At 39.5% G+C, this 57,671-nt stretch carries 61 protein-coding genes, 1 other RNA gene and 2 riboswitches (1 of these 64 running past the window's edge); of the genes, 43 read left to right on the top strand and 19 right to left on the bottom strand.

From position 1 onward, the window contains the following. The 3 genes from CSV70_RS08170 to CSV70_RS08160 form a co-directional block, all read right to left on the bottom strand. On the bottom strand, positions 1 to 661 hold the 5' portion of the coding sequence (locus tag CSV70_RS08170; RefSeq protein WP_099628808.1) for a GMC family oxidoreductase. It extends 1,085 nt beyond the left edge of the window; 661 of the gene's 1,746 nt are visible here — the first part of the coding sequence; it begins with the start codon at positions 659 to 661; its stop codon lies off the left edge, out of view. Positions 662 to 678: 17 nt separating this feature from the next. After that, positions 679 to 1,512, bottom strand: a complete 834-nt coding sequence (locus tag CSV70_RS08165; protein WP_232319228.1) for a gluconate 2-dehydrogenase subunit 3 family protein — start codon at positions 1,510 to 1,512, stop codon at positions 679 to 681. A gap of 224 nt (positions 1,513 to 1,736) precedes the next feature. Then, entirely contained in the window at positions 1,737 to 1,967 is a 231-nt protein-coding gene (locus CSV70_RS08160) for a translocon-associated protein subunit alpha (RefSeq protein WP_085131807.1), read from the bottom strand. A 294-nt stretch (positions 1,968 to 2,261) separates the two neighbouring features. On the opposite strand from CSV70_RS08160, the gene CSV70_RS08155 reads away from it, so the two are divergent. Continuing rightward, a complete protein-coding gene (locus CSV70_RS08155) occupies positions 2,262 to 2,774 on the top strand; it encodes a flavin reductase family protein (RefSeq protein WP_085131806.1) in 513 nt (170 codons plus the stop codon). A gap of 106 nt (positions 2,775 to 2,880) precedes the next feature. Here the strand turns inward: CSV70_RS08155 and CSV70_RS08150 are convergent, their stop codons facing one another. Both CSV70_RS08150 and CSV70_RS08145 read right to left on the bottom strand, forming a co-directional pair. Next, a complete protein-coding gene (locus CSV70_RS08150) occupies positions 2,881 to 4,287 on the bottom strand; it encodes a purine-cytosine permease family protein (protein ID WP_085131805.1) in 1,407 nt (468 codons plus the stop codon). Between the two features lie 513 nt (positions 4,288 to 4,800). Further along, a complete protein-coding gene (locus tag CSV70_RS08145; RefSeq protein WP_099628807.1) occupies positions 4,801 to 5,685 on the bottom strand; it encodes an amidase in 885 nt (294 codons plus the stop codon). Between the two features lie 216 nt (positions 5,686 to 5,901). Between CSV70_RS08145 and CSV70_RS08140 the strand changes: the two genes are divergently transcribed. The 4 genes from CSV70_RS08140 to CSV70_RS08125 all read left to right on the top strand — a co-directional run bounded on the left by CSV70_RS08140 (position 5,902) and on the right by CSV70_RS08125 (position 10,407). Next, positions 5,902 to 7,002 carry a hypothetical protein gene (locus tag CSV70_RS08140; RefSeq protein WP_099628806.1) on the top strand — a complete coding sequence of 367 codons (1,101 nt, stop codon included), beginning with the start codon at positions 5,902 to 5,904 and terminating at the stop codon, positions 7,000 to 7,002. A 100-nt stretch (positions 7,003 to 7,102) separates the two neighbouring features. Then, positions 7,103 to 7,948 carry a response regulator gene (locus CSV70_RS08135; protein WP_158232311.1) on the top strand — a complete coding sequence of 282 codons (846 nt, stop codon included), beginning with the start codon at positions 7,103 to 7,105 and terminating at the stop codon, positions 7,946 to 7,948. Continuing rightward, positions 7,941 to 8,981, top strand: coding sequence for a HEAT repeat domain-containing protein (locus CSV70_RS08130; RefSeq protein WP_099628804.1), 1,041 nt, complete (start codon positions 7,941 to 7,943; stop codon positions 8,979 to 8,981). The genes CSV70_RS08135 and CSV70_RS08130 overlap by 8 nt, the downstream gene beginning before the upstream one ends. Position 8,982: 1 nt before the next feature. Further along, positions 8,983 to 10,407 (top strand): glycosyltransferase family 2 protein, encoded by a 1,425-nt coding sequence (locus CSV70_RS08125; RefSeq protein ID WP_085131800.1) that lies wholly within the window; start codon positions 8,983 to 8,985, stop codon positions 10,405 to 10,407. Between the two features lie 243 nt (positions 10,408 to 10,650). Here CSV70_RS08125 and CSV70_RS08120 read toward each other — a convergent pair whose 3' ends face one another. Next, the gene (locus tag CSV70_RS08120; RefSeq protein WP_085131799.1) at positions 10,651 to 11,541 is read right to left on the bottom strand and encodes a catalase; all 891 of its coding nucleotides are present in this window, start codon (positions 11,539 to 11,541) and stop codon (positions 10,651 to 10,653) included. A 113-nt stretch (positions 11,542 to 11,654) separates the two neighbouring features. On the opposite strand from CSV70_RS08120, the gene CSV70_RS08115 reads away from it, so the two are divergent. Further along, complete coding sequence (locus CSV70_RS08115) at positions 11,655 to 12,206, top strand: YusW family protein (RefSeq protein ID WP_085131798.1); 552 nt, start codon at positions 11,655 to 11,657, stop codon at positions 12,204 to 12,206. A gap of 81 nt (positions 12,207 to 12,287) precedes the next feature. Here the strand turns inward: CSV70_RS08115 and CSV70_RS08110 are convergent, their stop codons facing one another. Beyond that, positions 12,288 to 12,632 (bottom strand): DUF3899 domain-containing protein, encoded by a 345-nt coding sequence (locus tag CSV70_RS08110; protein WP_099627154.1) that lies wholly within the window; start codon positions 12,630 to 12,632, stop codon positions 12,288 to 12,290. 191 nt (positions 12,633 to 12,823) lie between these two features. Between CSV70_RS08110 and CSV70_RS08105 the strand changes: the two genes are divergently transcribed. From CSV70_RS08105 to ytvA, 6 genes are all read left to right on the top strand, one after another. Beyond that, complete coding sequence (locus CSV70_RS08105) at positions 12,824 to 14,554, top strand: peptide ABC transporter substrate-binding protein (RefSeq protein ID WP_099628803.1); 1,731 nt, start codon at positions 12,824 to 12,826, stop codon at positions 14,552 to 14,554. A 172-nt stretch (positions 14,555 to 14,726) separates the two neighbouring features. Beyond that, positions 14,727 to 15,659 (top strand): oligopeptide ABC transporter permease, encoded by a 933-nt coding sequence (opp3b, locus tag CSV70_RS08100; RefSeq protein ID WP_099628802.1) that lies wholly within the window; start codon positions 14,727 to 14,729, stop codon positions 15,657 to 15,659. Next, positions 15,659 to 16,684: an oligopeptide ABC transporter permease gene (opp3C, locus tag CSV70_RS08095; RefSeq protein ID WP_099628801.1), complete on the top strand. Its 1,026-nt coding sequence runs from the start codon at positions 15,659 to 15,661 to the stop codon at positions 16,682 to 16,684. The genes opp3b and opp3C overlap by 1 nt, the downstream gene beginning before the upstream one ends. A gap of 15 nt (positions 16,685 to 16,699) precedes the next feature. Next, a complete protein-coding gene (locus tag CSV70_RS08090) occupies positions 16,700 to 17,764 on the top strand; it encodes an ABC transporter ATP-binding protein (RefSeq protein ID WP_085131793.1) in 1,065 nt (354 codons plus the stop codon). After that, positions 17,764 to 18,696: an ABC transporter ATP-binding protein gene (locus CSV70_RS08085; protein WP_099627150.1), complete on the top strand. Its 933-nt coding sequence runs from the start codon at positions 17,764 to 17,766 to the stop codon at positions 18,694 to 18,696. The genes CSV70_RS08090 and CSV70_RS08085 overlap by 1 nt, the downstream gene beginning before the upstream one ends. Positions 18,697 to 18,881: 185 nt before the next feature. Beyond that, positions 18,882 to 19,619, top strand: coding sequence for a YtvA family blue-light photoreceptor (ytvA, locus tag CSV70_RS08080; protein ID WP_099628800.1), 738 nt, complete (start codon positions 18,882 to 18,884; stop codon positions 19,617 to 19,619). Positions 19,620 to 19,664: 45 nt separating this feature from the next. On the opposite strand, the gene CSV70_RS08075 is transcribed toward ytvA, so the two are convergent. Next, positions 19,665 to 20,153, bottom strand: coding sequence for a DinB family protein (locus CSV70_RS08075; protein ID WP_099628799.1), 489 nt, complete (start codon positions 20,151 to 20,153; stop codon positions 19,665 to 19,667). A gap of 80 nt (positions 20,154 to 20,233) precedes the next feature. On the opposite strand from CSV70_RS08075, the gene CSV70_RS08070 reads away from it, so the two are divergent. The 6 genes from CSV70_RS08070 (at position 20,234) to CSV70_RS08045 (ending at position 24,721) form a co-directional block, all read left to right on the top strand. Then, positions 20,234 to 20,872: a pentapeptide repeat-containing protein gene (locus tag CSV70_RS08070; protein WP_099627149.1), complete on the top strand. Its 639-nt coding sequence runs from the start codon at positions 20,234 to 20,236 to the stop codon at positions 20,870 to 20,872. Positions 20,873 to 21,040: 168 nt separating this feature from the next. Next, positions 21,041 to 21,595 (top strand): GNAT family N-acetyltransferase, encoded by a 555-nt coding sequence (locus CSV70_RS08065; protein WP_099627148.1) that lies wholly within the window; start codon positions 21,041 to 21,043, stop codon positions 21,593 to 21,595. Positions 21,596 to 21,688: 93 nt separating this feature from the next. Continuing rightward, positions 21,689 to 22,354 carry a peptide-methionine (S)-S-oxide reductase MsrA gene (gene msrA / locus CSV70_RS08060; RefSeq protein WP_085131788.1) on the top strand — a complete coding sequence of 222 codons (666 nt, stop codon included), beginning with the start codon at positions 21,689 to 21,691 and terminating at the stop codon, positions 22,352 to 22,354. A 96-nt stretch (positions 22,355 to 22,450) separates the two neighbouring features. After that, a complete protein-coding gene (locus tag CSV70_RS08055; protein WP_085131787.1) occupies positions 22,451 to 23,623 on the top strand; it encodes an MFS transporter in 1,173 nt (390 codons plus the stop codon). Between the two features lie 11 nt (positions 23,624 to 23,634). Further along, positions 23,635 to 24,219, top strand: coding sequence for a histidine phosphatase family protein (locus CSV70_RS08050; protein ID WP_099628798.1), 585 nt, complete (start codon positions 23,635 to 23,637; stop codon positions 24,217 to 24,219). Further along, entirely contained in the window at positions 24,209 to 24,721 is a 513-nt protein-coding gene (locus tag CSV70_RS08045) for a YcxB family protein (RefSeq protein WP_085131785.1), read from the top strand. The genes CSV70_RS08050 and CSV70_RS08045 overlap by 11 nt, the downstream gene beginning before the upstream one ends. A gap of 34 nt (positions 24,722 to 24,755) precedes the next feature. Here the strand turns inward: CSV70_RS08045 and CSV70_RS08040 are convergent, their stop codons facing one another. Next, entirely contained in the window at positions 24,756 to 26,378 is a 1,623-nt protein-coding gene (locus CSV70_RS08040; RefSeq protein WP_099628797.1) for an ABC1 kinase family protein, read from the bottom strand. A gap of 29 nt (positions 26,379 to 26,407) precedes the next feature. After that, the gene (locus tag CSV70_RS08035; RefSeq protein ID WP_085131783.1) at positions 26,408 to 26,599 is read right to left on the bottom strand and encodes a hypothetical protein; all 192 of its coding nucleotides are present in this window, start codon (positions 26,597 to 26,599) and stop codon (positions 26,408 to 26,410) included. A gap of 127 nt (positions 26,600 to 26,726) precedes the next feature. Here CSV70_RS08035 and CSV70_RS16475 point away from each other — a divergent pair, with 127 nt between their 5' ends. After that, positions 26,727 to 26,876 (top strand): hypothetical protein, encoded by a 150-nt coding sequence (locus tag CSV70_RS16475; RefSeq protein ID WP_157111232.1) that lies wholly within the window; start codon positions 26,727 to 26,729, stop codon positions 26,874 to 26,876. Positions 26,877 to 26,925: 49 nt separating this feature from the next. Here the strand turns inward: CSV70_RS16475 and CSV70_RS08025 are convergent, their stop codons facing one another. Further along, positions 26,926 to 27,672, bottom strand: a complete 747-nt coding sequence (locus tag CSV70_RS08025) for an AAA family ATPase (protein ID WP_085131782.1) — start codon at positions 27,670 to 27,672, stop codon at positions 26,926 to 26,928. A 50-nt stretch (positions 27,673 to 27,722) separates the two neighbouring features. After that, positions 27,723 to 28,514 (bottom strand): class II aldolase/adducin family protein, encoded by a 792-nt coding sequence (locus CSV70_RS08020; protein WP_099628796.1) that lies wholly within the window; start codon positions 28,512 to 28,514, stop codon positions 27,723 to 27,725. A 175-nt stretch (positions 28,515 to 28,689) separates the two neighbouring features. Between CSV70_RS08020 and CSV70_RS08015 the strand changes: the two genes are divergently transcribed. The 3 genes from CSV70_RS08015 to CSV70_RS08005 all read left to right on the top strand — a co-directional run bounded on the left by CSV70_RS08015 (position 28,690) and on the right by CSV70_RS08005 (position 30,776). Further along, positions 28,690 to 29,511 carry a Cof-type HAD-IIB family hydrolase gene (locus CSV70_RS08015; RefSeq protein WP_099628795.1) on the top strand — a complete coding sequence of 274 codons (822 nt, stop codon included), beginning with the start codon at positions 28,690 to 28,692 and terminating at the stop codon, positions 29,509 to 29,511. 145 nt (positions 29,512 to 29,656) lie between these two features. Further along, positions 29,657 to 30,193, top strand: a complete 537-nt coding sequence (locus CSV70_RS08010; protein WP_085131779.1) for an acyl-CoA thioesterase — start codon at positions 29,657 to 29,659, stop codon at positions 30,191 to 30,193. 235 nt (positions 30,194 to 30,428) lie between these two features. Beyond that, a complete protein-coding gene (locus CSV70_RS08005) occupies positions 30,429 to 30,776 on the top strand; it encodes a rhodanese-like domain-containing protein (protein WP_099628794.1) in 348 nt (115 codons plus the stop codon). Positions 30,777 to 30,931: 155 nt separating this feature from the next. Here the strand turns inward: CSV70_RS08005 and tatA are convergent, their stop codons facing one another. Further along, complete coding sequence (gene tatA, locus CSV70_RS08000) at positions 30,932 to 31,144, bottom strand: twin-arginine translocase TatA/TatE family subunit (protein WP_029054194.1); 213 nt, start codon at positions 31,142 to 31,144, stop codon at positions 30,932 to 30,934. A gap of 135 nt (positions 31,145 to 31,279) precedes the next feature. Between tatA and CSV70_RS07995 the strand changes: the two genes are divergently transcribed. The 3 genes from CSV70_RS07995 to CSV70_RS07985 are packed head-to-tail and all read left to right on the top strand — an operon-like array spanning position 31,280 to position 34,910. After that, positions 31,280 to 32,695: a spore germination protein gene (locus tag CSV70_RS07995; protein WP_233191779.1), complete on the top strand. Its 1,416-nt coding sequence runs from the start codon at positions 31,280 to 31,282 to the stop codon at positions 32,693 to 32,695. Further along, a complete protein-coding gene (locus tag CSV70_RS07990; RefSeq protein WP_085131777.1) occupies positions 32,692 to 33,789 on the top strand; it encodes a GerAB/ArcD/ProY family transporter in 1,098 nt (365 codons plus the stop codon). Before CSV70_RS07995 ends, CSV70_RS07990 begins: the two co-directional genes overlap by 4 nt. Continuing rightward, a complete protein-coding gene (locus CSV70_RS07985; protein WP_085131776.1) occupies positions 33,786 to 34,910 on the top strand; it encodes a Ger(x)C family spore germination protein in 1,125 nt (374 codons plus the stop codon). The genes CSV70_RS07990 and CSV70_RS07985 overlap by 4 nt, the downstream gene beginning before the upstream one ends. 360 nt (positions 34,911 to 35,270) lie before the next feature. Here CSV70_RS07985 and CSV70_RS07980 read toward each other — a convergent pair whose 3' ends face one another. Together CSV70_RS07980 and CSV70_RS07975 are read right to left on the bottom strand one after the other, a co-directional pair. Further along, positions 35,271 to 35,768, bottom strand: coding sequence for a DUF3231 family protein (locus tag CSV70_RS07980; RefSeq protein WP_085131775.1), 498 nt, complete (start codon positions 35,766 to 35,768; stop codon positions 35,271 to 35,273). A 66-nt stretch (positions 35,769 to 35,834) separates the two neighbouring features. After that, a complete protein-coding gene (locus CSV70_RS07975) occupies positions 35,835 to 36,320 on the bottom strand; it encodes an antibiotic biosynthesis monooxygenase family protein (RefSeq protein ID WP_085131774.1) in 486 nt (161 codons plus the stop codon). 152 nt (positions 36,321 to 36,472) lie between these two features. Between CSV70_RS07975 and CSV70_RS07970 the strand changes: the two genes are divergently transcribed. Further along, positions 36,473 to 36,796 carry a four-helix bundle copper-binding protein gene (locus CSV70_RS07970; RefSeq protein ID WP_085131773.1) on the top strand — a complete coding sequence of 108 codons (324 nt, stop codon included), beginning with the start codon at positions 36,473 to 36,475 and terminating at the stop codon, positions 36,794 to 36,796. Between the two features lie 56 nt (positions 36,797 to 36,852). Here CSV70_RS07970 and ssrS read toward each other — a convergent pair. After that, positions 36,853 to 37,047: non-coding RNA, 6S RNA (gene ssrS / locus CSV70_RS07965), on the bottom strand. A 111-nt stretch (positions 37,048 to 37,158) separates the two neighbouring features. On the opposite strand from ssrS, the gene CSV70_RS07960 reads away from it, so the two are divergent. Continuing rightward, positions 37,159 to 37,392, top strand: a complete 234-nt coding sequence (locus tag CSV70_RS07960) for a hypothetical protein (RefSeq protein ID WP_085131772.1) — start codon at positions 37,159 to 37,161, stop codon at positions 37,390 to 37,392. Positions 37,393 to 37,809: 417 nt separating this feature from the next. On the opposite strand, the gene CSV70_RS07955 is transcribed toward CSV70_RS07960, so the two are convergent. Continuing rightward, positions 37,810 to 38,445 carry an HD domain-containing protein gene (locus tag CSV70_RS07955; protein WP_085131771.1) on the bottom strand — a complete coding sequence of 212 codons (636 nt, stop codon included), beginning with the start codon at positions 38,443 to 38,445 and terminating at the stop codon, positions 37,810 to 37,812. A 282-nt stretch (positions 38,446 to 38,727) separates the two neighbouring features. On the opposite strand from CSV70_RS07955, the gene CSV70_RS07950 reads away from it, so the two are divergent. Further along, entirely contained in the window at positions 38,728 to 39,243 is a 516-nt protein-coding gene (locus CSV70_RS07950; RefSeq protein WP_099627140.1) for a type 1 glutamine amidotransferase domain-containing protein, read from the top strand. 219 nt (positions 39,244 to 39,462) lie between these two features. Then, entirely contained in the window at positions 39,463 to 39,645 is a 183-nt protein-coding gene (locus CSV70_RS07945) for a hypothetical protein (protein WP_085131769.1), read from the top strand. A gap of 85 nt (positions 39,646 to 39,730) precedes the next feature. Here CSV70_RS07945 and CSV70_RS07940 read toward each other — a convergent pair whose 3' ends face one another. Next, positions 39,731 to 40,492, bottom strand: coding sequence for a glucose 1-dehydrogenase (locus CSV70_RS07940; protein ID WP_099628793.1), 762 nt, complete (start codon positions 40,490 to 40,492; stop codon positions 39,731 to 39,733). Between the two features lie 150 nt (positions 40,493 to 40,642). Next, positions 40,643 to 41,773: a methionine biosynthesis PLP-dependent protein gene (locus CSV70_RS07935; protein ID WP_099628792.1), complete on the bottom strand. Its 1,131-nt coding sequence runs from the start codon at positions 41,771 to 41,773 to the stop codon at positions 40,643 to 40,645. Positions 41,774 to 41,852: 79 nt separating this feature from the next. Then, positions 41,853 to 41,953, bottom strand: a riboswitch (SAM riboswitch). Between the two features lie 155 nt (positions 41,954 to 42,108). On the opposite strand from CSV70_RS07935, the gene CSV70_RS07930 reads away from it, so the two are divergent. The 14 genes from CSV70_RS07930 (at position 42,109) to CSV70_RS07865 (ending at position 57,303) form a co-directional block, all read left to right on the top strand. After that, positions 42,109 to 42,444 carry a DMT family transporter gene (locus CSV70_RS07930; RefSeq protein ID WP_099628791.1) on the top strand — a complete coding sequence of 112 codons (336 nt, stop codon included), beginning with the start codon at positions 42,109 to 42,111 and terminating at the stop codon, positions 42,442 to 42,444. A gap of 2 nt (positions 42,445 to 42,446) precedes the next feature. Beyond that, positions 42,447 to 42,761 (top strand): DMT family transporter, encoded by a 315-nt coding sequence (locus CSV70_RS07925; protein WP_143560415.1) that lies wholly within the window; start codon positions 42,447 to 42,449, stop codon positions 42,759 to 42,761. A 6-nt stretch (positions 42,762 to 42,767) separates the two neighbouring features. Then, a complete protein-coding gene (locus CSV70_RS07920) occupies positions 42,768 to 43,295 on the top strand; it encodes a methylated-DNA--[protein]-cysteine S-methyltransferase (RefSeq protein WP_233191778.1) in 528 nt (175 codons plus the stop codon). Positions 43,296 to 43,300: 5 nt separating this feature from the next. Further along, complete coding sequence (locus tag CSV70_RS07915) at positions 43,301 to 44,023, top strand: FadR/GntR family transcriptional regulator (RefSeq protein ID WP_085131764.1); 723 nt, start codon at positions 43,301 to 43,303, stop codon at positions 44,021 to 44,023. 152 nt (positions 44,024 to 44,175) lie between these two features. After that, complete coding sequence (locus CSV70_RS07910; RefSeq protein WP_085131763.1) at positions 44,176 to 44,895, top strand: (Fe-S)-binding protein; 720 nt, start codon at positions 44,176 to 44,178, stop codon at positions 44,893 to 44,895. Positions 44,896 to 44,918: 23 nt separating this feature from the next. Continuing rightward, the gene (locus CSV70_RS07905; RefSeq protein ID WP_085131762.1) at positions 44,919 to 46,340 is read left to right on the top strand and encodes a LutB/LldF family L-lactate oxidation iron-sulfur protein; all 1,422 of its coding nucleotides are present in this window, start codon (positions 44,919 to 44,921) and stop codon (positions 46,338 to 46,340) included. Between the two features lie 2 nt (positions 46,341 to 46,342). Beyond that, positions 46,343 to 47,059: a LutC/YkgG family protein gene (locus tag CSV70_RS07900; protein WP_085131761.1), complete on the top strand. Its 717-nt coding sequence runs from the start codon at positions 46,343 to 46,345 to the stop codon at positions 47,057 to 47,059. Between the two features lie 247 nt (positions 47,060 to 47,306). Then, complete coding sequence (locus CSV70_RS07895; protein ID WP_085131760.1) at positions 47,307 to 48,776, top strand: nicotinate phosphoribosyltransferase; 1,470 nt, start codon at positions 47,307 to 47,309, stop codon at positions 48,774 to 48,776. A 16-nt stretch (positions 48,777 to 48,792) separates the two neighbouring features. Next, positions 48,793 to 49,617, top strand: coding sequence for an ammonia-dependent NAD(+) synthetase (gene nadE, locus CSV70_RS07890; RefSeq protein ID WP_085133572.1), 825 nt, complete (start codon positions 48,793 to 48,795; stop codon positions 49,615 to 49,617). 122 nt (positions 49,618 to 49,739) lie between these two features. Beyond that, positions 49,740 to 50,690, top strand: coding sequence for an AAA family ATPase (locus CSV70_RS07885; RefSeq protein WP_085131759.1), 951 nt, complete (start codon positions 49,740 to 49,742; stop codon positions 50,688 to 50,690). After that, positions 50,687 to 51,865: a DUF58 domain-containing protein gene (locus tag CSV70_RS07880; protein WP_099660998.1), complete on the top strand. Its 1,179-nt coding sequence runs from the start codon at positions 50,687 to 50,689 to the stop codon at positions 51,863 to 51,865. The genes CSV70_RS07885 and CSV70_RS07880 overlap by 4 nt, the downstream gene beginning before the upstream one ends. After that, positions 51,862 to 54,030 (top strand): transglutaminase-like domain-containing protein, encoded by a 2,169-nt coding sequence (locus tag CSV70_RS07875; RefSeq protein WP_099660997.1) that lies wholly within the window; start codon positions 51,862 to 51,864, stop codon positions 54,028 to 54,030. The genes CSV70_RS07880 and CSV70_RS07875 overlap by 4 nt, the downstream gene beginning before the upstream one ends. A gap of 204 nt (positions 54,031 to 54,234) precedes the next feature. Next, positions 54,235 to 55,788, top strand: a complete 1,554-nt coding sequence (guaA, locus tag CSV70_RS07870) for a glutamine-hydrolyzing GMP synthase (protein ID WP_369822347.1) — start codon at positions 54,235 to 54,237, stop codon at positions 55,786 to 55,788. After that, positions 55,788 to 55,889, top strand: a riboswitch (purine riboswitch). It overlaps the preceding gene by 1 nt. 79 nt (positions 55,890 to 55,968) lie before the next feature. Next, complete coding sequence (locus CSV70_RS07865; RefSeq protein WP_099627130.1) at positions 55,969 to 57,303, top strand: NCS2 family permease; 1,335 nt, start codon at positions 55,969 to 55,971, stop codon at positions 57,301 to 57,303. Positions 57,304 to 57,671 lie beyond the last annotated feature (368 nt).

Genomic DNA, 57,671 nt, shown 5'->3' with positions numbered 1-57,671 from the left:
CATTTAATTTTTCACCGTCGGGATTCGTATACGCTTGTGATAAGTTTCCGGAAGCAACTTGAAATGGGTGATAACCCATTCTCTTAGTCGTTTCTTTAAATAGCTTTACAGCGGGTGATGCAAGCATAGGAGGGTTAGGATAATCATTTGAACGTTTATCGCCAAGTGGATCGGGTTCGCCTGAAATACCAGCGGTTTTTTCCCACTTATCATAATAAGGTTCCATTTCATCATACGTGATGCCCCAGTCTTGAATCGTCATACCTTCAGGAATTTTCTCTTTGCCGTAACGTTCAATTGTCTTGGAACGTAATTCAAAATCGATAGCTCTCCATCGATATGTAGCACCTGCCCAGTGCACACTGCCGCCACCTAAATCGGTCCCGGCCATCATTTCTGCTCTTGTCCGGACGGGAAGAGCGGTATCTTCTATTTTCACGCGTGACGTAATCGTTTCAGGCGAAAGATTTTGCATCATCTCGTAACGGTCGGTATAGCGTAATTCATCTTTAACACCGATATAATCCTGTCGTTCTTGTTTTTTACCTCGTTCTAGGGTGACTACTTGATAACCAGCTTTAGCTAATTCGGCAGAAACTACTCCACCTGCCCAACCACTTCCCACTACGACTACATCTACTTTTTTTAGTTTTTTCGCCATATGAGTTCCTCCCGTTATTAGTGACCTTGGTAATTCCGTAAGCTCTCAGGTTTCATTACGATGAAGTCTTCTTTTTCAATATCTGCTGTATAACTCATACGTGGACCAGGGAATTCCTTCATCCTCCAGCCTTCCATATTACGGTTCCCGCCATAGACTGGATCGGCATAAGCACCTTCAATGGTTGTTTGTAATAATAGATTAAAGAATGTCGTCGAAGCGACACCGTTCATCTTCGCTTTTCCGCTATCGAACATCTGCAAGATCTCGTCTTGCTGTTCGGGCTCCAACTTGCGGAAGTTCATTTCGAATTTCTCTTGAGCTGTTTGTTCCAGTGCATGTACACCTTCCATGAAAATATCACCTCTTGTCATAGGAGTTTGATATCTGAAGGCTGGCGTAGGTACTTGCGTTTCAGCATTTGGACCTTGATCTTGTGTCGTATCTGCTTGGCTTTCATATGGATCTACCGCACCTGTTTGCAAAAAAGGCCCTTTCATATATTCTTTTCCGTTCATTCCCCATTCTCCGGCAAGTTGTCTATCGATAAAATAGGGGACACCTAGTTCAATAGCGCCTGGCCCTAGATCATCTTTAGGGAATAGCCTTTCAGTAGCAGCGGAAAGTATTAGAAAATCTTCAGCATTACTAAAGAATGTACGGGCCTCCAATAAGTGAGTATCCTCTTTTCCCATGTCTGCAGGGGCGCTTGGTTTTTGGAGCTGGTTAGTCAATAATCCGCCGAATAATGATCCACCAACTAGACCTCCAGCTAATAGGCCGGTATTTTTCATGAAATTCCTACGACTTATTCCTTTTTGCGTGTCTTCAGGTTGTCTAGGTTCTGTCACGTTGCTCTCCTCCTTGTATATATGACTTTCATAATTTACCAATGCACCTCTACTAGACATAGTGTGACGAATGGATAGAAACTATACGTTGTGCCAGGACTTTACACATTAAAACAGGGGAAAATTGAGTGATCCAGAACGTAGAATGAATATATATAATAAAAACCCCTCTATAAATCATCGTATTTGCGTGATTACAGAGGGGTTTTTCGTATTATAGGTTATTAATCGTTAGTTTTAACTTCAGTATCTGTGTCAGGTTCCATGTCTACTTCGGGCTCGTCCACATTCACATCATCATCTGGCGTTACATCAGCTGGTTGATCTACTTCAACATCGTCATTTTCATCGATTACGGGATCGTCATCTCCACAAGCACTAAGAACACCAACAGAAAGAATTGCAGCGGTTCCTACTTTCAATAAATTACTTTTCTTAAGTTTATTCAAATTCATTATAGATTTCCTCCTCTAGATGTTTGATAGACTTTCTTATGTTATTAATATCCTTATTTTAGTTTTGTAAACATAAAATATTAGAAGTGATTCTTTAGTAATGATAATGACAATAAAGTAGAAGATGACAAACGGTGGAGAAATTGCATATTCTAAAAGAAAACGTGACACCAAGAGGAGAAAACTGAAGAAAGGTGGTGAAAGTGCTATGATGGATGTAGACATGCCTACTTTAATAGTGATGGACTAGATCTGTTACGCAAATTGGCTTATTTATAAAGGAGAGAATGTTTCATGAAAAAAGAAGAACAACAGAATTTATTCAAAGAAATTATGGGGAATTATCCAACTGGTGTAACAGTGGTGACTGCAGTAACCGAAGATGGCACACCAGTTGGACTGACAGTAAACTCGTTTGCCTCTGTATCCTTGGATCCGATGCTTCTCTTATGGTCTATTGATCATAGAGTTTCTTCTATTAAAGCATTCACAGAAGGAGGTAAATTTGCTGTACACGTACTTGCTGGAAACCAACAGGAGCTTTGTAATACATTTGCAAGCCGTGTAGAAGATCGTTTCTCCACATGTAAATGGGAAATGTCAGATAATGGGTTACCGATTATCGAGGATGCATTCGGTGTATTCGAATGTAAAACATTCCAAACCATTGAAGCTGGAGATCACACCATTATTATAGGCGAAGTAATCGATCTAAAAGTTGAGAAAGATAAAGATCCTATGTTATATCACCGTAGAGTATTTGGATCTGTGCCGCCAGTTTTCTATCAACAAGATGACAAAGCGTGAATTTGAATTAGTTTACAGCAATACAAAAGCCGTCTTCCAGGAGACGGCTTTTTTTATGCATATTCTATTATTTACGTACTATACAGTTTTCTAAAGTGGCTTAATATTACCCTAGTTTATCGTCTGCTGTAATATCATTTGGTTCTCGTACTAAATAATATTTACCTTTTGTATACAGAGCGATAACTACTGTCAAGACAGCAGCCAATATGGCAGCGATAAATGCAGCTGTAGATTGTAGGAATATGCCTAAATAACCAGCCGCGGCGATAGAGCCGAATGTGCTTGCTATAAGTAGCGATGCAACACCAACGGGATTCCATTTATATAAATACTCTTGTCTTGCAACGTAATAGGTGGGGCCAATTTTTAGCCACTTCTTGACGACTACTGCATCTGTCACGAGAATAGCAGCCCAAGAAAATAAGAACACACCTTGGAATGTCATGACCGTATCTAAGTGATCAACAATACCACCAAGCATTAATAAAATAGCACTTACAGCTGAGATTACTACCCAGAATCTACGTCCTGGCGTGAAGCGGAATACATTCTCGAAAAAATTTGATAGTGATAAAGAACTGCTGTAGATATTGGTGACATTAATTCGCAATTGTGTCAGCATCGTAAATAATGCACCACCAATGCCTAGCAACAGTACGATATATACGCCTGGATCTTTTTCCAAGAATCGCACACCGAACCAAATACCAAGTCCACCCATTACTCCGTAACAAAAAATCTGCGGGATGAAACCGATTGCAATCGAACCGAACTTTCTATCGGATGGCTTTAGGAAACGTGCATAGTCTGATGCGAGTAAAGCCGTTAATCCCATAATTCCATTGTGCATCCCGATACAGAACAATAGTGCAGTTCCCCCAAATTGAACGCCTTCGGGCATATAAGAGAATACGGGCCCTGTGTAAACAGCCGGTTTGATGAACGATAATATAATGGCTGTGAAAAGGAATACCATAAATATTGGCATAGACCATTTTTGAAGTTTGTCCAACTGCTCAATTCCGAACCAATTCAATGGAATAACAAGTGTGCCAAAGATGATAATTAAAATCCATTTAGGAAAGTCAGGCGTGAAATAATGAACAGCTGAAACGAGGATTAACCCTTCAAACGCGCAATACATAATGAAGTTCGAAGCGTAAATTAATGAAGTTAGCGATGATCCGATATAGCCAAATCCCCCACCACGTGATAAAAGGTTAACGTTCATGCCGGATTTAGCGGATAGATATGCAATGACAGTACCAAGCAAACCGGCGACGATGATAGCATAGATAGCCGAAACGATAGCGTTTGGTGCACCGAATTGCAAAGCCATGACACTGCCCATTTGAAAATAAAAAATGGCAGTCGCGATGCCGAACGTGATATTGGTAATACTCAGCCAACTCTTATTGCGATCTTCCAAAGGAACACGATCTAAGGAATAATCTTTTTCTGTTTCATCTTCTTCTATAGTATTCAGTGCTCTTTCTTCTTCTGTTGTCATACACATCAGCTCCTTGTAGTAAGTCGTCAATCTCTCTTGCCAGCTTTGCTAGTATGTTCTGATTCATGCAACATGATGAATTAGATTCGTTCATTGAATTGACACGTTACTATTTTAACAAAATTGTAATGAAAAAATCAAATTTAAAATATATTCGTGAAAATGACTATATAAAATTCTTATTTTATAAAAGGTTATAGAATGATAGAGAAATCAGACGTAGAAAAAAATCCTTAAAAGTATAGTTTTTAAATGAAAAGATGCAGTCTTTTATCTGGCTAGTACTTTTCTAACTGAAAGGACTAGTAGATGAAAGGATCAATCGTTAGTACCGTTACTGTAAACGATGGAGTATAAAAAAAGATGACTTCAGCACAATACTGAAGTCATCTACTAGTAGCGTAATTACTGCAACTCAATTCAAACCAGTTCATAAATTAGGGCTTAGCCCAAAGGTAAGAAAGTTTCTTGAAAATCTTTTTCAAGGAGGTTGTTTTTCCCATACCTAATCTATTATTTACGTATCATCCAGCTTTCTAATGAGTGAATAGCAATTCCACGGAACGCCTCAGCATGACTGAATGATTGTTCTACTTCTTTTAACTGTTTTTCCATATATGCATTATTTTTACCGAAGAAAGATAGATAATCACCTTCAGAAGATTTACTAGTTTCTATTGCTACACGTGCTTGCTTGCCTCTAGCGCTCGCATAATCCATTTCGCTTTGTGCTAAACTGATCATTCCATTACTACCACTTGCTTTGTTACGATAGGCCATGACATTTATACTGTCGGATTGGTCGATCAGCCATTCTGAAAGTACACCTTCACCCATACTATTCGAATAGTAGATGGAATCGAACCAAAACGGTATATCAATTCCAAAATGTAATCCAAGGCGAGTAGATTTACTAGCCGCGAATTGGATATTTTGCTGATAGCTCTTGATAGTCTCTTGTAAATTAGAATCCCATGTAGGTAAAATATACGGTTCGATATCCAAATGAATACCGGCAAACTGTTCATTATTCTCTGAAACGGATTGATACATTTCTACCCATTGAAAGAAACTTTGAACGGATTCTTGGTCAGTTGCCCAATACGGTGCGCCATCAAGGGCGTGTACTTCTATATTTTGCTCGCTAGCTTTGCGAATAAAGCGTTGATAAGCATCAGTCGGAATATCTGCGTTGACTTGCAAATACAGCGTTGATACATTTTTTTTCTTTGAAAATTCGATGAGTGCATCAGATTGACTAAGTATTTGCGATGTATGCCACAACCAAGTAGCTTTTGGTTGGTCAATGCGCATCGTTAACATTGGTTTTAACCAAATGAAGTTAGATAGAATCAATAGACTTGCCACCATCCAAATTACTCGTGCTTTTTTAGACATAGTAGTCACCTTTCTCTAGTAACGTAAGATAGAACAGTATTTCATGATGTTTTAGTACTACTAATAAATTATACACTAAGATATCTGCTATATTCTAGTATATTTATACTGCAATTATGTACATTCAGATTGTTTGAGAGAATACTAGACTGTATAATAATAATGAAATGTGAAAAATTGGCTAGTAATCGATATAAGTAAAGGAGAGACATATTAGTGAAAAAAATAGCCATAGCCATACTGTTGATTTTACTCGTGTTGTCTCCACGAATCTATTGGGCCTTAAAAGAAGAGAAAGTAATGGATATCGCTGTGATCGATAAATCGGTCGCGAAGAAAGATTATCGTGAGCATAACGGTTTATTTCATGTATTAGAAGGTAAGAAAATTGTTCGGCCTGACAGGGAAGCTTATGATAGGAGTCTTGATTATTATGGATTCGATCCATACGACCAGGTCGCGCTGGAGCCATTTCATGAACGACCACTTGATATGATCTATGTTGCGGATACATATGGCGTATTCAGCGATGATCTTAAAGCCAAACCTGATGGTTCTCGATCCGAACTACTATATGGCGGTATGGAATTGATGGAGTGGAACGAACTAATGGCTAGCAAAGGTGAGGATACGACATTAATCGCTGAATTCAATAGTTTTGCATCGCCAACTAGTGAAGAAATGAGTACGATCATGCAAAAGGAACTGGGAATTACTTGGACAGGGTGGATCGGACGGTATTTCAATGACATGTCGAATGCAGAAGTACCGAAGTGGCTTGTCGAAGGGTATAAAGAGCAGAAGAATAGTGAATGGTTGTTTGCCGGTTCTGGTCTTGCGTTTGTCCATACATCTGGAAAAGTGATTGTCTTAGATGGACAAGAAAATAAAAGTGCTGCCCATTTCAAATTAACAAAAGACGGAGAGGAAAAGTTTCCGAAAGTGTATTCATCGGATTATATGTATTGGTTCGATGTAGTAGAGCCAAATGAAAAAACCAATATTTTGGCGACATATGAATTTGATTTGACGGAAAAAGGTCGTAGTGTATTGCAAGAGGCGGATATTCCGGAAATATTCCCCGCGGTGTTGCATCAAGAACAGGCGAATACCTATTATTTTGCGGGAGACTACGCAGATTTTGATAAGAACCCCATTGTTAAATGGCAAGGGATACATACTGTATATAAATACTTTGCTAAAGATGTATCTGCCTTCTATTGGCTTACATATTTTCCGATGATGGAAGAGATCTTAGATGAAACCTATCACAGAAAGAACAGTGAAAAGAGTAGCGATTCCTCTACTGGAAAATAAGAGTGAGTTTACTAACATAGGGATGGGAGATTCGCTGATTGCGCATAGTCTATTTGAAAAAAGACTACTAATAAGTCAGCTGAAGAAGGGTGTAATGAGTATGAAAATAAATAAAAATGAACTGAATATGCTGGATGCTTCTCTCTTTCATCAACTCTTTCATTGGCAGATGGCGAATACGAAACGTTTCCGTCAAGTGTTCACCATAGTCTTTGTCAAAAGTCCTGAAAGTCCAGAAATTAAGCAAATTCTTCTAGAGCAGATGCGTACTTCAGATTTATTGTTCAGTTTCCCGACCGGTGAACCGGATATCATTTTAATGGTGAATACCGGCGAAGATGAAGCAGATGTCTTTATTGAGAGATTGCGCCGTACTGAATCGACTCGCTCTTACCGAGTAGGCGTTTCGGTAATTGAAATTCGTAATGGAGATGCAACGCTTGAAGATGTACTACAAGTGGGAAATGATTCAGTAAACCGTGCATTACAATTACCAGGTGGTACGCCTTATGTAAAAGATCGCACCTTTAGAACATTAGAGCGACAATGTGTGCGAGTGAGTATTATTGACAATGACCCCGTTATCACGATGATTATACAAAAACTAGTGGAGCGTATTTCCATAAAACAACTGGATCTGGATATCCAAGTATTCCATGATGGACAATATTTCATTGAATCCAAATGGTACCAGTCTTCCCACACACATTTAGTTATTATGAATGACATTCTTCCGAGAAAGAATGGATTAGAAGTATTATATACATTACGCGAATTGCCGAATACGCAGAAATATCATGTCTTTATGATGACCAAGAGAAAAAGTGAAGCGGAAATGATTTACGCCTATCAAAACGGTGTTGATGAATATATAACGAAACCATTTAATCCAAAGTTATTTGAATCACAAATTAAGAAAGTATTGAGACGGATTTATTATGGATAAGATATTAATATCATTGTTATTAGTCATCGTAGTGTTGTTGATTATACTATTCGCTTTGTTCTTTTTACTTGTGTTTTATAGAATGCAAGAAGTGAAAAAAAAAGAGAAGGTTATAAAGTATATTGAAGATCGTCAAGTCGACTGGTATGAATATTTACTAGAAGAAGATATGTCACTTGAAGGGCTTAAACCCCATGGGAATCTAGAACTCGAAGCGATTGATGAATTGTTTTTTCGCGTTAACTACCACATCTCTTCAGATGAAATTAAAGAAAAGGTAAATGCTTTTGCCGCTGTATATATGAGTGATTACTATAAGGGAAAACTTGCTAGTCGGAGTAGGGAATTGCGTATTAATACACTCAATAAAATTAGCTTATTTCACTTGCGATTTATGCTGGATCCGGTTTCCGCGCTGTTGGAAAAGAAGAAAAAACATTCGAAAACTGAATTAATATTAATGTATGAGATTATAGGAAAGTTTTCTCGTACTGATTTCGTAGCACACTTCATCGCGCCGAAAGTTCCGCTAGGTGAATTTGATTATAAAAAATTGTTGATGGGGCTAGATGAAGAACAGATTAATTTACTAGCTGAAGACTTCGATGTTTTGCCTGAATTGCTTCAGCTGACGATGATCGAAATTATAGGTGTTCATCATTATCTTGATTGGCTTCCTTTATTGCATAAGTGTTTGGATAGTTCGGATCAAGAAATGCGAATTAGGGCATTAAAAAGTATTGCTGAACTAGAAGTAGCGGACTCGCTTGAGTTATATGAGCCATTCTCCCATTCAACTATCTGGGAAGAACGCCTGATGACAGCTAAGATTTTCCGTTTTGCACCGACAGATGAAGCATTGCCTATACTTAAACACTTGATCAAAGATCCTACTTATCAAGTTCGTGCACAAGCCGCAAAATCGATTAAATCTTTAAAAAATGGTCATCAAGCACTTTACTCTGTAATAACCATGTCATCTGACGAGTTTGCGGTCGATGTAGCGGAAGAGATGTTCGGAAAGGAGTACTAAGATGAACGCACCTCTAATAACGTCGTCGTTTTTTGGGTTTATTGGCTATATACTGCTCGTCTATATGCTAGCTGTTATTTTTTCATATACATCCATGCTACTTATCGCATTTATTCAGTTAGGAAAAGAACGAAAGTTGCAGAAAAATTTATCGGATGAAGGAGCTGTAGATTTTATATATACGCAGCCCGTAACGATAATTGTTCCTGCTTACAATGAGCAAGAAGGTGTGCTTGGGAATATTTATTCGTTGTTGGCATTGCAGTATCCTCAATTTGAGATATTGGTGATCAATGATGGATCTGTAGATAATACGGAAGATATTATAATTGAGCATTTCAATATGAAGCCAATTCGAAAAGTAGTGAATCAACAACTTGAAACGCAACCTATCGAAGCTATCTATCAATCCGATATGCACCCCAATTTACTGTTGATTACGAAAGTGAATGGTGGGAAAGCGGATGCCTTAAATGTAGGAATTAATGTGTCAAAATATCCATATTTCTGTTCAATCGATGGAGATTCCATATTGGATAGTACATCACTGCTGCGTGTAATGAAGCCTATCATGGAATCCAATAAAGAAGTTATTGCGACAGGCGGCACTGTACGGATTGCGAATGGTTATGAAATCCAAATGGGGCAAGTGGTCAGAGAAGGTTTGCCAGGCTCGGCTATCGTAATAATGCAAATTATAGAGTATATGCGTGCGTTTCTTATGGGACGAATGGCGCTTAGCAAATACAATATGGTGCTAATCATATCCGGAGCATTCAGTGTCTTTTCAAAAAAATGGGTAATGCAAGTAGGCGGATATACGAAGAATACAGTTGGAGAGGACATGGAACTAGTAGTTAAGCTACATGAAGAAATATCGGATTGTAAAGAAGATAAAGAAATTGTTTTTACACCAGATCCGGTTTGTTGGACAGAAGCTCCTGATAACTTCAAAGATCTACGTACTCAGCGTCGACGTTGGCATCAAGGACTGGCCGAAAGCCTCTGGTTACATAAGAAAATGGCATTTAATCCTAAGTATGGTTCGGTAGGGCTGCTATCAATTCCTTATTTCTTGTTCATTGAATTGCTCGGACCCGTAATAGAATTGGCTGGCTATGCTTATATGGTCTTGTCTCTATTTATGGGGGAAGCGTATATAGTCTTCGCTGGAATTCTTGGTTTATTATTTATTTTATATGGATCATTGTTTTCGATGGCATCCATTTTATTGGAGGCATGGAGTCGTAATACATATCCCGCAGTGAAGGATTTAGTTCGTCTAGTGATGTTGTCACTAACCGAAGTATTTTGGTACAGGCCACTAACCTTAATTTGGCGCACAGAGGGGATTATTAGTGCTTTGCGCGGAAAACGTGAGTGGGGAAGCATTCAACGTAGAGGATTGTCAGAAGATCGTGAATGAAAAATGCCTGACGTATCGTGACTGTTATATCAGGCATTTACGTAGTAAATATAAAGGGGTACGTCACAATATATTCAATCCTACAGTAAAGGCTTCGTTACTACCTGTAGAGACGTTAACGATTGACCACCATTATCCGTGAATGTATGTATTCATACTGGGTTCGAAAAGGATGACTAAATGGTAGTGTCGGAGAATATATTGTGATTTTTTTATGACTTTGACATAGAAAGTCTACTAGGTTTATCTAACGCCGCGTCGCTTGGCAGATTCAGCGTACGCCGTGGATCGGAAATGTAGTATGGGGTCATCACTGCATTCTATTCCTTCTATAGTAACCGTTGGATCAAAGATGAAGGACTCAGCGTTATCTACACGAAGAGAGTTCAGTGTTAGGGTTCCTGCTTCAATTTTCTTTCGATCATCGGGCCAGGCGATAGTTGGGTCATCAATTGCATCTCCATGTTCGGCGAATTGTATAAGTAAGCGAAAACGTACAGACTGGTCTAGTCTAACTTTATGAATAAGTTCATTTTCCATTGAGCTGTTGACATTACCATCATCATTTTGGGGAACAGGTTGCCATTCAAATCGGACAGCCTGTTTTTGCATGTCCTTATTTCTCAAATAATACGCATGGATTGAATAGTAATGGAGGGACTCGAAATTACGAAAAGGCTGTAGTTCTTTTAAAATGGAACCAAATGCTTTGTACTCTGCATCATGTATCAATGCATCTATTCGTTGTGCCCATGTACTACGAGAATCGAATGCCTGCACCAAACGAATAAAGGCATCTGGAGTTTTACTAATAAAAATCGGTATATTGGCCATAGTCAAATTTGTGAATGTACCATCAAATAATTGAAAACGCACTGCCATTCCTTTAATTGGATTCAATCGTTCGCTTGGATTTCGGCTTGTAGAGCTATGAGAAAAACGTACAACAGCTGAAACTTCCCTTTGCTGTAAATGGGCAGCTGTTGTCCAAGGTACGGCAGCCCCGGTTGGTTGGAAAGTCGCGTCAAATGCGACACCAATTGCATGTGCACGTCGTAAATGACTTTCTGTATGCACCGCTGATTCAATAGAATCAATAGCTTCTTTAGCAGTTACGGGACCTTGATTTTTCATTTGAAATCACTCCTTTACATATAACATACCCTTCATTAATTAAAATTAAGCGATTAAAAAAATAGAATTGGGGGTATTAATAGTGGCAAGACAACTTTTAGGAGGAATAGTATATGAATCGTTTGTTACTAACTGGAATATCTGTCATGGCACTCAGCCTTGCAGCATGCGGGACTGATACAACGGATGACAATGTGAAAGAAAACTCAGGCACAACACCGCCTGTGGAACAACCTGCTGAGCCTACAACTGAAGATACTAACAAAAACTCTACTGATGGAGGTAATACAGACGCTGTGCAACAAACAGATTCTGCAACGGATAATATGAAAGCAGATATGGATAAACTTTCATTTAAAGAAATCCAGATTGAAGTTTTGTACAGTGGTGATAAAGAATACGAAGCGGATATTGAACAAGACGAAAATGAACCAATTGAAGCGAAAGTGGAAGATGAAGTAAATGGTGTATACTTGAAAAACCAAGAAGCATTTGATGATTTATACCCGAAGGTTAAACAACTCGATTTGACGAAAGACAGCACAAAGCAGGAAGCGATTGATCAAGTGTTGAAAATCTTTGGCTTGGATGCAAATTACGAGAAAATTGAAGTAGAAATTAAATTTAATGATGGAAGTAAGTTAGATGTAGAAGAACGTAAATAAGAGCAAGAACAGCCCTTCCTTTTCAAGGAAGGGCTGTTTTGGGGTTGAAGATAACTTAAGAAGTTCTGTCAGGATCAACATTTATAAATAGTACACTCCAAGCGCAACAATCATTAAAATGAAAGTGGGTATACCAGCGGCGAAAAACCACGCCGGACTCGCTGACATCGCCTCGGATGGAGCACGCATTGAATCTAGCACTTCCCTCTGGCCTTTCAAAGCAAAGACCTTTCGTGTACTCTTCATGAAAAAATCAAAAGAGCCTGTACGAATAATAAATACCACCGAACCGATAAATAGTAGAAATCCACTGATGAAAAAGGAAGCATTGATATAGCCGAGTAGTGAGATTTCACCATATACCGAAAAGGCAGAAATAACAATCACTAATTGAGATAGTAGAAATACAATAATATTACGTTTCATATGGAATCCTTCTTTTCATTTATAGAATTAGTAACTACTATCTATCATACATGACATAAATTAAAATGTGTAGAATCTTCTATGATAGTTCAAAATTATGACAATAGCGTTGTTAGCGTTTACATCTAGAAATTCTTCTTGTATAATGAAAAAGCTAGCACTACAAAAACATCAAAGGGGAGGTCAACAATTTGAAAAGAAATAAGTGGCTTATATTAATGGCTTTAACATTAGTCTTAAGTATGTTCTTAGCTGCATGTGGTGGTTCGAAAGACGAAGAAAAGCCAGCAACAGACGGGGACGACAAGGACAAAGATGCGGCAACCGAAGAGAAAAAGCATGCCAAAGACGAAGATGGAGAGCCAGATGCTGAGCAAGTATTATACTTAGCTGAATCTGCGGCTATTCCATCAGTTGACTCATCAATTGTAGAAGATCAAGTAGGCTTCAATGTATTAAACAATATCAATGAAGGTTTATATCGTTTAAACCAAGATAATATTGCAGAACCTGCAATGGCTGCAGAAGAAGCAAAAGTCAGTGAAGATGGATTGACGTATACATTCAAACTTCGCGATGCAATGTGGGCTGATGAAACACCTGTTACAGCAAATGATTTCGTCTATGCTTGGCAGCGTGCAATTGATCCAGCAACTGGTTCACCTTATGGACCCATGATGATGTCTGGCGTAGTGAAAAATGCGACAGCAATCTCTGAAGAAAAAATGGAAGTATCTGAGCTTGGAGTTAAAGCTGTAGATGAAAAGACGTTTGAAGTAACACTGGAGCGTCCAGTACCATATTTCTTGTCACTCATGTCATTTGGAACTTTCTATCCACTTAAAGAAGAGTTCGTAGCTTCTAAAGCGGATGCATTTGCAACAAACTCTGATAACCTTCTTTCAAATGGACCATTCGTTTTAACTAAATGGGATGGAACTGGAGATAGCTGGACTTATGTTAAGAACGAACACTACTGGGATGCAGAAAATGTGAAGCTTAATGAAATTCATGTAAACGTTGTTAAAGATTCTGCAACAGCAATTAAACTTTATCAAGATGGTAAGTTGGATCGTGCGGGAGTTTCCGGTGACCTAGCTATGCAATACCGTGATGATGAAGAAGCCGTTATTCAACCAGAAACATCTGTATTCTATTTCAAGTTTAACCAAGAGCGTGATGGTAAAGAAACACCACTCGCTAATGAGAATATCCGAAAAGCTATTGCTAAAGCTTTCGAAAAGGAAGACATGGTAGATGTAGTACTTGCCAACGGTTCATTAGCTGCAAACTACTTAGTACCAACAGATTTTGCATTTGATGAAGATGAAAAAGACTTCCGTGAGTTAAGTGGTAACCACTTGGAGTACAACGTGGAAGAAGCACAAGATCACTGGAAAAAAGGTCTTGAAGAACTAGGCGTTGAATCTCTTGATCTTGAAATTCTAGGTGGAGACACTGAGCTTTCTAAGAAAATGGACGAGTACTTCAAGTCTCAACTAGAAGGTAACCTAGAAGGCCTTTCAATTTCTTTAAAAGAAGTACCATTCTCTGTACGTTTGGACTTGGATGGTAACCAGGACTATGATATTCAAGTATCAGGTTGGGGACCAGACTTCCAAGATCCGATTTCATTCATGGATCTATTCGTAACAGATGGTACAAACAACTTGATGTCTTACTCTAATCCTGAGTACGATAAATTGATTGAAGATTCTAAAGGTGACTTGGCTCTTAAGCCAAAAGAGCGTTATGAAGCATTCGCAAAAGCTGAGAAGATTCTACTTGATGAAGACGCTGCAATTGCACCGATTTACCAACGTGGTTTGATCTACTTGCATAAACCTTACTTCAAAGGCTTAGTGAATCATCCATTTGGAGCAGACTATAGCTACAAGTGGGCATATATTTCAGGTAAATGATTGTAACGAAGTAAGGATTTAAGTTTAATAGGGGAGAGTATATGGGGGTAAATATCCATATACTCTCTTTTTAGTAACAGCAAATAGTTTCAATATTTAATTTATTGTCGAAAAATGTCAAGTGGTTACTTGCATAAGTAAGTAAGAAACTCTTTTGGAGGTGTAACGTACCATGGTTAAGTATATTGGAAAACGCATCGTGTATATGTTCATAACACTGTTTTTAATCGCAACAGCCTCTTTTTTCCTTATGCAAACATTGCCAGGTTCACCGATCGCTTCTTACAACAAGTTGAATGACACACAAAAAGCAATTGTTGAAAAGAAGTATGGAATCGATAAGCCTAAGCCTGTGCAGTATGCAATCTATATGAAAAACTTGGCAAAAGGCGATTTAGGTACGTCGTTTGTATTTAAAGGGAAGAGCGTCAACGATTTATTGGCTACGAGATTGAAACCTTCTTTAATCTTGGGAGCGCAAGCGATGGTCTTCGGGACCATTGTTGGAATCCTGCTAGGCATGCTTGCCGCATTGAAGCATAATACATTCTGGGATTATGGAAGCACCTTTTTTGCAATACTCGGTATTTCTATTCCGTCCTTTGTATTTGCATCATTGCTACAATATTGGATTGCTTCAGAGTGGCATCTACTACCAGTCGGTTTGTGGAATGACGGTTGGAAATCTAGTGTCCTGCCATCGCTTGCACTCGCTATGGGGCCGCTTGCCCTATCCGCGCGCTTTATACGGACTGAGATGATAGAAGTACTGAATTCAGATTATATTATTTTGGCTAAGGCGAAAGGTGCCAATGGTTTTGAAATTGCTTTCAAACACGCATTCCGAAATGCATTAATACCTTTAATCACGGTTCTCGGACCATTGGCAGCTGGTTTAGTAACGGGTTCACTTGTTGTAGAACAAATTTTTGCTATTCCAGGAATTGGTGAGCAATTCGTATCGTCTATCATGACAAATGATCATGCTACAATCATGGGTACGACATTATTATTCTCAGCCTTTCTTATTTTCGTTATTTTTATTGTGGATATTTTATACGGTGTTATCGACCCACGTATCCGCGTGTCTGGAGGTAAGGGATAATGCACAATGAAAATGGACAAGAAAAATTAACACCAGAAGATTTTGAACGAGTGACAATCGATGCGCATCATTCAGAACGTATAGAGAAACCGAGTTTGAGTTTCTGGCAAGATGCATGGCTAGGTCTCCGTAAAAATAAGGCCGCTATTGTCAGTATGGTCGTTCTTTTATTGGTTATACTCATGGCACTCATCGGTCCACATTTAAATGGACATGCGGGTGATACACAAAACTTACGCCATGCAAATTTACCGCCTAAAATACCTGGCATTGAAGCAACAGGACTTTTTGATGGGGATGGTAAGCTAGCAGGGAAGACTGTCAATCTATATGAAATGAAAAAAGTTGATGAATATTATTGGTTCGGTACAGACGGACTCGGTCGAGACTTGTTTACAAGACTTTGGGAAGGTACTCGTGTATCGCTATTCATCGCATTTGTAGCCGCAGCCATTGATATGGTTATAGGTGTCGCATACGGAGGGATTTCTGGATACTTCGGTGGACGTACGGATGACATCATGCAACGCGTTGTTGAGATCTTGATCGGTATTCCTACATTAATTGTCGTTATTTTGATGATTATGATTATGGACCCGGGAATAACCGCCATCATTGTCGCGATCACCATAACTGGTTGGATAGGCATGTCGCGTATTGTACGTGCACAGACTTTGAAATATAAATCACAGGAATTCGTATTGGCTTCGCGTACGCTAGGTGCCAAGGATGGAAAAATCATTACTAAGCACTTACTGCCGAACATGCTGGGGATTATTATCATCAACACGATGTTCACGATTCCAAATGCGATTTTCTTTGAAGCGTTCTTAAGCTTTATCGGAATCGGACTCCAACCACCAGCTGCTTCATTAGGTACATTAATCAATGACGGATACAAAGTGATGGAGAATCAGCCATACGTGCTATTGTTCCCAGCCATTGTCATCAGTGTTCTTATGATTGCATTTAACTTGATAGGTGACGGACTGCGCGATGCACTAGATCCTAAAATGAAAGATTAAGAGGAGGAGAGCAAGTTGACAAAAATATTAGAAGTAAAAGACCTCGAGCTTTCCTTCCACACATTTGCGGGTGAAGTGAAAGCGATCCGTGGCGTAAATTTTGATTTGCACAAAGGAGAAACGCTTGCTATCGTAGGTGAGTCGGGATCGGGTAAATCTGTTACGACGAAATCAATCATGCGGCTTCTTCCTGAATCAAGTGCTGAATATAAGAGTGGGGAAATTCTATTTGAAGGAAGAGATCTAACAAAAATTCCTGAAAAAGATATGCAAAAGATTCGAGGGAAAGATATATCGATGATTTTCCAGGATCCAATGACTTCATTAAATCCAACTATGACGATTGGAAGACAAATCATGGAGCCGATCTTAAAACATCAGAAGTTGAACAAATCAGCAGCGCGTAAACAGACGATTGAATTATTGAATCTGGTCGGTATACCGAATGCAGAAAATCGTTATAAGATGTACCCTCACCAATTTTCTGGTGGGCAGCGTCAACGAATCGTCATTGCAATTGCGCTTGCGTGTAATCCGAAAGTATTGATTGCAGATGAGCCGACAACAGCACTGGATGTCACGATTCAAGCGCAAATTCTTGAGCTGATGAAAGACATTCAGAAGAAGACCGATACTTCTATCATATTTATTACGCATGACCTGGGTGTAGTAGCAAACGTTGCCGATCGAGTAGCTGTTATGTATGGTGGTCGAATCGTCGAGATCGGTACAGTAGACGAAATCTTCTATAATCCACAACATCCTTATACATGGGGCTTACTAAGTTCAATGCCTTCTATGGATTTAGAAGATCAAAAGCTATATGCGATTCCCGGCACACCTCCTGATTTATTAAATCCTCCAAAAGGAGATGCGTTCGCTTTGCGAAGTGAATATGCGATGAAGATTGATATGGAGCGTCAGCCTCCTTTCTTCAAAGTGAGCGATACACATTACGCAGCGACATGGTTATTGCACTCGCAGGCACCAGAAGTTGAACCGCCTGCCCTAATTATTGAGCGTATGAAAACATTTAAAGGTAGCCGGTACTATGTTGATCAGACGGGAGGTACTGTGTGATGTCAGACAATTTAATTGAAGTACGTAACCTTAAACAATATTTTAATGCAGGGAAATCTACTGAAGTCCGTGCGATTGATGATATTAGTTTCACTATTAAACGTGGAGAAACCTTTGGTTTAGTAGGCGAGTCAGGTTGCGGTAAATCCACAACAGGGCGTACTATGATCCGATTATATGACGCGACAGCGGGTCAAGTCCTCTATAATGGTGTAGATGTACACGCACCCAAAAGCAAAAAGGAAAATCATGCATTGAATAGAAAGATGCAAATGATATTCCAAGATCCTTATGCTTCTTTGAATCCACGTATGAAAGTTTTGGATATTATTGCAGAAGGATTAGATATTCATGGTCTAGTAAAAGGTAAAACGGATCGGAAGCAACGGGTAATTGATTTGCTTGAGACTGTTGGTTTAAATCGTGAACATGCTGAGCGTTATCCGCATGAGTTCTCAGGTGGTCAGCGTCAGCGTATCGGAATTGCACGTGCATTAGCTGTAGATCCGGAATTCATCATTGCGGATGAGCCGATCTCTGCTCTAGACGTTTCCATCCAAGCGCAAGTCGTCAATTTGTTAAAAGAGCTACAGGTAGAAAAAGGGTTGACGTATTTATTCATTGCTCACGATCTATCGATGGTTAAATACATTTCCGATCGTATTGGCGTGATGTATTTCGGTAAACTGGTGGAGATGGCTCCAGCGGATGAGTTATATCGAAATCCAATGCACGCTTATACTAAGTCTTTACTGTCAGCGATTCCACTACCTGACCCAATTTATGAACGTTCTCGTGTGCGCCATCCGTATAATCCGAAGGACCATCAATATGGACCTGACGAAAAAGTGGAATTTCGTGAAGTGGCACCTGAACATTTTGTATTATGTTCAGAGAAAGAACTCGCCGAGATGCAAGCTATACGTGTATAAGACAATATCCCTCTGATTGTGTAGAAATCAGAGGGATTTCTTTATCGTAATTAAATCCACTAGTTGTCCTGATAGTTTGTATGTTTCATCAAATATTGTGCTACTATGGAAAGAATAGATACCATTTGAATTGATAGGGTGTGTTTAAAATAAAGAATTTAACGGAGGCAGTTCAAAGAAAATTAATGGATGAGATCATTAATGGGAGTAGAGTTGCAGCTTTAGTAACAGATGCTTCGCAAGAGGATAATCCGATAATTTTTGCTAACAAAACATTCGAAACGATGACAGGGTATACTCAAGAAGAAACATTGGGGCGTAATTGTAGATTTCTTCAAGGTAAAGATACAGACCCAACTACAGTTTCGAAGATCAGAAGAGCTGTTTCTGAAAGAGTACCTTTGACAATCGTAATTAAAAACTATAAAAAAGACGGTACGTTATTTTGGAATCGGCTCAGTCTTCGTCCAATTATTATTGATGGAGTGCCATATTGTATTGGTACGCAGACAGATGTTTCTGTACAATACAAACAAATAGAAGAGCTGCATACGAAAGATCATGAAATAGAACAGCTCATGTTACCTATCATGAGAATTTATGATAACCTGGCGGCTGTTTCCTTAATCGGTCAAATGACGGAAGAACGCTTTAATCTTTTGATTACGAAACTGAGCGCCTACGTTCACTCAAATGAAGTGGATCATGTAATGATTGATATAACGGGTTTATATTGGCAACAAGGAACTTCGATTGATCGGTTGCTGGAAATTCAGCAAGTATTGAAGCTTATGGGATGTCAGCTTTATATTACAGGCATCTCTCCAGATCTTGCACAAAAATTAGCGTCAGCTAAAGATCCTCAGCAAATATTAAAAACCTTTTCAAGTATTCAGCAAGCAATTTACTATATTCAGCGATAGAGAAAAGACCTCTACCATAACGCAAAGTTATGGTAGAGGTCTTTATCAGATACCGAGTTGTTCTTTTACTTCTTTAATCTGTTCAATATGACGTAGTTCATGATAGCCGACAAATGGAATCCACTGCGTAAGACTCATTTCGCCAAAAACAGGATGGAGATACGATTTTACTGCTAATTGGTCTTCCGTTGCGTTTTCAGCTATATCATGTAAAACAGAATGGGTAGCAGAAAGTTTACTTTTCAAGTCATGGAGAGTAGAAAAATCTGAAGTTGGTGTCACAAAATCAGGCGCATCTACTTTTTTAGAACGATCCACAGTAAGTTGAATCGGCTTCACTGTGGTAATGTTCTGATCGTCGTTAGAAAGCTTAGTCTGAATGGTTTTAGCAACGCTACCTTCCATTAAGTACAGATGTTGCACAATTTGTTTAATAGACCATCTGTTTTCAGCTGGTTTTCGATTAATCACTTCATCTGACAAGTCTTCTACTTGCGCTAATAGTTCTTTACGTGCTTGATCATTAATTTCCATAGTGGTCACCCCTTTTATTCATAGTACCACTCGTAAGACGATAAATCTTTTATAGAAGCTTGAGAATAGGAGTTCAAATTATGAAACTACATCAGCCTAAAATACCGGGGCATTTAACACCGGTACAGTTACAAGACTTACTACACGAAGAGGATTCATCCCTCCAAAATGCAAGTGTTATCGATTCACGAATAGATGGGCAAACAATAGAACGGGCACAATTAACAAGTATGCTCATTAAGAATTCTAGTTTTCAAGGAGCTATTCTAGCGGAACTATTCGCTACAGATGTTCGATTTGAAAACTGTGATTTTTCCAATGCAGACTTGACGGGTATAAGTATTCACCGAGTGAGTTTTCATAATTGCAAAATGCTTGGTGTCAACTTTACAAATGCCCGATTTACGGATGTGTTATTTGAGGAGTGTATTTGCAATCTTTCTGCGTTTGTCCATACAAGGTGGGAGAGAGTACAGTTCGATAACTGCCAAGTAAAAGATGCAGATTTCTTCGATTGTAAACTTAAAAACACATACTTTCTGAAGTGTAATCTGGATGCGGTAAGCTTTGACGAAACACCTCTTAAAGGAGTAGAGATCAAAACTTCAGAATTCGAGAGCATGACAGTATCTATGAAAGAATTGGATGGTTGTATTGTATCCTCTATGCAGGCGATTCAATTCGCTACCATGTTGGGATTAGATATCCGTGATGAATAGAGCGACATAATTAAGTTTTAAAAATACTCATGAGAATAAGATCTCATACATTTACTCTCTCCTAAATTATGCTACACTCACTCATTGATTTTCTTTTCCAACAGCCTTAAAGTAGGGGTATAGTGAATGTTCACCGAATAAAATAATTGCTTTTAAAGGGGCTATGCTATGTTTGTACATCAAGTAACAGAGGATATTTCATTGAAACTGATAGGACAGAAAGATGCAGACGTATTATTCGCACTGGTAGATGGATCAAGAGAGTACTTACGTGAGTGGTTGCCGTGGGTTGATTCCATGATGGATGTGGATCAGTATGGTCCGATCATAAATGCGTGGTTACAACAATTCGCCGAAGAAGATGGATTCCAAGCAGGTATAATGTATAAAGGAGTCTTGGCGGGTTTTGCAGGATTCCATTCAGTTAACTATACAAATAGGCAAACGAGTATTGGCTATTGGCTGGCGCAAGATTATCAAGGAAAAGGTATTATGACTGCGGTCGTGTCTGCGCTACTAGACTATGCATTTGAAGAATATGATCTACACCGTGTAGAAATCCGATGTGCTACGGAGAATAAAAGAAGTCAGGCAATTCCTGAGAGATTAGGATTTAAGAAAGAAGGAGTCATTCGTGACGGCGAGTTTCTATATGACCACTATCATGATTTAATCGTTTACGGTATGTTAGAAGATGAGTGGGGAAAACATAAAAAATCTTGAGACGTTTCATGCAGAGTCCTTCTCGAAATGGACTCTGTTTTTTATTATGTTATTTTGTATAGAGTACACTTAACATAAAGGGGATGGCTAGTCATGTTAACTACTATTGAAATTGATAAAGAGCTAACGAAGAACAGAGACCTTGAAACCGCAACATTTGGAATGGGTTGTTTTTGGGGACCAGAAGCGCGCTTTGGCAGCTTGCCAGGTGTCATCAGAACACGAGTAGGGTACACAGGCGGAACTACGCCAGCGCCAACATACAAGACGATGGAAGATCATACTGAAACGTTGGAAATAGATTATGATCCGACGAGTATATCTTACGAAGAAATACTTCTACATTTTTGGCGTAATCATTATCCAAACCGTGATCAATACAAAGGGCAACAATACGTTTCATCATTGCGCTATCATAACCTGCAACAAAAACAGATAATCAGTTTAGTCAAGAGAGAAATGGAGATAGAGCTTGGAGAATCAATTGAAACAGAAATCACCCCATTAGGCCATTTTACATTAGCTGAAAACCGCCATCAGAAATATTACTTGAAGCGTTATCCGAATATATTGGAGCAGTTACATTCATTATATCCTTCTGCAGAGTCGTTGATTGATTCGACGTTTGCAGCCAGAATGAATGGATTCGTTAAAGGTTTTGGCACGCGTGATCAAATTGTGAATGAAATGGAAAGCTGGCCATTACATGAAAATGTACGACAACAACTCATTCAGCAGTTCTTGAAATTAAAGTGGTGAAATCACTGAAACTCTGAATCTTTTCTTCTTGTAACTTTATTCTGTGGTTGCTATGATATTCTAATATCAACTTAGACTGAACGTAGGAGAGAGTAGATGAAAAAGGAAACCATCACGTTAGGTCTGCTACTGACCAATTTACTAATTGCATTTTTGGGAATTGGATTAGTTATACCTGTTATGCCAAGATTAATGAATGAATTACATATATCGGGTACAGTGGTTGGCTATATGGTCGCGACTTTTGCGATGGCTCAACTGCTTGTTTCACCTTTTTCAGGAAGATGGGTAGATACATTTGGCCGAAAAAAGATGATTGTCGTGGGTTTAATCATTTTTAGTTCTTCCGAATTCTTATTTGGGATTGGACAGACATTGCCGGTACTATTCGCATCTCGGATTTTAGGTGGGATTAGTGCTGCTTTCATTATGCCAGCTGTTACTGCCTTTATTGCTGATATTACAACAATGGAAACACGCTCTAAGGCATTAGGTTTTATGTCTGCTGCCATATCTACGGGATTTATATTAGGTCCAGGGGTTGGCGGATTTTTAGCGACATATGGTACTCGAGTTCCTTTCTTCTTCGCTGGAGGACTCGCTTTGTTTGCGGCGATCTTTTCGTTTATTGCATTGCGTGAACCGGAACGTTATCGAGAAGCCGTAGCGGAGGATGCAACTAAACCGGGGTTAAAGAGGATTTTTGCTCGTCATTATTTTATTGTCTTTATTATTATATTGATTTTATCTTTTGGCCTAGCTTCATTTGAATCCATTTTCAGCTTGTTCGTTGATCATAAGTTTGGATTCACACCTAAAGACATTGCCATCATCATTACAGGAGGCGGGCTAGTCGGAGCGGTTGCACAAGTCGTGTTATTCGACAAACTGGCGAGAACGATAGGGGAGAAACGTCTAATCTTTTTCTGTTTAGTCTTTTCGTCCATTTTAGTTTTTCTGACGACGTTCGTCCAAAGTTATGTTTCCGTACTGGCTGTTACGATGATTATCTTTGTAGGGTTTGATTTGATACGACCTGCAGCAACTTCATACTTGTCAAAAATCGCGGGAAATGAGCAGGGGTTTGTCGGCGGTATGAACTCGATGTTTACGAGTATTGGAAATGTATTTGGTCCAATCATCGGTGGGGCTTTATTTGATGTAGACGTAGACTATCCATTCTACTTTGGTGCATTTGTATTATTACTTGGCGTAGTGTTGAATTATATATGGATTAAGAGGACGCCATCTTTCAGACCTAATATCTAGGGGGAATTGAATTGACCATTATTGGTTTTGTTCGGCATGGTGTGACGGCTTGGAATAAAGAAGGTCGTGCACAAGGAAGTTCAAATATTCCGTTGGACGAAGAAGGGGTAGAGACTGCCAAAAAGCTGGCACTGCGCTTGGCAAGTGAGGAATGGGACGTTATTTACACTAGCCCTATGACACGTGCTAGACAGACAGCAGATTTACTGGCTAGGCAGTCGGGGATTGAAGTCGTGGAAGATAATCGACTTCGTGAGCGTAGTGGCGGTTTAATTGAGGGAACGACGGAATCGGAACGACAGCAGAAGTGGGGACCCCAGTGGAGGGAACTGGATTTACAGTTTGAAACGGCAGAAAATGTTATAGCGCGAGGTCTTGAATTTGTGAATGAACAGGTCCGAAAGATTCCCGATCAACGTCTGATTGTGGTGAGTCATGGTAGTTTTATCAAACGGATCATTGTGGCCTTGATGGAAGATGAAAAATATACAGTCAAGATCGATAATGCTTCATTGACTATAATAAATATAGAAGAGAAAAGTTGCTTGCTGTTAAATGACACAGCACACCTTACGGGAGGAATAAATGGAAATTGATTATGATTTAACGGAACAAGATGTGGTTGCTTTTAATTTGTATCATGTGAAAACTTCTAAAGTCGGTAAAAATTCATTACGATGGCAGCGGTATATATCACCGTTAATATTTTTATTGTTTGCATATTTTTTATCGATCTTTACTGATATGACGAAAGGCCCGTTGTTTGCTACGTTTGGAGTAACTGCTATTCTATGGGTGATCTTTTATCCGAAGTATTTCTACTTTCATATTACACGGCAAGTGAGCAAGATGCTTAGAAGTGGTAAGAATGAAGGACTTGTTGGGACACATTCTATGAAGATGAATAAGACAGGAATTGCAGATCAGACAGCCATGGGTGAAACAAAGGTACAATGGGCTGGCGTGAAACAGCTAATAGAAGACTCGGCTTATTTCTATATTTATACGAGTACGGTGAGTGCATATATTATTCCAAAGCGAGATGTATACTCGGTCGATGGGCTGAAAAGTTACATCCAACAGCGGATGATTACGTAAATAAAAATCAGAGGCTACCGAGCCCCTGATTTTTTTATTTTCCCAAGCGATGATATTTCCAAAATGAAATGAGTAGTATTACACTAGACCCAATCAATAGTTCGACATTGAGATCTATCAAGCTATAAGTAAATGTAGCGAAAGATCCAACCGCGATGAATCCGGCAAATAGACGGTTTTGCATCTTCACTTGAAATTTACGATGATCTATATCTCGTTGTTTGAGATAAGTATGGATCAATGCAGGTTGCTCCAAATAGGAAGAGATTTTTGGAGCAAAGCTACGAACCTGTCCAACACCGTTTAATACTGTGCGTTGAAATTCTTTTCTATTCGTGAATGGGTTTTTATCTTTACTCTTCTTCTTAGCCCATTCAACTAAACGGGGGCGTGTAATAGCAAGTAAATCTATTTCGGGATCTAGTATATAAAGCACGCCTACAAATACTGAGACTGCACGACCTAAAAATGCAAATTCAGCAGGCATTTGAACAGGTTGAGTTCGAACGATGACTTGCAGATCTTGTAGAAGATTCTCTACAACCATACTATTCATATCATATAAATCATTTGACTCGTACGCTTTAACAACTTTCTCGATTGCGTCAGCCAATACTTTACGATCCGCATTTGGCAGTAAAAAGTTCATAGTTTCGAGTCCGTCGATGACCCGATCGTATTGTTTCAAAATTATACCTTCTGTAACAATAAACATTGCGTCCGCATCTTCTTTTGTAATATGTACTACCATACCAAAATCGATCAATACGAGCGTACCGTCTGGCCGTATAAGAATATTGCCGCCATGAGGATCCGCGTGGAACTGACCCCCTTCAAGAACTTGTTCTAAAAATAAACGAAAGAGTCGGGTAGATAAATCTTTGCGATCAATATGATGTTGTTCGAGAAATGCCAGATCGGTTATTTTAGAACCTTCAATCCATTCCATTACAAGCACTTTGCGAGTCGTATATTCATCATAGTAGACGGGAAATTTTACCCCTGTCATATTAGGAAAGCGTTCAGCAAAACCTCGTCCGTTTCTCATTTCTTCCAAAAAGTTTAATTCCGCTCCGATTACATCTGTCATTTCTCTATACAGTACATTTAAATCAATCTGTTTGCTTAATGAAGACCATTTTTTCGCGAGCCAAATGACAATTCGTACTGCTTTAAAATCTGCACGCAAAATTCGTTCAATGTTGGGACGCTGAATTTTTATAGCGACTTCTGCTCCATTATGTAATACTGCTTTGTATACTTCGCCGATAGATGCAGATGCGACAGGCTTCGACGTAATATCCCTAAGATACTCGCTATGCGGTTTTCCCCATTCATCATCTAGTAATTGTAATGCCATTTCAGAAGGAACTGGTGTTACTTGATCAGTCAGACCTTCTAATTCTTCAATGAATGATGCGGGCATGATATCTGCACGTGTAGAGAGGAATTGCCCTAGTTTGACGAGTAATCCACCTAATTCAAGAGCCGTCTTTTTATAGACTTTTGCTTGATTCGTAACTAGTGTATTCCATTTTTCGGTGACAGTCGGTGTGAAATTACCTCGGTGACGTTTCTGGAATAATAGGACTTGAATAAAAAAAGTGACCGCCATCCAGACAATGCGTATAATACGATAACTAGCAGAACGCTTCATAGGTAGCACTTCTTTCTGCAAAAAGATATTTACTTTTTAATGGGTTTCATCTCTTTCAGGCCAATTCTCATAGCGGCTACAGCACACGTAACATTCAATATGATTGCGATCGCTAAAAATAACCATTTCAATTTTTCGGGTAAATCGAGAAAAACCGCTGAAAATAAAAATGCGAAGCCGATTACAAGCATGGACAAATAGATAGCCAATTTCTTAGACAAAAGTAGTCCACCTTTCCTAAATACTACCCTCATTGTATCATGAAAAAACAGGTAATTAAAAATGTGAGTTTTTATTTCATGAATACGGGGAATAATAAAGTTACATAATCAGACAGGAGTGTGGAAAATGACAAAGAGTTATGCAGATACACCCAAAGATGATCACGATAAGAGTTCAGCAAAATTAGCTAACGATGCAGCAAAAAAAGCAGAAGAACAAGTAGAAGAAATAAAGAAGGAAGCAAGGGAGCAAGTTAAAAAAGAAAATAAGGAATGACAAAAAGCGATTATTTCCTCGGAAATAATCGCTTTTTCATCCAGTTAATTTATTTCAGCAAATAATGTAATATACGATCTTTATCATCAAAAAACTGCTTCATAATTTGGTAATGGCTAGTTTCTTCTAGCGTCGTTTCTTGCACACCTTCATCTGTGAATTCGATAATTTTTGCACCAGGATAAGATAGTAGAAGTGGGGAGTGTGTTGCAATTATGAACTGTGAGCCTTCACCTACCAAATCGTGAATCCTGCTCAACATGGACAGTTGACGCATTGGTGATAAAGCTGCTTCCGGTTCATCTAGTAAGTAAATGCCATTCCCTCTAAAGCGATGAATGAAAGTAGCCCAAAATGATTCGCCATGGGACTGTTCATGTAGTGAAGTGCCCCCGTAGCCATCAATAATCCTAGGACTAGGACTTGGTGCACTATCTAACTCTTCAATTGTAGTCGCTAAATTGTAGAAAGTTTCAGCACGCAGAAAGAATCCATCAGTTGGTCTGATGACGCCTTTGATGAGTGTAATATATTCATCCAATTTGGAGTGGGAATCATAAGTGGAAAAGTTGAAGTTAAGTGAACCACCTTCCGCATTAAAACCAAAGGCAACTGCAATAGCCTCAAGTAACGTAGACTTTCCCATACCATTCTCTCCGACAAAAAATGTCACGTTCGGATGAAAGTCTAGCTCGGTTAGCGTGTTGATACTAGGCAAATGAAATGGATAGTCTTCAAATGATGGAACTCGATCACGCTTCAAACGTATTCCACGAATGAATGGGTCTGTATACATATGATCCCCCTTTTCTCTATTTCATTTTAAAAAGTAGTAACGTAAAGTAATCAATCCAATAGGTCGGGTTCTTCACTCACAATTTTTTCCCATAGTGGTTGGAAGTTTTCCCAACCATCAATATCTCTACCAACTTGTTTTGCAGTGCTTGCTGCATGCTCAGGAGGAATCGGACTTACTACACCGGCAGCTTCTGCGAGTAATTGAACCTGGCATGAACGTTCCAATGTAATAAACCAAAATGCAGCAGCATCAACAGTTTGTCCAACCGTTAACGGACCGTGATTCTTCAGAAACATCGCTTTATTATCCGCTAATGCATTTGCAACTTTTACCCCCCCATCATCCTCATACACGACACCAGAAAACTCATTCAATACAGAGTGATCATTGTAAAACGCGCAAGCATCTTGTGTTAATGGATCGATCAATCTACCAGTTGATGCCCATGTCTTTCCGTATACAGGATGCAAGTGAACTGAAGCAGTGACGTCCGGTCTTGCTTCGTGAATAGCAGAGTGGATCACGAGGGCAGATTTATGAAGAGAATATTTACCCTTTACTACTTCTCCGTCAGGATTTACCATCACAAGATCGGATGCTTTGATCTTGCCAAACGGTATGCCATAGGGATTAACCCACATATGATCTTTGAACTCTGGATCACGATACGTCGCGTGACCTGCTACACCTTCAGTAAAACCGAAACGATCAAACAGACGGAATGCCCCTGCTAATCTTTGTTTATTATATTGACGTTCTTCTTCAAGAGTCGAAAATGTTGGATATTGTAAATAATCTGTTATATTCTCTCCCCTTACACGTTCTTCAGTAATATTCATTAAATAAACCTCCAAATTTTTTTAATAAAAAAATACGCTCTCTAACAACAATAACGTGCCCTTACAAAAATATCAAATGCAGTATATAGTGAAATTTCAAGCAACTTTACAGCGAATATGACCAGTAATTGATAAACTACATGGTAGACAATGAGATATGAAAGGGGAATAGAAAATGAATCTAGATAAAAAGATCGTATTCTTTGATTTAGATGGAACATTAATGAATCATGATAAAACAATTTTGGAATCGACGAAACAATCTCTTACGGCATTACGGGAGAAGGGCATATACACTGTTATTTGTACGGGCAGAGCTCCACTTATGTTCAACTGGTTGCTAGAAGAATTATCGTTTGATTCCTATGTTTCCATGAATGGACAGCATGTAGTATTGGATGGAGAAGTAATTTACTCGAATCCTATGAAGCCAGAAGTTATACGACAACTTACCGAGTTTGCGCATAAACAAGGACATGGATTGACATACTCCACGTTTGAGTCGTTCGTAACGAACGTTGAAGAACACCCACTTGTTCAGGAGGGAACCGCACGTTTAAAAATACCGTATCCTCCTGTAGATCCTAATGTATATTCTCACTCTGTCGTGAATCAAGTGCAAATTTACTCTACTCCTAAGGAAACCAAAAAGTACATGGAGTTATTCAAGGATTATACCTTTATAAGATGGGATGAAAACTCGGTAGATATGTTGCCTGAAGGGGCTTCTAAGGCAATTGGTATTCAAAAAATGCTTGAACAAATGAATATTCCTATTGAAAACAGCTATGCATTTGGGGATGGTGCGAATGACATGCAAATGATCAAGATGGTAGGTATCGGGGTAGCAATGGAGAATGCTATACCCGAATTAAAAGAAGTAGCAGATCTCGTCACTGCATCTTGTTCAGAAGATGGTATTATGAAAGGCTTGATCAGTTTAGGGTTGTTAGAAGAAAAAGATATTCCATTACTGCATGACAGTATGAAACAGTAATACAAAAGATATAATTAAAATTTCAATCTTGACAGTTGTGTGAACGAAGAGTATCGTTAGATGATATACAAAAAAACAATTATTCAATTTTTCAAATTACTCAAGGAGTGATTTGTTTCACATCTTGGAGGAGGCCATATTTACAATGAAACTAGAAAAGCAGTGTCGAGAATCAAGGGTCGTACGAACGAGCAGAGTATTCCCAAATGATGTCAACAACCATAACACATTGTTTGGCGGACGTTTAATGAGCGATATCGATCAAATTGCATCGATTTCAGCAGCTCGACACAGCAGAGCAGATTGTGTTACGGCATCTATGGATTCCGTAGACTTTCTGTATCCAATCCGTCCTTCCGATTCAGTCTGCTTTGAGTCATACGTGACTTGGACTGGAAAATCTTCTATGGAGATTTTCGTAAAAGTTATTGCGGAGGATTTGGCGACTGGTAATTGTAAAATTGCAGCCACCTCATTGTTAACATTTGTTGCATTGGACGAAAATAAAAAGCCACTAACTGTTCCACGTGTCATTCCTGAAACAGAAGAGGAAATATATTTACATGAAACTGCACCGCAACGCGCAGAAATTCGCTTAATGCGTAAACAGCAAAGTAAAGACTTGGCCTCAGTATTAACGAATAATTATCCATGGCATGATCCAGTACAAGTGAACGCATAAAAATTCTTAGTTAACTTAGTTTGACTGAGAATTTTTATAAGTATGTATAATATGTAACATTGTGCTCCATACTACTTATAGATAGGACGTTCTCTAATCAATTTCTTGGAGGATACCTATCTTTTTATTGTTTAAAAATATATTTAATAATATAAAACGTCTGGACGTATAAAAAAACAGTTAATTAAAGCTATAATGAGAAGTATCATAGAAAAATAAGGAGATGGATTCATTTATGGTTAAAACGATAACTGCTGAGCAATTATATAGGAAGATAAAAGGTGAGGAAGCACTTATCCTAGTAGACGTACGTGCTGAGGATAAATATAATCATTTTCATATCAAAGCTACGAATGTGGAAGATATCAACGTACCGAAAACGGAGATCTTCTCGTTAGAAGATAAAGTAGAGAAAGTGATTCCACGGTTGCCGAAAAACAGTGAAATCATTATTACTTGTACGACAGGAAATTCCGCGACCACATGTGCAAACATCCTTTCTAGTAGGGATTACGATGTTACTGTATTGGAAGGTGGGATTACTGCGTGGAAAGAATATGTTAGTAATAAGTCACTAGAATGAATACAAGTTGGCAGGGTAGCAATATAACACATGTTTTGTTTCTTTATGTACGTATTATTTATGAGAGAAAATGTAAAAAAATCATCATATAGAAAAAGAGATATCCGTTGGAGTGCCATGCACAAAACCTTCGTAGATATCTCTTTTTATTTTTATTATTTTACTTGCTCTTTCGTCTCAACTTTTTGTACTTCTATTTTCTTAGGTTCATCGTCGTCATCCATAATGTCTTTTGCTGATTTTTTGAATTCAGACAATGTTTTACCAACTGCTGAACCAATTTCGGGTAATTTACGGGGGCCAAACAAAATTAATATAATCACTAAAATAATAATTAAGCCAGGCACTCCGATTGCGGCTAAGTTCATAGCGATTCCTCCTCTCATTGCTGAAAAAGATATAGTTCTCTATACATCATAACCTATTTTGATCTCATAAAACACTATTTGAAAATTTAAATGAGTAAGAGTATTTCCTTATTTTCGTGATTAAGTTTCCAATGATTGGACAAACTAACAGGTAACTTGTTGGATGAGAAAGAAGTGATAATTTTGGATGAAACAACCTGTCATATAGAACAGCCTGAATACTTTACACGTTTAGCTAAACGACTGGAACCGACTGCGGATTTAGTGAAAAAGACTTTGAAAAGTAAAGATCGAGTCGTGCACTTACTGTATTTGAAAAGTGTAGTGGATATGATGCAACTACAAACAATCGTGGTGAAACCTTTCTATGAGATGTCACCAGAACAGAATTTTGCAGAGTATATTCATTCATTACCTTATGAAACCAAGATGCCAACTGGGGACGAAGAGGTTCTTATAGAAATAACGAAAGGCAATGTATTTGTCATGATCGACAAGCAAATAACGTTGCTGGAGTTGAAAGTGGTAGCAGCCAATGCGGTGCAAGACGCCATTATGGAACCTACAATTCACGGTCCTCAACTCGGACTCAGCGAGAGTATTGAAACGAATATTAATCTAATGCGGCAACGTTATCACAAACCTTCCTTGATTGTTGAACCTCTTCAATTGGAAGATGCTTCAAATCGTGATATTGCATTAATTTACGATGGAGAAAAAGTAAATCCTCAGCTATTGAAGAAAATAAAAACGCGTATTCTCACTTTAGATGTGGAGCTGGTTCAGGCAAGCGGAGACTTACAGTATTACTTGAACAATAAAAAATACAGCCTGTTTCCAACAAGTCTTTTGACTGAGCGTCCCGATCGAATTCTTCATAATATGGCGAGTGGGAAAGTCATTATCTTAGTAGATGGAAGCCCACACGCAATTATTGCCCCTACAACGTTCTTTGATTTTATGATTTCAATGGAAGACCTGTATTATTCCTTTTGGGTAGTATCGCTTATACGATTTCTACGATATGCCGGGCTGTTTACATGTATTATGTTGCCGGCTATATATGTTGGAGTCACTTCGTATACACCAGAAGTCCTCAGATCTGAGCTTGCGCTAACAGTGGCAGCAAGCAGGATTGGTGTTCCGTATCCCTCATTTATTGAAGTCTTTTTTATGTTAATATTTATCGAACTACTGACAGAAGCTAGTATGCGTTTGCCGAATAGTATTAGCGCTACGGCTACAACAGTTGGAGGACTGATACTTGGAACCGCGGCAGTAGAAGCAGCATTGACTTCGAACATTATGGTCATCGTCGTCTCACTTGTAGCGATTTCCACATTTGTTATCCCAATCAGTGAAATGAATTATGCTGTCCGGGTTTGCCGTTTTTTTCTATTGGTATATACGACGTTGTTTGGTATTGCAGGGATGATGCTTGGAATACTTGGGTTATTGTTATACCTGGTGAACAAAGACAGTTTCGGTGAGCCGTATTTACGAATGTTTTGGAAAAATAGACAAGAAGAATTAAAGGCGGATGATTCATGAGCCGAATTGTCTATCTTTTACTCATATCAAACATGATCGCAAATCTTATTGCCTCTAGTCCGAGAATTTTATTCGCTAAAAGTGAACATGGGGCAATTGTCACGATGATCATCGCGCTGTTTTTTGGAGTATTTATGAACTGGGCATTGATCACTTCTTTTAAAGCGTTTCCAGGGAAAAGTTTACCGCAAATTTTAACGTTATATCTATCGAAATGGATTGCTATTCCTGCGTTATTTATCTTTGGAGTCATTTGGTATGTTTCAGGTCTTCAGACACTGATTACCTATATAGATATTCTTTTACGATTTATAACACCCGAGATGTCTATTTATTTAGTAATTGCGATGTTCATTCCAGTGGTTACATTTGGAATAATCATGCAGAGTCGAAATATATTATTTACAATTGAATTGGTGTTTATTTTAGCGCTTCCTGTTGCTGCATATTACGTAATAAAACTTTACTTTACTGAACAAGTTAGCTGGGATCAAGTGGCAATTGCGATGACATTTATTGATAACCCACCAGACTATACAGTATTCTCTGCGACGACCTATTTATTTGTAGGAGCTTTTGATATCATCATTTTCAATTCGCTACTGAAGAAAAAAATGACTTTCGGTATTAAACAAGCACTAATTGTGTTCAGTCTAGGAGTTTTTATGATTTTCACGACCTATTTTATACCGATTGGTGTATTGGGATTTGATCAAGTGGAAAATATTCTATACCCATGGATTCTGACCAGTGATTCTATTCGAATGAAGTTCGGAGTAATTGAGCGAGTGATATTTATCTTTTTGTTACTTTTCTTAGCTATTGCTTTCTTAAATATTACAATTCATTGGCATGTTGCTTGTAAATTATTTCAAAGTGTCTTTGATATAGAAAAAATGAAAATAAAGTCGCGTGAAAAAATTAGTTTTATGATAGTGATCGTGATATTTTGGTTAATTGCGATCTATACCACATTAAAAGTGACTGAGTATGATCTGTTTCTTTATAGTAAGTATTTCTTTAATTCGATTCCCATTGTATTCATTGGCCTGATGATTATTATGCTTGTAGTGAATAGGAGGGTGAAGTCTTGAAATTCCTCTCAGTGAGTAAATGGCTTATGGCGTTTTTATGTATGAGTGGCGTGTTGTTGCAATCTGGATGTGCTTTCAAAGACATTGATAAACGACTATTTGTGTCTTCGATTGGGATTGATCCTGCTGAACATATCGAGAATGGATACAAAGTAACAATGAAAGTCGCTTTGCCATTTGGTGCTATTAAGGATTCCGCCAAGCCGAGCTTTGCGTATCTTTCTCGTGAGGGACATTCGATAGGTGAAGCGATTCGCATGCTGGAAACGCATGTAGATAAAATATTGGAACTGGGGCATATGAAAACAATTATCGTTCATGAAAAACTTGTTAGGGATGATATGCAATCATTCATGGATTATTTTATTCGTCGCGGTGATATTCAATTAATCGCATATGTTGCAGGGGCTAGACCTTCTGCAGAATCTATTTTAAAAGTAGAACCTAATACTGAAGCGCCAGCATCAGTTGCTTTAATCAACTTCTTTGGTGGAACAGCGAATGATAGCCCATACGTCGTGACGACTTATTTGTTTCAATTGCGCAGAGATATACTCTCGGAAGGTATTGATCCTGTTTTACCACTAATTGAAACAAATGAAAAAGGCGATGAATTAATAGTGAACAATTCCATTGTAGTTGATACAAGGGAAGAACCGATTGTGCTATCTACTATTCACACGAAATACTATAACTCATTATTGAAAGGTTCAAATGGATTCACCTATCTGATCAGAGATGGAGGCCTTGAGTTATTGTTGAACATTAATCAAAGTAAAATGAAATATAAATTCGTACCTAGTAAAGGAAGTGTAGTGCCAAGTGCAATAGATATGCACATTGTGATGAAAGGAACGATAGGTGAAGCCAATAAAGATTTATCTGTAGCTAAATTGGATGAGTATAATCGATTGGCCTCAAAAGATGTGAAACAAAAAGTTCTACAATTTCTAACTAAAATGCAAGAGGAAAGTTTAGATCCTTTTGGTTTTGGCTTACGCTACCGAGCTACACGTTTGCATACAGAAGAGATATTTACTACGTGGCAACAGGCATATCCTAATATAGAATTCAAAGTGACTGTGGACGTCAAATTACAAGGGACAGGAACGATAGAATAATTAGTTCAAAAACGTCATCCATCAAAGTATAGGATGATGTTTTTTATTACTTTTTGTGACGACTTTTTACTATCTATGATTACGTCGCTCTTTATTTTCTAAGTTAGCTGGTTGCTGGCGTTTATGATCGAAGGTTACTCCTCACCGAACACCATACTATCCAGCCTTTGTAGTCGTTCAAGCTGAACAGGTCGTCCTTGGTGTTTTCTTTCGGTCTTTCGTTTCTTTATGGGAATATACGTTCTTCCTGATTTCTAAATGAATGTATTTTACTTAGTTAAACTGAGTGCAACTAAAGAATCTATTCACAATAAGAAAAAACTTCGCCAAGCGTATATCGCTGGCGAAGTTATGTGGTGATTAGTGCAAATGAAGTGGTGGAGGGATGATCCAACCTTTGGACTTATTCAAGCCCAGCAACTTGGCACCAAATGCGACTTTCTCCATATGACATTTAGCAAATAGTGTCGCAACATCTTCACGTAAACATTGACCCATCGCCATACTACATGAAACTAGTCCTTGGCCGACGTTGATGGACATAGCACCACTGATTTCGGGATCCATAAATCGTGCGCCAGCAGGAATATCCTCTGGGTTAGCTTTTGGTCTTTCTGGAAGGGCAGGAGGTGGAGTGATACCATTAGCTTTTAATATTTTACCGAAATCTTTATTCTCAGCTTTCATTGTTTTTATTGCTTCTTCTAGTAGCCGAATTAGGTCTTCATCTCCTGCATGATTAACAAATGCTTCATAACCACTGATTAGACCGTTATTCGCACCCATAAACGCCCATATAGCAGTGATTTCCCCGTAATGCATAGGCTGATCTTTTGGATTACCATCTAAAATACCCACAAAAACACTCTCCTCATCATTATTTTCAATTCAAGAGTAGTCTTTGCAGATATCGCTTATTTATACTTATTTTTTATAAGTCGTAACAAATGAAGGTCCTGAGAAGATATTAGGACGTTGATCGACACCATCTTCTGTACCGCGTTTCGCATGCGCTTTTCCGTAAGCTTGCGATTCTTGCCAATTTTTAAAGGATTGTTCGTCTTCCCACATAGTCAAAATCACGTAGGTGCCAGAGTGTACTGGTCGCAATACACGGATCGCTACGAATCCCGGCTCCGCCTCTATTAAACGTGCGCGGTTATTAAAGCGCTGTTCAAAAATCTCTCTACCTTCTTCAGTTACAGGAATATTGTTTAATACAGCGAAACGCCCAGATGGTAAATCTCCGCTTTGATCCAACACATCGTATTCGACGGCATGGTCAAGAGTGGTCGTTTCCGCTTCTTGCAGTACAAGCACTTCTTCATCATTATTCATTAATGACGCACGCGCTTCTTCTGGTAAGTTACCTGCTTCTTCTAGTGGACCTGTCCATTTAAATAGTTTCAATTCAAACACCTCATCTTTTTCTATTTTGTTAATTACTATGTATTATAGCTGAAAAATGAAAATGCTTTCAATGAATAAGGAAACAGTGAAGTGGGTTTGAGATTAAAATAAAAGGGGAGAATAAGAAACAAAATACTTTTGGAGGCGATTTAATGAACCAAAAATATGCGGATGTATTGGCTATATTAGAGGATTGTGTAAAGACGTGTAATCATTGTTTTGACGCTTGTCTAAAAGAAGAAGACGTTCGTATGATGGTTGACTGTATTCGACTTGATCGAGAGTGTGCAGATATTTGTTCATATGCAATCCAGGCAATTACCCGACAGAGTCCGTTTACAGATAAAATCTTGCAGCTATGTGCGGAAGTATGTGTTCAGTGTGCAGAGGAATGTGGTAAACACGATCATGATCATTGCAAGCAGTGTGCTGAAGCATGCCGCAATTGTGCGGAAGCTTGCCGCAGTATAACTTAATTCCTTATATAAAGATAAAACACCTTCCATTTTTAAGAAGGTGTTTTTCTCTGTTTATGTAAGCCGTGTTTGCCGTACTTAGTCATAGAAAGTTTTAAACCACCACTCCTCAAAGTGGGTGTTTGCGGAAAACGTTCCTGTATGTCTGGATTGCTAAAAAGGAATCCAGCATGCCATTTCCGTTTCGTAATAAACTCCCTTTTACAGCTTAAAGGTTAAAACTTAATGTCATACGAACAATACAGCTTGTAGATTTATCTTACACCCGGAATAGCGTAAATGCAATGGAAAGTTCTTCTGTTTTTTGAAACTAAAACGTATGATATAACGTATAGAAATGAAAAGACAAGGAGTGATCATGTATGGAACAGCATGAAAACAACTCGGAAAAGCAACAGTTGGTTACAAGACAGACAGAGGAAATCAGTACGTTGAATCAAGAAGTAGGTAAACTTCGTAAAGAGGTAAAACAGCTTCGTGAGGATATTGAGCTCATTGATATATTTCAAAAGAAACCTATCATTTCATCTGCAGTAATCGGGCAAGTCGGCAGTATAATTATCGCCATACTAGTTATCATAGGGATATTCTTTTAGATGGAAGACACTGCAATGCAATTATAAATTGGCGGCACTAAAGTTCTTGCTAGTTGTGTTGAAAAAGGGTTTTAGCGCGACATATAGTGCGCCTTAAAAGTGGTAACACTTGCTATTAAGGTCACGTATTATCATACGCAATAAGCGTGGGCAATCGGGAGACCGTGATCAAAGAATGAGCATTTTTGATTAAAAGTGTCATAGAAATGCTCATTCAGATTAATAGGATAGAAAATCAGATTTTCATTATGCATGGTCAGGAGGAGAAAAAACTAAGTCCTTCAGAACTGAAACGCTTAATTTATTTATGGATGTAGAAGCGATTTACTCAGATTAAAGAAGCAGAACGCACTCTCGTGACTTCAGTCGTAAGAAGTTCACTGCTCTAGTTCTACCTTCTTCGCTTGTAAATACCTTTTACTTTTCCTCTATTATACGCATGGTAATGTCAATTAACTCATTATGTTCAGTAAATCGTTCACTGAGCATATCTGTAAGTATATGTTTTAAAAAGTATTCTACACAGTTCATGTCTTGGAACATCAGTATTGTCCTTAATGCTTCCTCGTAGATTTCTATAAACAATGGCTCCGGATTATCCTTTTGGATCTCACCAAATGATTCGTACAGCAAATCAATTTTATCAGCAACGGATAATATGCGCCCCTCCAATGATTCATCCTTACCTTCTTTCAATCGTTCCAAATAGATAGCTTGAAACTCAGTAGGGAATTCTTTTTCTATAAACTTTCTGGTCATTTCCTCTTCCACTTCACCGAATAGCTTCTTCAATTCTTTCGAAGCGTATTTTACAGGTGTCTTAATATCCCCTGTGAATAGTTCTGCATAATCATGATTTAATGCTTTTTCATATAGGCTTTTCCAATCCACATTCTGTCCAGATTCCTCTTCGACAGTCCCAAGAAACTGGGCAATTTTTGTCACTTTAAATGAATGACTAGCGACGGAATGCTCCTGAAATTTGAACTTTCCAGGACAACGAATAATTTGTTCTAAATCAGATAGGCTTTTAAAGTATTGGTGTACCCCCAACAATATTCATCCCCTTTGTTTAGTATTTACAGTTTTAAAACCTGTTCATTCGTTTTTAAGAAGTCATCCCTACATACAGCTTTGTACTATATACGTGCCCTCATGTAGACATAATTATACGAGTAGGGGAGGACTCTACTAAGCAAAAAAGATATTCAATAACTATTACTATAATAACTCACTTGGTGGCTGAAGGGGAACTAGATTTCGAGTGATAATGTTTAGCCTCTTTATAATGTGGAAAAGTATGTACAGAACATCATATAAGGAGTGGTAAGCATTATGGCTAAAATTGCAACAGTACTTGGAGATATGTTTGAGGACTCGGAATACATGAAACCGGCTACTGCTTATAAAGAAGCTGGACATGAAGTAGAAGTGATCGGTGCGGAAGCAGGAACAGACGTAACGGGTATGAAAGAAAATACAAAAGTGAAAATTGATAAAGCAATTGCTGATGCTAAATCGTCAGATTACGACGCATTGTTTATTCCGGGCGGATTCTCACCGGATATTTTACGTGCTGATGATCGTTTCGTAAAATTTGTTAAAGAATTTATGGATGCAAAAAAACCTGTTTTCGCAATTTGTCATGGGCCACAATTGCTCATTACAGCAAAAGCGCTTGAAGGGCGCGATGCAACAGGATACACATCCATTCGTGTAGATATGGAATATGCGGGTGCAAAATACGCTGACAAAGAAGTCGTAGTCTGTCAGAACCAACTCGTAACAAGCCGTACACCTGATGATATTCCAGCATTTAATCGCGAATCACTAAAACTGCTAGAAAAATAAAAAATATTCTGATCGTCAAGGTGTAAAAGCCTTGACGTTTTTTTTGTGACTTCAGCACATTATACCATCGCTTACAACATACGATAACAGTACTTATTAACATTCGTTGAAAAAGATTCTCAATTGCACTTGAAAAACGTTCTCAATGAGAGTATGCTAAAAGCAACGAATAAAGCGCGGAGACGATCGCGTCTTACAAATGAAAGGTCGGGATCTAACATGTATAAGATTGTTGCGTTGGCGGTATTAGCGGGGATTGTATTAGGTGCAGCAGCTGGATTTTCCTTTGGAAGTAAAGAGCTGGTAGGTATGTTCGCCGGAATGGCCGCGCTCACGTTTATTGCGGCACCGGCAGCGGTCGTCTATGCAAGTGAAAAGAAAAAATGGCATCAAGCTCACTAATACAAAAAAGCATCCAAATTATTGGATGCTTTTTGTATGGATGTAATCGGCTATTTCCAAGTGCTTTATCATGAAATTCTACATCTTAATATGCAGACCATCCGTTGTCAGCTTCCATAATGATACCGTTAACATAGGAAGATTCGTCTGATGCAAGGAATAGCGCAATGTTTGCAATCTCTTCTTTTGTTCCGGGGCGGCTCATCATGTTTACGCCCCTTAGCGCTTGCTTCATTCCGAACTCATCCGGTTGTGACAAGCTGTTTGTAATATTAGTTGGTATGTGTGCTGGGGCAATCGCGTTACAACGGATATTTAATGGACCGTATTGAGAAGCAACGTTTTTCGTCATCCCTGCCACTGCGTGTTTTGATGCCGTATAAGCAAAGCCACCTCGACCACCTGTCACCGCTGAGATAGAAGCCATGTTGACGATAACACCTGCTTTTTTCTCTTCAAAGATAGACAATGCTTTACGGGTTGCGCGCATCACACCTGTTGTGTTGATTGCCAATACTCTTTCCCATACTTCATCCGTTACTGTAGCTGCAGAATACATATTGTCCATAATACCGGCATTATTCACTAGAATATCAAGTGTACCGAATTGCTCAGCTGCTGTATCTATCATTTTTTGTACGTCTTCTTCAACTGTTACATTGGTTTTGACTGCTAATGCTTCACCACCAGCACTTTTAATCGTCTGGACAGTTTCTTCTGCACCTTCAATATTCATATCTGCAATAATAAGCTTTGCACCTTCACGGGCATACAATTCAGCAATTTCCCGTCCAATCCCAGATCCTGCGCCAGTTATTACTGCTACTTTATTTTCCAAACGTTTCAAACTTATCGCCTCCAATTATATTAGTACGATTTGATTATATTATATACTTTCATGCCAAATTATTGAAAAAGTAGTTTCTGTACTTTGGCTGCAAAAAAACAACCCGTACTATCATAGTTAAAATGATTGTTCGAGTTGCACGGGTTACTATTATTGAACTTTTACGCCTTCTACTACTTCTTTTGCAGCATAAAGGGCTTGTTTTACATCAGCAATCAAATCTTCTACATCTTCTACGCCCACCGAGAAACGGAGCAAACGGTCGTCTACTCCACGGCGATTACGTTCTTCTAATGGAATATCCATATGCGTCTGTGTAGTCGGATACGTGATGAAGCTTTCGACACCACCTAAACTTTCCGCGAATGAAATTAAGTTCATATTTTCAAGGAATGGCCCCACCCACTCACTATTCTGTACTCGGAATGACAACATACCACCGATTCCAGCATAAAGCACGTCAACAATGAGAGGTTCTTGTTCTAAATAAGATACCATCTCTTTGGCATTTGCATCATGCTGTTTCATGCGTAAATGCAAAGTCTTTAGACCGCGTACTACAAGCCATGAATCAAGAGGGGACAATGTAGCTCCAATCGCATTATGGTTAGTAAATAGACGTTCGCATAAATCCTTACCTTTTGCAACGACTAGACCTGCAAGTACATCATTATGTCCACCTATATATTTCGTCGCGCTATGAATGACGATATCTGCACCTTCTTCAATTGGTCGCTGGAAATAGGGTGTTAAAAACGTATTGTCGACAATGAGTAATAAACCATGCTTTTTCGCCAATTCTGCATACGTACCAATAGCGATGTTTTGCATTAATGGATTTGTAGGCGTTTCCAAGAAAATCGCTTTTGTACGATCAGTAATCGCTTGCTCGACTTCCAAAACATCATCGAACGATAGGTAACGCGTTTTAATATTGTACGTCTCTTCATACTGGTTAAATAGACGATAGGTGCCGCCATATAGATCTTCAGGCGCCAATAGTTCCGAACCTGTTTTAAATAAAGATAAAATGAGTTGAATAGCTGCCATTCCAGAACTGCAGGCAAATCCTTGATCGCCTGATTCCAAGTTTGCGATTCCATCTTCTAGGACAGAACGCGTAGGATTTTTTGTTCGTGTGTAATCGTATCCCGTGGATTTACCTAGACCTTCATGGTGGTAGGCTGTAGACAAGTAAATCGGCGTATTGACTGCTCCGGTTTTTACATCACTGTGGTTTCCAAGTTGTACTAATCTAGTTTCTAATCCGTTGTTTGTCATGAATATCCATCCCCCCAACAAAATAAAAAAGAACCTCTTCTTTTCGAATAGGCCCTCGAACATACAAGTGTATACAGTATTCTCATCTTCAAGGTGGTATCACCCTTGGAATTAGCACCGTGCCTGGGGCTGGTTGCTGAGACATCGCTGGGCCTATCCCTCCGTCTCTCTCGATGAGAATATTCATAATATAGGCAAAACTGTTGACGGATTTATTCTATCATGCAGATATACTAGATGCAAGTTTCCTTTTACCGTCAGTTGATGATTATTTGTTTCAGTAAAAGATTTGCTATACTATAAATAATATTCATGACGGGAAGGAGATTTTCATTTTGGCTTGGGGTTATGTCGCGCTAGCGGCTGTTATAGAAATCTTCTGGGTAGTCGGTCTCCGTTACTCTGAAACTGTAATTCAATGGACCGGTACTGTTGTGGCAATTGTATTCAGTTTTTATTTCATTATTAAAGCATGTGAAAAATTACCTTCAGGCACAGTATACGCAGTTTTTACCGGATCAGGTGCCGCTGCAATCCTTTTGGTGGATATCTTCGTCTTTCAAGCAGGCTTCACATGGGTTACGCTGACCTTCATCGGATTAATCGTCATCGGGGTAGTCGGTATCAAACTGACAACAGATGAAAAAGCAGATACAGAAGGAGGTGGCTGACAATGGCTTGGATGTACTTAGCTTTAGCCAGTCTCGGTGAAATTTTTGGTGTAGTGAGTATTAATTATTATTTACAGAAGCGTTCAATTAAAAGGTTATTACTTATTGTGGGGATATTTGGTTTTGGTTTTGTTTTCCTGTCTCTTGCTATGCGCGAGATTCAGATGAGTACAGCCTATGCGGTATGGACAGGACTAGGTGCAGCGGGAGCCGTATTGATGGGGATTTTGCTATTCAAAGAATCCGCTAGCATCAAACGTCTCTTCTTTTTATCGCTCATTATTCTAGGTGCTGTTGGCTTGAAAATATTCGGTTAAAGGGGAGTGGACACACTGGTTTATTGGACGCGATTTGATTTCGGCGGATGGTCTGTGACATTAGCTTCTACAGAAAAAGGACTTTGCTACATGGGACTAGCTGAAGATAGTTTGGAGCATATGAAGGATTGGTTAAAGCGATTTGGTATTGAAGGTTTACAGGAAGATGAAAGAAAACTTGAAGTCTATAAAAGTCAGATCAAAGAGTATTTATCAGGAAGAGCTTATGATTTTCCAATGTTGTCCCTTGATTTAAAGGGAACACCGTTTCAATTGCAAGTGTGGGAAGCGCTACAACGAATACCGTATGGGGAAATTACAACTTATTCAGAGATTGCGGAACAGATGGGGAAGGTATCTTCTGTTCGTGCAGTAGCATCCGCAATAGGCAAGAATCCCGTATTGATCATAGTGCCTTGTCATCGTGTTATTGCAAAAAGTGGACGATTATCCGGCTATCGAGATGGTGAAGAGCATAAACGGAGCTTGCTACAACTGGAGAAATCCAGCCGGATAAGTGAGAGAAAGGAGTGAACGACATGAAATATAAGCAAATTAAACCGAAGAAAATATATGAAGAAGTAGCGGAAAGTTTATTTGGCTCCATTCAGTCTGGGGAGTTGAAACCAGGTGATAAATTGGATTCTGTGCAGCAACTGGCTGAAAATTTTACGGTCGGTAGGTCGACCATTCGGGAAGCTTTAACAACTTTACGTGCTAGAGGGCTTATCGAGATGAGACAGGGAGAAGGTACATATGTCAAGGAATTCTCATCCGTCGATATGATCTTCCCGTTACAGAGTGCCTTGCTTATGAATCAACAGGATATTCAACATTTATTAGCGGTGAGAAAAATAGTTGAGACTGGAGCTGCAGCGAATGCAGCAGAATCCCGTACAGCAGATGACATGAAAAAGATGGAAACGGCACTCGATGAAATGAAAAAGCATGCCGGAGATATTTTGCTAGGTGAAAAAGCGGATTTAGACTTCCATTTTGCAATCGCAGAAGCAACGAAAAATCCTTTATTGGTAAATTTGCTTAGTCAAGTTGCAGGGCTAATGAGCGAATCGATGAGAGAGACGCGTCGCATTTTCCTCTATACAGATACAGCGACAGTAGAACGCTTGCATGATGAACACGAAGCCATATTTTTGGCAATTAAATCACAGCAACCAGATCATGCAGCAAGTACTATGCAAGCTCATCTTCTGAATGTGGAATCTGTTTTAATCAACCATTGGCAGTCGGTAAAGGAATAAAAAAATCACTCATTATATGTTGAGTGATTTTTTTTATTGAAATAGATGAATGTTCTGTTAATGGGAAGATAAATGTAGTATGCTATGTAAAATGTTAGTCATCTGATGACCTGTCGACTATATAAAACATTATGGTGAAGGAGTGAAGTGAAATGAAAGTAAGCTTATTCATAACATGTCTTGTGGATATGTTTTATGCAGATGCCGGTAAAGACATGCTAGAAATATTGGAAAGGCAAGGCTGTGAATTATCATTTCCAAAAGGCCAAGTATGCTGCGGACAGCCTGCTTACAACAGCGGTTATGTAGAAAATTCAAAATCAGCAATGAAGAATATGATTAAGACTTTTGAAAATGCGGAGTATGTTGTCACTCCTTCAGGATCTTGTGCCACCATGTTTAAATTATATCCTAATGTATTCAAAGATGATCCCAAATGGTTAGCAAGAGCACAGGAGCTGGCGGATAAAACGTATGAATTCACACAGTTTCTCGTGAATGTATTGCAAGTGGAAAATGTAGGAGCAAAATTGGTAGGAAAAGCGACTTATCATCCGTCTTGCCATATGACGAGATTACTAGGCGCTAGTGAAGAACCGAGGAAGCTATTGAATCAAGTGGAAGGACTCGAAATGATCCCTTTACCGAATGCTCATAATTGCTGCGGATTTGGTGGAACATTCTCCGTTAAGATGGGGGATATCTCTGAACAGATGGTAGATGAAAAGGTTAATAGTGCCATAGTGACTGAAGCAGATTATTTAATTGGGGCGGACTGTGGTTGCTTGATGAATATTGGGGGGCGTGCAGAACGTATGGGCAAGAAGATCCGAGTTATGCACATTGCACAAGTATTGAATAGTCACGAATAAACCAAAAAAGTGGGGTGATAGCAATGGCAATGAAGTTCAGTAAGAAAAACTTTACAGATCGAACAAAGGATAATATTTCGGACGATTTCATGAGACAGGCAGTGGCGAGTGCACAAGAACGCTTGCACGGAAGAAGACTAGATGCTGCAGAAGAGTTAGGCAGTTGGGAAGAATGGCGTTCACATGGAGAAGAAATTCGTCAGCATGTACTTGAAAACTTGGACTATTATTTACATCAGCTAAGTGAAAATGTAGCAAAACGTGGCGGTCATGTATTTTTTGCAAAGACTGCTGAAGAAGCGAGTGATTATGTTCGGGAAGTCATCAAGAAAAAAGATGGCAAAAAAGTCGTCAAGTCAAAATCGATGGTAACAGAAGAGATCAATTTGAACAGTGTTTTGGAAGAAGCTGGATGTGAAGTCATAGAGACAGACTTAGGCGAGTATATACTTCAAGTAGATGATCATGAACCCCCCTCGCATATAATAGCGCCAGCTCTTCATAAAAACAGAGAACAAATCCGCGAAGTGTTTGCGGAAAAACTGGATTATCATAAGACATCTAAACCGGAAGAATTAGCTTTACATGCACGAGAAAAACTGCGTCAAGAATTTTTAGATGCAGATATCGGTATTACAGGATGCAACTTTGCGATAGCTGAAACAGGCTCGATTAGTCTGGTAACGAATGAAGGGAATGCACGACTAGTCACTGCATTGCCGAAAACCCAAATTACAGTGATGGGGATGGAGCGGGTAGTACCCTCTTTTGAAGAGTTCGAAGTACTAGTCAGTCTATTGACGCGAAGTGCCGTGGGGCAAAAACTTACCAGTTATGTAACTGCATTAACAGGTCCGCGCGAAGAAAGAGACGTAGATGGTCCTGAAGAATTCCATTTAGTCATCGTCGACAACGGGCGTTCTAAAATTTTAGGGACAGAATTCCAGTCTGTGTTGCAATGTATCCGATGTGCCGCGTGTGTCAACGTATGTCCTGTTTATCGTCATATCGGTGGACATTCTTACGGCTCAATTTATTCGGGACCAATTGGTGCTGTGCTATCGCCATTGCTTGGTGGGTACGACGATTTTAAAGAGCTTCCTTTTGCTTCCACACTTTGCGGAGCGTGTACGGATGCTTGTCCAGTGAAAATTCCTCTTCACGAACTACTTCATACACATCGACGCATCATTGTGGAAGAAGAAGGTCGATCCCCTATATCTGAAAAACTGGCAATGAAAGCATTCGGGATTGGTGCTTCTTCCAATCCGTTGTATTCTATGGGCTCAAAGGTAGCATCTACTGCGATGAAACCTTTGACAAAAAATGACCGGATATCAAAAGGTCCGGGTCCGCTGAAGGACTGGACAGATTTACGGGAGTTCCCGGCTGTCGGAAATACGCGTTTTCGTGACTGGTTCTATGATCAAAAAGGGGGGAAATAAGCATGACAGGATCTATTCAAAACCGTGATGCGTTTCTAGGTACGATTGCCACACAATTAGGTCGCGAACCAATGAAGAAAATAGAAAAGCCGATATGGAAACATCAGCCCCAGCGTGCAGTGTTAGCGGACGCTTCAATAGATGAATTACTCGGAGTATTACGTGTACAATGTGAGCAAATTCATACAGATATCGTCGAAACGACAAAAGAATCGTTACCCGTTGCGTTGGATGAGGTAGTAAAAGCTTACGGTGGTGGACCATTATCTCTATGGAGAGACGAACGTTTTGGAAAGTATGGATTATCGCACTTAGTAGAGACAAAGTGGCCCTCAGAACAGATTGAAGTCAATAGCTGGGATCCTTCACTCGGAGAGAAGAATATCGAATTGGCTGAACAAGCAAATATCGGCATCACATTCAGTGACATGACCCTCGCGGAATCCGGCACCGTTGTACTATTTAGTAGTGCAGAAAAGGGGCGTTCAGTCAGCTTGCTTCCAACGCATTATATTGCCTTAATCCCTAAAAGTACGCTAGTCCCAAGAATTACCCAGGCATCAGATATGATTCGTGAAAAACTAAACAATGGCGAGCAAGTCCCATCCTGCATTAACTTCATCACAGGTCCAAGCAACTCCGCGGACATTGAAATGAATCTCGTCGTCGGTGTACACGGTCCTATTAAAGCAACATATATTGTTATAGACGATTGCTGAAAAATGAAGTGACGACTTCCATCATTTAGAAAGTGGGAAGCTAAAACAGAAACCAATTTCACTAGAAATAATTACGTGGGACAGAGGGAAACTCCGAAATGAATCGGAGCTGACTTCTGTCTTTTCTATGCTAACTTAAAAAACTTACATTTCTGAAGTCAATTCAGCAGTTGATGATTACTTTGCTGAGAAATAGGGGAAATAGTGTATAATGACAATATTATTGCAGCGGAAGAAGGAGACGACTATGACTTCATCATACAAAGACGACAGTTTAGCGTTACATACAGACCTTTATCAAATCAATATGGCCGAATCGTATTGGGCGGACGGCATTCATGAACGGAAATCAGTATTTGAAGTGTATTTCAGAAAAATTCCATTCGGTAACGGTTATGCAATATTTGCAGGCCTTGAACATGTACTGAAGTATCTTGAAGAGTTTTCATTCACAGAAAGTGATTTGGCTTATTTAAGAGAAGAGCTTGGGTTTTCTGATGATTTCCTTGATTATTTGAAAGGCGTCCGTTTCACAGGTGACGTGTATTCCATGAAAGAAGGAGAACTCGTTTTTGCGAATGAACCGATCATCCGGATTGAGGCGAACTTGATTGAAGCGCAATTGATCGAAACAGCATTGCTAAATATCGTTAACTACCAAACGTTAATCAGCACAAAAGCTAGCCGTATCAAGCAAGTAGTGAAAGATGACGTAGTGATGGAGTTCGGGAGCCGACGTGCGCATGAAATGGATGCCGCAGTTTGGGGTGCGCGTGCAGCGGTCATCGGTGGCGTGGAATCTACGAGTAACGTACGCGCGGGAAAACGTTTCGGACTGGCTGTTTCGGGGACTCATGCACATTCATTTGTCCAAGCCTATAGAGATGAGTACACTGCATTCAAAGTCTACGCACAACGTCATCGAGACTGCGTGTTCTTAGTGGATACGTATAATACATTAAAGATTGGCGTCCCTACAGCCATTAAAGTGGCAAAAGAACTTGGAGACAGCATTAATTTCATAGGAGTACGACTCGACAGTGGAGATATTGCGTTCTTGTCAAAAGAAACCCGCCGTATGTTAGATGAAGCAGGTTTCACGGATGCGAAAATCGTAGTATCGAATGATTTGGATGAGTACACGATTTTAAACTTGAAAGCCCAAGGAGCTCAAGTTGACATTTGGGGTATTGGAACCAAGCTGATTACGGCATATGATCAACCAGCGCTTGGAGCAGTCTATAAAATTGTGTCCATCGAAAGCGATGATGGGGAAATGCAAGATACGATTAAAATCTCAGCAAACATAGAAAAAGTGACAACGCCCGGCCGCAAAAAACTCTATCGAATCATTGACCTCGAAAATGGCAAAGCGGAAGGTGACTATATTACGATGCATGACGAAGATCCGACAAAGGAAGAACGCATCAAAATGTTCCACCCCGTGCATACATTTATCTCAAAATTTGTAACGAATTTTGAAGCGGTGAACTTACACGAGCAAGTTATTCGCGATGGAATAACCATTTATAAAAACCCACCAGTTTATGAAATTCGTGAATTTGCACAAAAAAATCTTTCCCTACTGTGGGAAGAATATAAACGTTCATTGAATCCAGAAGAATATCCTGTCGATCTTAGTCAGAAGTGTTGGGATAATAAGAGACGTAACATAGAAGAAGTGCATGAAATGGTTGAGAACTACACAAAACGATGAAAAGGAAGTGGGAGCGTTGACATTGCAGCAAGAAATTATCCAAGCATTACGTGCGAAGCCGGAAATCGACCCGCAGCAAGAGATCCGGACTTCCATCGACTTTATGAAAGCATATTTGAAAAAAAATACATTTTTACAAGGTTTCACATTAGGTATCTCAGGTGGTCAAGACTCTACATTAGTCGGCAAACTAGCGCAGATGGCAATTGATGAGCTGAATGAAGAGTTAGAAGAAGAAAAGTACCATTTCTATGCACTCCGTTTACCGTATGGTGTGCAGTTTGACGAAGATGATTGTCAGGATGCATTGCGTTTTATTAGTCCTTCGGTCGTCTATTCAGTGGATATTAAAGAAGCGGTAGACGCCAGTGAACGAGCTTTGATCAAAGCAGGTCTTTATATCTCTGATTTTGATAAAGGAAATGAAAAGGCGCGCGAACGTATGAAAGTACAGTATTCTGTAGCGGCCGTTCATCACTCGGTCGTTCTAGGTACAGATCACGCAGCTGAAGCAATCACTGGATTCTACACGAAATTCGGTGATGGTGCAGCGGATCTTATGCCAATTTACCGTCTGAATAAACGCCAAGGAAAACAATTACTAGAAGAACTAGACTGTCCACCTCATTTATACAATAAAATCCCTACAGCTGATTTGGAAGGTAATAAACCCGCCATTCCAGATGAAGTAGCGTTAGGTGTGACGTATGATGAAATCGATGACTATCTTGAAGGAAAAGAAGTATCGACTGCAGCGCGAAAGCAAATTGAAGGACACTATTTGAAATCAGCCCATAAACGACACTTGCCTATTACGGTATTTGATGAATTTTGGAAATGAAAACTGCCGACCTCTTATTAGATAATGGGTCGGCTATTTTTCTGTTTGTCGGGATTATTCGTTTCAGGTATGATAGTTTCATACAAAAAGACGGATTCAGTTCGTGACGGGAGAGAACAACTATGCATTCACAATGGATCGAACGAGTATTGGACAATATTGACAAAGTTATTGTTGGAAAACGTGATATAGCGGAGCTAAGTATGACAGCATTATTAGCTGGCGGTCACGTATTACTGGAAGATGTACCGGGCGTTGGCAAGACGATGCTAGTCAGAGCACTAGCGACTTCAATCGGTGCAAAGTTTAAGCGGATTCAATTCACTCCAGATTTATTACCTTCTGATGTTTCAGGCGTATCCATCTATAATCCACAGACGATGCAATTCGAATTTCGTCCAGGACCGTTGATTGGGAATATCGTATTGGCTGATGAAATCAACCGAACATCACCCAAAACACAGGCTGCTTTATTGGAAGGGATGGAAGAGGCGACGATTACGGTAGATGGAACGACTATTCAATTACCAAGACCGTTTTTCGTAATGGCAACACAAAATCCTATTGAATATGAAGGGACGTACCCTCTACCGGAAGCACAGCTTGATCGTTTTATCTTTAAGCTGAAAATGGGTTATCCGACAAAACAACAAGAAATGGAATTATTGAAAAGGGCGGAACGGCAAACGCCAATTGAGCAAATTGACGCCATTCTAACAGTGGAGGAATTACTAGAGCTACAGCGTCATGTACGCGAAGTGACTGTAGACGATACGATTGTTTCTTATATTGTAGATTGTGCAGAAGCAACACGCCAGCATGAATCGGTTTCTTTAGGCGTAAGTCCACGTGGTTCGATGGCATTAATGAAAGCTTGCCAAGCTTACGCATTCATAAAAGGGCGCACGTTCGTCTTGCCTGACGATGTACAATATTTAGCGACGTTTACATTTTCGCATCGAATGATTTTGCGCCCTGAGGCGAAATATGAAGGAATCGATACTGAGGAAATAGTTAACCGAATTCTCGAACGTCTACCAGTTCCAGTACTGCGCAGGTCAGCTACTCTATGAATGGTTTGCGATCATTCGGACGTTTCGCGAGTGTCCTAGCCATTGGTACAGCTGCCTACGTCTTTGCAAAATTTCAAGGGGGTTTCGTTAGCTGGTTCATCTTCTATACGTTGATTCCATTTGTGATATACTCCGTGCTCCTTTACTTGTATCCGTTACGGGATCTCACAGTTGCGCGATATATTGAAGAACGACATGTAACAAGGAATGGACATGTAACCATACGAGTGGTTCTAAAGAGAAATTTCCCATTCCCTTTACTATATGTAGTTCTGATGGATAAACGAGTACATGATAAGCGCGAAAAGATTGAACGGAAAATTACGCTTCTAGGATTTCGGAGAACATATGAACATACCTATTTGCTGAAGAATGTTCGGCGTGGTGAATACACCTTGCCAACAGTAGAAGTGGAAGTAGTAGACTTTTTTAATTGGATTCGTAAAAAAAGAGTATTTGTCGTTCGAGACCATTTTTTGGTTTATCCGAGCGTGACAGCTATGGTGTATGAATCGGCATCTAAAGGAACTAGTGAAGGACAGCAACTTTCCGCTTACATGCTAGCAAAAGATGCAACAACACCCTCTAGCATTAGGGAATATGCGCCAGGAGATCGGTTGTCTTGGATTCATTGGAAATCATTTGCTCGTACTTCGAAATTAATGACAAAGGAATTTGATGAACAGCGATCAGAGCAATATACGTTGCTATTGGATTGCGGAATATCTGAAGCATTTGAAGATGCTGTGGAGTTTGCTGCATCGATTGTAGTATCTGCCGGACAGAGTCATGCCAAACTAACCATGATCACAGCAAGTGACCAACCGAAAGTGTTTCCATTGATACAATCCTCAGATCAGACTAGGCAAGCATTAGTACATCTTGCAAAAGTCCAGCCTGAAGACATACAAAAGGTAAGGTTGCCAATTGATAAAGCAATGCCTAAGGATGCGATGTTGCTTATTACAGGAAATCTTCGCATGGATTTCATCCATCACGTATTGACGTGTACTCTTGACGCAACCGCAGTGGTCTGCTTTGTGGTGATGACAGATCATATAAATGAAAAATCACTTGAACCTATTATTAATCAAGTGAAACTGCTCGGTATTACTGTGAAATTAATTTATCCATCTGATTATTCATCGACGTTACAAAAGGCGGTGAATTCATGAAGAAACCGATAGTAAGTTGGAAAGTGCTGATGTTTTTATACGCGCTTAGTGTCGTTTTACTGTGGGAGTGGTTTATCCCAATTATGGATTTGACAGATTTCGGACATCCTTCTTTATTCATCATCTATCTGATACTCTTTTTTGCATTAGCTTTATTTCGATTATCATGGTGGGTCGGCGGTGTAATCCAGATACTTTATGTGTTATGGGCTATTCATTATATGTATTTCGATCAACTATGGATTTCTATAGAAACGACAGGCTATATTTTGCAAGATGTCCAACGGAATATCCTGTTGCTAATCAAAGGTGATCTGGGTGAATTATCGAATTTATTCCGTACGTTATTGTTGTTTACATTAGTTTGGATGATCGCCTATTTGCTTCGCCACTGGATTGAAGTCCGGCGTAGTATGATGATGTTCTTTAGCTTTACTATAGTATTTGTAGCGTTGTTGGATACGTTCACTCCATATGATGCTACTTCGTCTATTGTGAGAATTATGATAGTAGGCTTATTGATCGTAAGTTGTCTTACATTAATTAAATTATCAGGTGACGAAGGATTATCACTTCGTCCAAAAAGATTACTTCTGCTTTCATTGCCGGTGATACTGATAGTTGTATCTGTCGGTTTACTATCCAGAAATGCACCAGTATATCCTCCTGCATGGCCTGATCCCGTACCGTTCTTATTATCTTTAAGTGGAGTGGAGGAGAAGGGATCTGATAAAGGACAAGCTCGGGCGGGTTATGACCCCGATGATTCGCAACTAGGTGGAGCTTTCGTCCAAGACAGTCAGTTAGTGTTTGAAGCATCTGTAGAACAACGTCAATATTGGCGTATCGAAACGAAGGATACATATACTTCGAAGGGGTGGATACAAGATAAAGAATCAAACAAGGAACTACTGTTTACAGGTGAAGATTTGTGGGCACCCGTTGTAGAGGGAGAAGTGTCGCTTGCTACACTGGATTTCACTGAACCATTGCCGTTTCTTGCTACTCCCTATGGCACGACGAAGATTTCCTCACCTGAAGGTTTTGACCTCATGCACGAGATGACGGCAAACCGACTGTATTTGTTGATGGGTCTGCAGGAGAAAATTGAACAGTATGAAATGGAGTTTGTAGAACCTACATACACTATGTCAGATTTGCAGAAAGCAGAGATGGTAAACTATGAGACGGTTCAGGAGGATTTGGAAAGCTATTTGCAACTTCCGGATGAATTACCGGAACGCGTGAAGGAACTCGCTTTATCGATTACAGAAAATGAAACCGCAGTCTATGACAAAGTGAAAGCCGTAGAGCAATACTTTAAAAAGAACGGTTTTGTTTATGAGACCCAAAATGTTCCGGTACCCGATGAGGATCAGGACTATGTGGATCAGTTTCTATTCGACACGAAAAAGGGCTATTGTGATAATTTCTCTACTTCCATGGCCGTCATGCTAAGGTCGGCAAATATACCAACGCGCTGGGTAAAAGGATTTGCACCTGGGGAAATGGCGTTTAAAGCATCGGGGAAAAATGTTTATCGCGTGACGAATGATGAAGCTCATTCATGGGTGGAAGCATATATTCCTGAAATAGGATGGATGCCGTTTGAGCCGACGATAGGTTTTACACATCCGACAGAGATTGAATTCGATATTTCCAATGAAAGTCCTGAACAAGAGGAAATTAAAAAAGCCGAGAAACCGGAAGTGGAAAAAGAGAAAGAACTTCCTAAGAAAACAAAAGGTTCGCCTGCATTCGACGCGTTCAAACAAAAGTTTGCGTGGTTGTTCAGTCAATGGTGGCTTTATGCATCGCTACTCGTGTTGATAGTAGGGACGTGTGTCGTACTATATAGCAAGAGAAGCAATTGGTTACCGAAATGGCGTATAAAACAATTGAGGAAACTACCGAATGGCCGCGTGAAATTCGAACAGCAATTTGCACAGTTATTACAACAACTAGCGCGTACCGGCTTGCCAAAGGATACCGCAATGACACTTACCAACTATGCAATACTTGTGGATGGACGATATGGCGGAGACCGAATGACCACCTTGACCCGCGCGTATGAAATGGGGATTTACGGAAACAATTGGCAATCCCAAGATTGGGATAAGTTGAATGAAGTGTGGGAAGATTTAATTATTAGCACAACTTGTTGATTTTTTAGCGAAATATGCGTAAAATATAGAGCGGATGATGCAAGAAATATCCTCGACATTTCTTGCGCTAACGAACGTCAGCTATCATCGAATAGCAGTACCTGGATTCTTTGATGGAAAAGACGCGTGGAAAGTTGACTTTCTAACGCGTCTTTTGTAGTTGAGGCGTGAAATGGTATTAAAAAATTGGAAGAGGTGGATTAGTTGTCAAATGCTCCTGTGTTAGCCGGACAAGAAAAAATTGTAGTTCTCGATTACGGCAGTAAGTATAATCAGCTCTTCACGCGTACAATCCGCGAATTCGGTGTGTATAGTGAGTTACACGCACATACAACAACAATTGAGGAAATTAAAAAAATGAATCCAGTCGGTATTGTACTTTCCGGCGGTTCAGCATCTGTTGGAGACGAGAAAGCGTATGCTATCGATCCAGCAATATTCGAATTAGGTATTCCTGTATTAGGCATCAGTTATGGAGCTCAAGTAATCGTCGATCATTTAGGCGGAAAAATAGAAAAGAATACAGGCAACGAAAGCAAAGAAGAAACGTTGACAGTGGATACGACGTCTACATTGTTTGCTGGTCAAGCCGACAAACAAAATGTTTGGGTGAGCCATAGCGCTAATATTGCAGAGTTACCTGAAGGCTTTACTGCATCTGCAAAAGACTCCACTGGCAATATTGCAGCGACTTCAAATGATGGACAACAGATTTATGCGATTCAATTCCATCCCGAAGATTATCGTTCAGAAAACGGAAAAGATTTCCTGCGTAACTTTGTTTTTGAAATTTGTAAAGCTTCAGGCGACTGGACAATGGATCGCTTCATTGAAATTGAAATAGAGAAGATCCGCTCGGTAGTTGGCGATCGTAAAGTACTTTGCGCACTAAGTGGCGGAGTTGACTCTTCAGTGGTAGCTGCTTTGATCGACCGTGCAATAGGGGATCAGTTGACATGTATTTTTGTTGACCACGGATTACTTCGTAAAGGCGAAGTCGAAAGTGTAGTTAAGACCTTCAGTGAACAGTTCAGCATGCACTTCATTAAAGTAGATGCACGAGAACGCTTCTTGAAAAAGTTGGAAGGTGTTACAGACCCTGAGCAAAAACGTAAGATTATCGGTAATGAATTTATTTACGTATTTGATGAAGAGTCAGCTAAATTAGATGGCATCAAATACTTAGCGCAAGGTACGATTTATGCAGATATTATCGAAAGTGGAACTGCAACTTCTGCAACTATTAAGTCTCATCATAATGTGGGTGGTTTGCCTGAAGACATGGACTTCGAGTTAATCGAGCCATTACGCGCATTATTTAAAGATGAAGTACGTGCGGTAGGAGCAGAACTTGGATTGCCTGAAGAAATCGTTAACCGTCAACCATTCCCAGGTCCGGGACTTGGAGTTCGTGTGCTTGGTGAGATTACGGAAGATAAGCTTGAAATCGTTCGCGATGCAGACTTTATCTTACGTGATGAAATCGCAAAGGCTGGACTCGATCGTTCAATTTGGCAATATTTCGCAGTATTACCGAATATCCGCAGTGTAGGTGTGCGTAACGAACAACGTTCTTACGACTATGCGATTGGTATCAGAGCGGTTCATTCAGTAGATGGCATGACAGCGGACTGGGCTCGTATACCTTTCGACGTATTAGAAAAAATCAGTACTCGAATTACGACTGAAGTTGATCAAGTCAATCGTGTTGTATATGATATTACAGCGAAACCACCTGGCACAATTGAGTGGGAATAAGTTAAACAACAGAATATGATCGTATAACGCTGGGAATATGGCCTAGAAGTCTCTACCGGAACACCGTAAATGTTTCGACTACGATCCTAAATAGAAATATATTTTCTATTGGATTAAAGAAGAGGCATGCGAATTTTTTCGCGTGCCTCTTTTTACATAAGGAGAGTTAGGAAGGTCACAATGAAAAAATACTTTGAGTTTGATAAGCTTGGCACCAATTATCGTCGCGAAATCATTGGTGGAATTACTACTTTTTTAGCCATGGCATATATTTTGGCAGTAAATCCAATTATGTTATCTTTGGACGTTGTACCTGATCTGCCTGATTCCATGCGTATGGATAAAGGCGCTGTATTTGTTGCTACTGCGCTTGCAGCTGCAGTTGGAACGTTATTTATGGGCTTGATAGCCAAATATCCGATTGGTTTAGCACCGGGCATGGGTTTAAATGCATTCTTCGCTTTCACGGTAGTGCTCACTTATGGTATACCATGGCAAACAGGATTAACTGGAGTACTATTCTCTGGATTAATCTTTATAGTTCTTTCATTGACAGGATTACGAGAAATTATCATAAATGCAATACCAGCCCAGCTGAAATTTGCGGTAGGTGCAGGGATCGGTTTGTTCATTACATTCCTAGGATTACAAAACGCCAAAATTATTGTAGCAGATGAAAATACGTTAGTGGGCTTGGGTGATTTAACAGCTGGTCCTACATTGCTAACGATCTTCGGATTAGTCATCACGATTATTATGATGGGTAGAAAGATCAAGGGCGCTATTTTCTATGGCATGATTATGACCACTGTTTTAGGTATGGCGGTCAGTCTAATAGAAGTGCCACATAAAGTAGTAGATAAAATCCCGTCAGTCGCACCCACGTTTGGTGCAGCTTTCGATGCGATCATTAACGACCCAGGCTCATTGATGACAACACAATTTCTCGTTATTGTTATCACATTCCTATTCGTTGATTTCTTCGATACAGCGGGAACATTGGTTGCAGTTGCTACTCAAGCAGGTTTAATGAAGGAAGATCGTCTTCCACGTGCGGGTAAAGCATTGCTTGCGGATTCCTTGGCGACAGTAACAGGAGCAGTAATGGGTACATCCACTACGACTTCTTATATTGAATCCACTGCAGGTGTTGCAGCGGGTGCCAAAACAGGCTTTGCTTCTATTGTAACTGCCTTGTTGTTCTTACTTGCATTGTTCTTCTCTCCTTTATTACTAGTCATCACACCTGCGGTTACAGCTCCGGCTTTGATTATTGTAGGGGTATTGATGGTATCGACCTTAGGAAACATACAATGGACTCGTTTCGAAATCGCGGTTCCGGCATTCTTTACGATCATCGCTATGCCGTTGACGTACAGTATAGCGACAGGTATCGCAATCGGTTTCGTTTTCTATCCTATCACGATGCTAGTAAGCGGTAGAAGAAAAGAAATTCATCCGATTATGTACGGACTCTTTGTGATCTTCATCTTGTATTTCATTTTTATTGAATAGAAACGAACCGCTTCCTAAGTTGTTGGAGGCGGTTTTCTTTATGATCTACGCACTCCTTTGATGATATGAAAAGTATCGAATCTAAAAAAGAAGAAAGAAGTCGAAAAAAGTTGTTTATAGTTGTTGACAGTTTGAATTGTGTCTGATATAGTAATAGAACAGTCAAGAAAGCGACTGCAACATGAACCTTGAAAACTGAACAGCAAAACGTTAACGAAATATAGTTTGTGCATTTAACGATGACATAAACAAAATGAGTATCTTAATTGATGCCAGCAAATGAAACTCGAGCTAATCGATTTTTCATCTACTGGGTGTCGAGTTGTAGTGAAGTGCTAGGAAGTGATCGAGTGAAGAAGGGAGCGTAC

This window comes from Sporosarcina sp. P25, from assembly GCF_002743235.1.
Classification (GTDB): domain Bacteria; phylum Bacillota; class Bacilli; order Bacillales_A; family Planococcaceae; genus Sporosarcina; species Sporosarcina ureae_B.
Note: the sequence above shows the minus strand (reverse complement) of the source record. Positions and strands in the feature narration are given on the sequence as shown.

What these genes read in the sequence shown, in the direction of transcription:
- CSV70_RS07910 (WP_085131763.1), top strand. Translation starts at nt 44,176, where the DNA reads ATGAAAGTAAGCTTATTCATAACATGTCTTGTGGATATGTTTTATGCA.
- CSV70_RS07865 (WP_099627130.1), top strand. Translation starts at nt 55,969, where the DNA reads ATGAAAAAATACTTTGAGTTTGATAAGCTTGGCACCAATTATCGTCGC.
- CSV70_RS08150 (WP_085131805.1), bottom strand. Translation starts at nt 4,287, where the DNA reads ATGACAACAGAAGAAGAAAGAGCACTGAATACTATAGAAGAAGATGAA.
- CSV70_RS08085 (WP_099627150.1), top strand. Translation starts at nt 17,764, where the DNA reads ATGTCAGACAATTTAATTGAAGTACGTAACCTTAAACAATATTTTAAT.
- ytvA (WP_099628800.1), top strand. Translation starts at nt 18,882, where the DNA reads ATGGATGAGATCATTAATGGGAGTAGAGTTGCAGCTTTAGTAACAGAT.
- CSV70_RS07925 (WP_143560415.1), top strand. Translation starts at nt 42,447, where the DNA reads ATGGCTTGGATGTACTTAGCTTTAGCCAGTCTCGGTGAAATTTTTGGT.
- CSV70_RS08045 (WP_085131785.1), top strand. Translation starts at nt 24,209, where the DNA reads ATGGAAATTGATTATGATTTAACGGAACAAGATGTGGTTGCTTTTAAT.
- CSV70_RS07895 (WP_085131760.1), top strand. Translation starts at nt 47,307, where the DNA reads ATGACTTCATCATACAAAGACGACAGTTTAGCGTTACATACAGACCTT.
- CSV70_RS07915 (WP_085131764.1), top strand. Translation starts at nt 43,301, where the DNA reads ATGAAATATAAGCAAATTAAACCGAAGAAAATATATGAAGAAGTAGCG.
- CSV70_RS08055 (WP_085131787.1), top strand. Translation starts at nt 22,451, where the DNA reads ATGAAAAAGGAAACCATCACGTTAGGTCTGCTACTGACCAATTTACTA.
- CSV70_RS08110 (WP_099627154.1), bottom strand. Translation starts at nt 12,632, where the DNA reads ATGAAACGTAATATTATTGTATTTCTACTATCTCAATTAGTGATTGTT.
- CSV70_RS08075 (WP_099628799.1), bottom strand. Translation starts at nt 20,153, where the DNA reads ATGGAAATTAATGATCAAGCACGTAAAGAACTATTAGCGCAAGTAGAA.
- CSV70_RS08010 (WP_085131779.1), top strand. Translation starts at nt 29,657, where the DNA reads ATGAAACTAGAAAAGCAGTGTCGAGAATCAAGGGTCGTACGAACGAGC.
- CSV70_RS08160 (WP_085131807.1), bottom strand. Translation starts at nt 1,967, where the DNA reads ATGAATTTGAATAAACTTAAGAAAAGTAATTTATTGAAAGTAGGAACC.
- CSV70_RS16475 (WP_157111232.1), top strand. Translation starts at nt 26,727, where the DNA reads ATGACAAAGAGTTATGCAGATACACCCAAAGATGATCACGATAAGAGT.
- CSV70_RS08040 (WP_099628797.1), bottom strand. Translation starts at nt 26,378, where the DNA reads ATGAAGCGTTCTGCTAGTTATCGTATTATACGCATTGTCTGGATGGCG.
- CSV70_RS07880 (WP_099660998.1), top strand. Translation starts at nt 50,687, where the DNA reads ATGAATGGTTTGCGATCATTCGGACGTTTCGCGAGTGTCCTAGCCATT.
- CSV70_RS08025 (WP_085131782.1), bottom strand. Translation starts at nt 27,672, where the DNA reads ATGTATACAGACCCATTCATTCGTGGAATACGTTTGAAGCGTGATCGA.
- CSV70_RS07905 (WP_085131762.1), top strand. Translation starts at nt 44,919, where the DNA reads ATGGCAATGAAGTTCAGTAAGAAAAACTTTACAGATCGAACAAAGGAT.
- CSV70_RS08115 (WP_085131798.1), top strand. Translation starts at nt 11,655, where the DNA reads ATGAATCGTTTGTTACTAACTGGAATATCTGTCATGGCACTCAGCCTT.
- CSV70_RS08005 (WP_099628794.1), top strand. Translation starts at nt 30,429, where the DNA reads ATGGTTAAAACGATAACTGCTGAGCAATTATATAGGAAGATAAAAGGT.
- CSV70_RS08135 (WP_158232311.1), top strand. Translation starts at nt 7,103, where the DNA reads ATGAAAATAAATAAAAATGAACTGAATATGCTGGATGCTTCTCTCTTT.
- CSV70_RS08130 (WP_099628804.1), top strand. Translation starts at nt 7,941, where the DNA reads ATGGATAAGATATTAATATCATTGTTATTAGTCATCGTAGTGTTGTTG.
- opp3C (WP_099628801.1), top strand. Translation starts at nt 15,659, where the DNA reads ATGCACAATGAAAATGGACAAGAAAAATTAACACCAGAAGATTTTGAA.
- CSV70_RS08065 (WP_099627148.1), top strand. Translation starts at nt 21,041, where the DNA reads ATGTTTGTACATCAAGTAACAGAGGATATTTCATTGAAACTGATAGGA.
- CSV70_RS07885 (WP_085131759.1), top strand. Translation starts at nt 49,740, where the DNA reads ATGCATTCACAATGGATCGAACGAGTATTGGACAATATTGACAAAGTT.
- CSV70_RS07950 (WP_099627140.1), top strand. Translation starts at nt 38,728, where the DNA reads ATGGCTAAAATTGCAACAGTACTTGGAGATATGTTTGAGGACTCGGAA.
- CSV70_RS07900 (WP_085131761.1), top strand. Translation starts at nt 46,343, where the DNA reads ATGACAGGATCTATTCAAAACCGTGATGCGTTTCTAGGTACGATTGCC.
- CSV70_RS07970 (WP_085131773.1), top strand. Translation starts at nt 36,473, where the DNA reads ATGAACCAAAAATATGCGGATGTATTGGCTATATTAGAGGATTGTGTA.
- opp3b (WP_099628802.1), top strand. Translation starts at nt 14,727, where the DNA reads ATGGTTAAGTATATTGGAAAACGCATCGTGTATATGTTCATAACACTG.
- CSV70_RS08015 (WP_099628795.1), top strand. Translation starts at nt 28,690, where the DNA reads ATGAATCTAGATAAAAAGATCGTATTCTTTGATTTAGATGGAACATTA.
- msrA (WP_085131788.1), top strand. Translation starts at nt 21,689, where the DNA reads ATGTTAACTACTATTGAAATTGATAAAGAGCTAACGAAGAACAGAGAC.
- CSV70_RS08120 (WP_085131799.1), bottom strand. Translation starts at nt 11,541, where the DNA reads ATGAAAAATCAAGGTCCCGTAACTGCTAAAGAAGCTATTGATTCTATT.
- CSV70_RS07875 (WP_099660997.1), top strand. Translation starts at nt 51,862, where the DNA reads ATGAAGAAACCGATAGTAAGTTGGAAAGTGCTGATGTTTTTATACGCG.
- CSV70_RS07935 (WP_099628792.1), bottom strand. Translation starts at nt 41,773, where the DNA reads ATGACAAACAACGGATTAGAAACTAGATTAGTACAACTTGGAAACCAC.
- CSV70_RS08020 (WP_099628796.1), bottom strand. Translation starts at nt 28,514, where the DNA reads ATGAATATTACTGAAGAACGTGTAAGGGGAGAGAATATAACAGATTAT.
- CSV70_RS07960 (WP_085131772.1), top strand. Translation starts at nt 37,159, where the DNA reads ATGGAACAGCATGAAAACAACTCGGAAAAGCAACAGTTGGTTACAAGA.
- CSV70_RS08125 (WP_085131800.1), top strand. Translation starts at nt 8,983, where the DNA reads ATGAACGCACCTCTAATAACGTCGTCGTTTTTTGGGTTTATTGGCTAT.
- CSV70_RS07990 (WP_085131777.1), top strand. Translation starts at nt 32,692, where the DNA reads ATGAGCCGAATTGTCTATCTTTTACTCATATCAAACATGATCGCAAAT.
- CSV70_RS08155 (WP_085131806.1), top strand. Translation starts at nt 2,262, where the DNA reads ATGAAAAAAGAAGAACAACAGAATTTATTCAAAGAAATTATGGGGAAT.
- CSV70_RS07945 (WP_085131769.1), top strand. Translation starts at nt 39,463, where the DNA reads ATGTATAAGATTGTTGCGTTGGCGGTATTAGCGGGGATTGTATTAGGT.
- tatA (WP_029054194.1), bottom strand. Translation starts at nt 31,144, where the DNA reads ATGAACTTAGCCGCAATCGGAGTGCCTGGCTTAATTATTATTTTAGTG.
- CSV70_RS08145 (WP_099628807.1), bottom strand. Translation starts at nt 5,685, where the DNA reads ATGTCTAAAAAAGCACGAGTAATTTGGATGGTGGCAAGTCTATTGATT.
- CSV70_RS08070 (WP_099627149.1), top strand. Translation starts at nt 20,234, where the DNA reads ATGAAACTACATCAGCCTAAAATACCGGGGCATTTAACACCGGTACAG.